This is a genomic window from Cryobacterium sp. TMT2-14, assembly GCF_004402465.1.
GTDB lineage: Bacteria > Actinomycetota > Actinomycetes > Actinomycetales > Microbacteriaceae > Cryobacterium > Cryobacterium sandaracinum.
Map to the genome: position 1 here is coordinate 55,842 of NZ_SOFV01000040.1, position 57,015 is coordinate 112,856.

The window sequence follows — 57,015 nt, forward strand, 5'->3', positions numbered from 1 at the left end:
CGCCCGTCTCGACGCCGACTCCGTGCCGCCAGCCGACTGGCTGGCGCGGATCGAGTCCGCGCTGGCGGAGTCCCCCGGGAGCGACATGGTCACCGGCCCCGGCGATTTCTACGGCTGCGGCACCCTCGTGGCCTGGTTGGGCGGGACCTTCTACATCGGCGGATATTTCTTCTGGATGCCGTTCTGGCTGGGGCACCGCCCGGTCTTCGGCTCGAATTTCGCCATGCGCCGGGCGGTCTGGCTGGAGGCCCGCCTCTGGGTGCACCGCGACCGCGACGACATCCACGACGACCTCGACCTCAGTAGGAAACTGAGCCCCGCGGTGCGCGTGCGCTACGACCCGACCCTGCGGGTAGCCATCTCCGGCCGGCCCTTCGATTCCTGGAGCGCCATCGCCCGCCGGGCGCGGTGGGGCGGGCGCACCCTGCTGCAGGGCTGGCCGGAGAATAACCCGTGGCGCCGGCATGCCGCCCGGTACGCGGTGCGGCGCCACCGGGCCGGGCGTCCCACGATCGGGCACTGACCTGTTTCGCGGGGGCATCGGATCAGCCCGCCGGCCTCCGGTTCAGCCGGCCGGCCAACCTCCGGTTCAGCCTGCTACCAGCCGGATCAGCCTGCCGAATCGGCCCGCCTGATCAGCCAGCCGCCCGGTAAAGCGCGGCGAGGGCCAGCTCCGCGACGATCCCGGCGATCGAGTAGCCGAGCACGTGCACCGGGGTGGGCCCTGCGTCGGGGAACACGATCAGGTCGGCCACGAACGGGGCGTAGTCCCAGGGCTCGGTGCCGCCGGGCCCGGCCGCGCACGCCTGGTAGTGCCCGGCCAGGTCGTGGCTCTGCACGAAGTAGCCGGCGTCGGCCAGCAGCGGGGCCAACAGCACGAAGTCTTCCTTGGAGCCGGTCGCGCCGGGCAGCAGCACGATTCTCGGAGCGGCCGGGGTCGCCCAGCTCGAAGGCGGCGAGGTTCCCGCTCGGCGCCGGGAACCAGAAGGCGCGGCTGCCTGCGGGCAGCACCGTCCAGTCCCGGCCGGGGAGGGTGTGGTCGCGCAGCACCATCACATCGGCCGGGTTCCCTGCCGGCCGAGCGGCCGGCGCGGAACCCGGCCGGCCGCGGGAACGCCACTCCCAGACGCACATGGCGTCACGGTAGCGCTCCCGCCCCGCAGCCCGAACGAATTCGACGGAGATTTTGCCGAAAACGGACCTCACCACGTCGAAATGGCCGTTTTCCCCGAGAATCTCCGTCGAATTGGTTCAACACCGGCAGGTCGCTCCGCCTGTGCTGAACAGCGTCCACGCGGGTGCGTCAGCTCTGACCCGCGGAGGGCGACCCAACCAATCGATCGAAACTCGTTCGGCTACGGCGCGCGCTGGTCGTCCCGGCCGTCGAGCGCGAGCAGTTGCTCCTCCACGGCGCCGCCGTAGCCTTCCTTCTGCGGGTCGCCGTGCAGGCCGCCGGACACCGCGTATTCCTCCTCCGGGGAGAGCACGAGGCGCTTGCGCCCGTAGAGCGCGAAGATCAGCAGCATGACCACGTAGACCACGGCGATGGCCGCGATGGCCGGGCGGGCCGGCTCGTTGATGAAGAACCCGAAGAAGATCGCCAGCGAGAGGATGCCCGCGATCACCGCCCCGGGTACGCCCCACGGGCTGCGGTAGGGCCGGTTCGCATTCGGGTACTTTCGGCGCAACACGACGAACGAGATCATCTGCAGGATGTAGGCGATCACGGCTCCCCAAACGGCGATGTTGAGCACGATCGCCCCGGCCACGCCGCCGGCGCCGCCGAGCGAGTCGACGAGGATCAGGGCCACGAAGCCGATCAGGGCCCCCACGAGCAGCGCCACCGCCGGAGTCTGGCGGCGGCCGGTCAGGGAGAGGAATTTCGGATAATAACCGGCCCGCGACAGGGAGTACATGTTGCGCCCGTACGCGAACATGATGCCCTGCAGGGAGGCCAGCAGTCCGACCAGGGCGAACAGGGCCAGCACAGCGGCCGCCTCGTCGCCGACCATCGCCCGAAAGCCGTCGAGCAGTGGCTCCCCGGCGGTGGCGATGTTCGAGGCCCCGACTATCCCGGTGTTGAGCACCAGCACCAGGAGCCCGGTCACGATCAGGGTCGTGCGGGCGATCAGACCGGCTCGCGGGATGTCCCGCACCGGGTCGTGGGATTCCTCCGCGGCCAGCGGCAGCTCCTCAATTCCGAGGAAGAACCACATGGCGTAGGGCAGGGCGAACAGGATCGGCACCACGCCGAAGGGCAGGAACTCGGACTGGCCGGCCTCCGGGGCGATATCGAAGAGGTTGTCCACACTGAAGAGCCCGGAGAAGGCCGCCATTGCCGAGAACACCAGCAGGATGCCGATGGAGATGATCGAGACCACGATCGCGAATTTGAACGAGATCGCGGCGCCGGCCGAGTTCAGGCCGATGAATACGGCGTAGAGGATGGCCCACCACGCCCAGGCGGGCAGTGAGACTCCGAGCAGCTCACTCGTGATGCCGTCGGCGTAGGACGCCGAGAAGTACACGATCACGGCGGTGGTCGCGACATACTCAATGGTCTCGGCCAGGCCGGTGACGAAACCGCCCCAGGGCCCGAGCGCCGCCCGGGCGAAGGAATAGGCGCCGCCCGTGTGCGGCATGGCCGACGCCATCTCCCCGATCGCGAAGATCATGCCGTAGTACATGACGATCAAGAGGGCGAAGGCGATCAGCATTCCGCCGAATCCAGCGAAATCGATGCCGAAGTTCCAGCCCGAGAAATCACCGGAGATGACCGCGGCGACGGCGAGTCCCCACAGCCCCCAGATCCCGGCGCTGCGGCGGAGCTTGCGTTTCTCGAAGTACCCTGCCTCTGCCGTCGTGTAGGTCACGCCCGAGACGTTCAAGGTGTCTTTGGACATCCTGGATTCCTTTGCGTTCTGGTTGCGCAACTCAGCGATCGAGCGGCAACTCCGGGAGTTTACGTTGGCATGACTATAGGGCTCCAATGGTGGCTTGTACATACCTTTACATGCCCGATTCCTGAGTCGAGCGAAACAAAAATTGGCCGTCACACAGCGCTCGATCTGTGGTCTAATGGTCGAATGTTCACCCTTTGACCGGCTCGATGAGGAGAAGTTGATGACACCCCGCTCCGGAAATCTCTCGCTTGAGGACCTCACCTCCCTGGTTCGCGGCGGCGACATCGACACCGTCGTCGTCGCATTCACCGATATGCAGGGGCGGCTGGTGGGCAAGCGGGTTTCCGCGCGGCTCTTCCTGGAAGACGTGGCCGGCCACGGCGCGGAGTGCTGCAACTATCTGCTGGCCGTCGACGTGGAGATGAACACGGTGGACGGCTATGAGATGTCGAGCTGGCGACGCGGCTACGGCGACATGGCCATGATCCCCGACCTCGCCACACTGCGACGCGCGCCCTGGCTGCCCGGGGCCGCCCTCGTCACCGCGGACCTGCGGTGGCTCGACAAGTCACCCGTCGTGGCGTCACCCCGCCAGATCCTGAAAACCCAGCTGGCCCGGCTGGCCGACCGCGGGCTGGTACCCTATGTCGGCACCGAGCTGGAGTTCATCGTCTTCGACGACGGCTACCGGGAGGCGTGGAAGAAGGGCTACCGCGACCTGACCCCCGCCAGCGATTACAACATCGACTATGCGCTGCTCGCATCCACCCGGATGGAACCGTTACTGCGGGACATCCGTAACGCCATGGACGGCGCCGGCATGTACTGCGAGGGCGTCAAGGGTGAGTGCAACCTGGGCCAGCAGGAGATCGCGTTCCGCTACACCGACGCCCTGGCCACCTGCGACAACCACTCCATCTACAAGAACGGCGCCAAGGAGATCGCGGATGCCCACGGCAAGAGCCTGACCTTCATGGCCAAGTTCAACGAGCGGGAGGGCAACAGCTGCCACATCCACATCAGCCTGCGCGGCACCGACGGATCCGCGGTCTTCGCCGACAAGGATGCCGATCACGGCATGTCGACGCTGTTCCGTCACTTCCTCGCCGGCCAGCTCGCGGTGATGCGCGAGCTGACCCTGTTCTCGGCACCGAACATCAACTCCTACAAGCGCTATGTCAGCGGCAGCTTCGCGCCGACTGCGATCGCCTGGGGGCTCGATAACCGCACGTGCGCCCTGCGCGTGGTGGGGGCCGGCCTCGGCCTGCGGGTGGAGAACCGAGTGCCCGGCGGCGACGTGAACCAGTACCTGGCCGTGGCCGCGCTGATCGCGGCCGGCCTCTACGGCATCGAGAACGAACTCGAACTCGACGATGCCTTCGTCGGCAACGCCTACGAGAGCGGCGCCGAGCGGGTGCCGGCCTCGCTGCGGGAGGCCACAGCGCTGTTCGCGACATCCACGATCGCCCGGGAGGCATTCGGCGACGAGGTCGTCGATCACTACCTCAACAACGCGCGGATCGAGCTGGAAGCCTATGACGCGGCGGTGACCGACTGGGAGCGGGTGCGCGGCTTTGAGCGCCTCTGACCCCGGCACCGCACCGCGCCCCGGTGCCGACCCGCGCCCCGTGATCGGCCTGACCACCTATCTCGAGCAGTCCCAGACCGGTGTCTGGGACGTGCCGGCCGCCTTCCTGCCCCAGGCCTATTTCGACTCGGTCATCCGCGCGGGCGGCATCGCCGTGCTGCTGCCGCCGCAGCCCGTGGACGCGGCCATTGCCGACCGGGTGCTCGACGGCCTCGACGGCCTGGTCATCACCGGCGGCAAGGACGTCGATCCGGCGCGTTACGGTCAGGCCGCCCACACGAAAACCGACGAGCCGCGGCGGGACCGTGACGCCTGGGAGCATGAGCTGATCCACCGGGCCATCGACCGGGAGCTGCCGCTGCTCGGCATCTGCCGCGGCGCCCAGATGCTCAACATCGCACAGGGCGGCACCCTGCACCAGCACCTGCCCGACGTCGTGGGCCACGGCGGCTACCAGGCCGGCGGCGGCGTCTTCAACATCGTGGACGTGCACGTGGAACCCGAGTCGCGGCTGCACGGGCTGCTCGACGCCCTGGACGTGCCGCTTCCCGTTCCCGTCTACCACCACCAGTCCATCGACCGGATCGGCGCCGGCCTCACCGTGTCCGCACGCACTCACGACGGGGTCGTGCAGGCCGTGGAACTCACCGATGTCCCGTTCGGGCTGGCCGTGCAGTGGCATCCGGAACAGCACGACGACCTACGTCTCTTCGCGGGCCTCGTCGACGCGGCCGCCCGCTACCGGGCGGCCCGTGACCACGACCACGACCACGACCACGACCACGATCAGGAAAGGGACACCCTGTGAGCAGCTACACCGTGATCAACCCGGCCGACGAGACCCCAGTATCCGTGGTCGAACACCTCGACACGGATGCGACCGATGAGGCCGTCTCCCGGGCGGTGGCCGCGCAGCGGCTCTGGTCCCGGGTGGCGCCAGCCGACAAGGCTGCCGTTCTGCGCCGCTTCGCGGAGGCCGTGGACGGGGACCGGGAGAACCTGGCCCGCATCGAGATGGCCAACTCGGGGCATCCGATCATGCAGGCGCGCTGGGAGGCCGGCCATGTGCGCGACGTGCTGACTTACTACTCGGCCGCCCCCGAGCGACTCTTCGGGCGGCAGATCCCGGTGTCCGGCGGTCTCGACGTGACCTTCCAGGAACCGCTGGGTGTGGTCGGCATCATCACCCCGTGGAACTTCCCGATGACGATCGCGGCCTGGGGTTTCGCTCCCGCCCTCGCGGCTGGCAACGCGGTGTTGCTGAAGCCGGCGGAGTGGACGCCGCTCTCCAGCATCCATCTGGGCGTACTCGCCCGGGAGGCCGGCCTGCCCGAGGGGCTGTTCCAGGTGCTGCCGGGCCGCGGATCGGTGGTCGGCGAACGGTTCGTGACGCACCCCCAAGTGCGGAAGGTCGTCTTCACCGGGTCGACGGATGTCGGCAAGCGGATCATGGCCGGCTGCGCCGCCCAGGTCAAACGGGTCACCCTGGAACTCGGCGGCAAGAGCGCCAACATCGTGTTCGCCGACTCCAACCTGGAGAAGGCCGCCGCCACCGCACCCTCCGGGGTGTTCGAGAACGCCGGCCAGGACTGCTGCGCCCGTAGCCGCATCCTGGTGGAGCGGAGCGTCTACGACCGATTTCTCGAGCTGCTCGAGCCGGCCGTCGCCGGTGTGCGGGTGGGTGATCCCGCCGACGAGAGCACCGAGATGGGCCCGCTCGTCTCGGCCGCGCACCACGCCGCGGTCTCGGCCTATGTGCCGGAGGGCTCCCCCGTGGCCTTCCGGGGCAGCGCCCCGACCGGACCGGGTTTCTGGTTCCCGCCGACCGTGCTCACCCCGGACTCCCGCACGGACCGTTGCGTCACCGACGAGATCTTCGGACCCGTCGTCACCGTGCTGCCGTTCGACGGTGAAGACGACGCCGTGAACCTCGCCAATGACACCGACTACGGCCTCTCCGGATCGATCTGGACCCGCGACGTGGGCCGGGCGATCCGAGTGGCGCGGGCCGTGGAATCCGGCAATCTGTCCGTCAACTCGCACTCCTCCGTGCGCTACACGACTCCATTCGGCGGCTTCAAGCAGTCGGGCCTCGGCCGGGAACTGGGCCCGGACGCCCCGTTGTCGTTCACCGAGACCAAGAACGTCTTCATCGCCGTCGACTAGACGCCACACCCTCAGACGAACCCCAAGGAGCCAGCATGAGCACCCTCACCCCCATCGACCTCACCCAGCGGCTCGCGGGCCGGGTCGCCGTGATCACAGGCGGTGCCAGCGGCATCGGCCTGGCCACGGCGAAACGGTTCGCCGCGGAAGGAGCAACGGTTGTGATCGGCGACCTCGACGAGGCGGCGGGGCTCGCGGCGGCCGACCAGCTCGACTGCCTCTTCGTCAAGGTGGATGTCACCGACGAGGGCGAGGTCAACAACCTCTTCGACACCGCCTATCTCACCTACGGCTCCGTCGACATCGCGTTCAACAATGCCGGGATCTCCCCGCCCGACGACGACTCGATCGAGACGACCGAGCTACCGGCCTGGCAACGGGTGCAGGACGTCAACCTGAAGTCGGTGTACCTGTGCTGCCGGTCCGCCCTGCGCTACATGGTGAAGCAGGGCCGCGGGTCGATCATCAACACGGCCTCGTTCGTGGCCGTGCTCGGCTCCGCGACCAGTCAGATCTCCTACACCGCCTCGAAGGGCGGCGTGCTCGCGCTCAGCCGCGAGCTGGGCGTGCAGTTCGCGCGCCAGGGCATCCGGGTCAACGCCCTTTGCCCCGGCCCGGTGAACACCCCGCTACTGCAAGAGCTATTCGCGAAGGACCCGGAGCGCGCGGCCCGGCGGCTGGTGCACATCCCAGTCGGCCGGTTCGCGGAACCCGAGGAGCTCGCGGCCGCGGTCGCGTTCCTGGCCAGCGATGACTCCTCGTTCATCACGGGCTCCACGTTCCTGGTCGACGGCGGCATCAGCTCGGCCTACGTGACGCCGATGTAGCGGTGCGGGAGGGTGCGGAAACCGTGATGGACTGGAAGTTCGACCAGGAGCCAGGACCAGAACAGTGATCGACGACGAACAGCCCGGGCTCGACAGTGGACTGCTGCTGCGCCCCGTGCACAGTGGCAACGCCTTCGAGGAGACCGTGCAGCGGCTGCTGCAGACCGTGCGGCTGGGACTCGTCGCGCCCGGCGAACGACTGCCGGCCGAACGCGAACTCTCCGCCATGCTCGCCGTGAGTCGGGACACGCTGCGGGATGCGATCGCATCCCTGGCCGAGGCCGGCTATCTGGTCTCCCGACGCGGTCGCTACGGCGGCACCTTCGTCAACGATTCGTTGCCCCAGCAGACGCCCGGCCGAGGCCACGAGCGTGGACTGCCGGCGCGCCGGGACATCTCCGTGGCCGAGATCGAGGACGCGCTCGCGCTCCGGGAAATCTTGGAGGAGGGCGCCGCCCGGCATGCCGCCGCGCGCACCCTGTCGCCCGGCGAACGGGAAGTGCTGTGGAACAGCCTGGCCGACTCGATCGGCGCCACCGGCGAGGACTACCGCCGACTGGACTCCAGGCTGCACCTCACCATCGGCGAGCTGGCCGGCTCACCGTCGCTCGTGCCGCTGCTGGCCGAAGTGCGGATGCGGATCAACGAACTGCTCGACAACATCCCGTCACTCGGACCGAACATCGCACACTCGGACCGGCAGCACGAGCAGATCGTGACCGCGATCCTGACCGGTCGGCCCGACGCCGCCGCACAGGCGATGGCCGAGCATCTGGCCGGCACCGCCCTGCTCCTGCGCGGCTTCCTGGAGTAGCGCGAGGCCGCGCCGGGCCAGATCGAGGTCAGATCAAGAACGCGAACGGCAGCGCCAGCAGGCCGAGGGCCAGCGCCAGCAGCACGAGCAGCAGCGAGCCGGCCAGCAGCACCGCGTTGAGCACGATGCCCCAGATCGCCAGGGTGCGCGCCTGCGGTTCCCGTCCGAGGGCGAGGATGCCGACGACCAGGCCGGCAATGGGCACGAGGAAGGTCCAGCCGGCGACGATCGACACGAGGCCGAGCACGAGGCTCGACACGGCCAGGGTGCTGCTCCGCGGGGGTACGGGCTCGGCAGTGTAGACCGGGGCCTGGTCGGGAGCGATGGTTGACATGGGCGGTTCTCCGTTTCGATGGGGAGCGACGGATGCCGCTCTCCCAACGACACTACGGAGCATCCGTTTTGGCACCCATGGGGTTAGCCCCCGAATCGGGCCGGGGGCGGCCACGCGGTCACGCGCCGAACAGAACCTCGATCGGGCCGCGCACGAAGAAGACCAGGAAGCCGGCCGCGACCACCCAGAGCAACGGGCTGATCTCGCGCGCCTTCCCCGAGAACGAACGCACCAGCACCCAGGTGATGAAGCCGGCCCCGATTCCGTTGGCGATCGAGTAGGTCAGCGGCATCACGATGATCGTGAGGAACACCGGTAGCACGATGGAGAACTCCGTGAAGTCGATGAATCGGATCTGGGACACCATCATCGCGCCGACGATCACGAGGGCGGCCGCGGCCACCTCGAGCGGCACGATCTGGGTGAGCGGGGTGAAGAACATGGCCGCGAGGAACAGCAGTCCCGTGACGATGTTGGCCAGTCCCGTGCGAGCACCCTCGCCGATGCCGGCACCGGACTCGATGAACACCGTGTTCGACGAGGCAGAGGTGGCACCGCCGACGACGGCGCCGACGCCCTCGACGATCAGGGCGGATTTCAGGCGCGGGAAGTTGCCCTTCTCGTCGGCCACATCGGCCTCGCTGGCCAGGCCGGTCATGGTGCCCATGGCGTCGAAGAAGTTCGTGAAGACGAGCGTGAAAACAAGCATCGACGCGGCCAGCATGCCGATCCGGTCGAAGGCGCCGAAGCTGACCTGTCCGACGAGGCTCAGGTCGGGCAGCGAGACGATGGAGGTCGGCAGTACCGGAGCGTTCAGGTTCCAACCGTCGGGGTTCTGCCCGAATGACGGCCCGACCTTGAAAATCGCCTCGAGGACCACCGCGATCAGCGTGGTGGCGACGATTCCGATCAGGAGGGCCGCCTTCACCTTGCGGGCGACCAGGATGCCGAGAATGATCAGGCCGAGCACGAACACGGCGGTCGGCAGGCTCACGACGGAGCCGTTGTCGCCGAGCTGCACGGGCGGCGACGCGGCGCCGCTCGCGCGCACGAAGCCGGAGTCGACCAGGCCGATGAAGGCGATGAACAGGCCGATGCCGACCGTGATGGCGATCTTCAGCTGGCGCGGCACGGCGTTGAAAATGAGCTCGCGTAGGCCGGTGGAGGCGAGCAGCACGATGATGAGCCCGTTGATGACCACGAGGCCCATGGCCTCCGGCCAGGTCACCTGGCCGACGACGCTCACGGCCAGGAAGGAGTTGATGCCGAGGCCCGCGGCGAAACCGAAGGGAAGCCGGGCGACGGCGCCGAACAGGATGGTCATGACGCCGGCGGTGAGGGCGGTGACCGCGGCAACCTGGCCGTTGGGCAGCCATCCGCCGGCCACGTCGACCGCGGCCTGGTCGGCGCTGAAGCCGCCGAGGATGAGCGGGTTGAGGATCACGATGTAGGCCATCGTGACGAACGTCACCAGACCGCCGCGGATTTCCCGGCCGTAGGTGGAGCCGCGCCGGGTGATTTCGAAGTACCGATCGATGCGGGCCTTGAGCCCCGGGTTCGTGCCCGCCGGGGCGTCCGGCTTGGGGGCAGGCGTGGATGACGTGTGGGTCTCTGTTTCAGAAATGGGGTGCTCCTGGTGTCCGACTCAGCTGATTCTCAGTTCCTCAGTTTACGGCCCCGGAGCGCGGGCCGATTCCGCGGGGCTGGGCGAGGACGGCCCGCGGAGGCAACCGGCCGGGCTTCCGGGCTGTGGCACGCCGAGCTCAGATGTGCGGCACGAAGGCGTCCCAGGCCCGGCGGCGGTCCCCGCGCGGGTCGGACTCGACACGGTCGACGGCGTCGATGACCAGGGTCAGACGCTCGGCCTCGTCGTAGAGCGGCCAGGCCGCATCCGGCACCCCGGAGGCCGCGAAACTGAGCCACCAACCCTGCATCCGGGCACCGATCCGCTGGAAGTCGCGGCGACCGCCGAGCGCGGTCATGCCGCGGCCGAACCAGCCGTCGAGCCGGTCGAACAGCGGGAACAGCTCGAGGCCGTGCGTAGCGTCGAGCCCCATCAAACGCACCAGGCGCGGCGCGGCATCGAAGCGGTAGAAGCGCACCGGGGCATACCGGGAGTGCCGTTCGCCCACGCGCACGCTCGGGTACCAGAAAGAAAAATCACCACCGAAATCGAGGGCGGGCCGCAGCGCGGGTATCCCGGGGTACTGCGCCCGCAGGCGCGTGCGAGCTTTCTTCTTGGTGTTCGCGAACACGGCGCGGATGCGCCCGGGCGTCGTGGCGAGGATGTCGATGCGCCCACTGAACAGCGAACCTTCCCGCGAGTTGGTGCCGATGATCAGCGGAATCCGGTGGGCACGGCCGTCGCGGAAGGCGTCGAGAGGTCGTTCAGGCAGGAAGTCGCCGTCGATCACGGGCGAGAGCGGGATCGTGCCGGGGTACCGGTCCGGGGCGCGCCGCGTCAGGTCGCTCGTGGCCTCGGCCAGATGTTCCGGGTCGGCCTGCAGAAGCAGGGCAGCGGCATTCGTCACCGTGGTGGGCGAGTTCGTCGGGTCGGCCTGCCCGGTGCGCCGGGCCAGGAGCCGCACAAAGTCCGTGGCCCACTCGGCGGTGACATCGGGGGCATAGACGGCGTTCGGCGGGGCGCTCTGCGCGATCGCGCGCTGGAAGAGTCCGGCGGCGGCCGGGACGGTCATCAGGGTGGTCACGGCGTTGGCTCCGGCCGATTCGCCGAAGAGGGTGACGGCATCCGGGTTGCCGCCGAACGCGCGGATGTTGCGCCGCACCCAGCCGAGCGCAGCCACCTGGTCGCGCAGCCCGAGGTTGCTCTCGAACGCATGCTCCGCGGTCGAGTAACGGCTGAAGTCGATGTAGCCAAGCGCCCCCAACCGGTAGTTGAGGCTGACATAGACGATGCCGCCGCGCCGCACGAGCCCCTCACCCTGCCGGGGCACCTCCCGCGAGGACCCGACGCTGTAGGCGCCGCCGTGGATGAAGACCATGACGGGCCGCAGCATCCGCGGGTCGACCGGTTCGTCGGGAGCGATCACGTTGAGGTTGAGGCAGTCCTCGCTTTGCGGGATCGTCGGTTTCGCGCCGATGAACTGGCCGCGGTGGCTCTGCGTGGCGACCGGGCCGAAGGAGCTTGCATCCCGTTCGCCCGGCCAAGGCGCGGCCGGCTGCGGAGCGCGGAATCGGAGCTCGTCCACGGGGGCGGCCGCGTAGGGAATCCCGCGCCACTGGCGCACCCCGCGCACCCGGATTCCGTGCAGCAAGCCGGTTTCAATCCTCACCGAGAGTGGCTCTGCTTGGGCAGGCTGAACGGATGGTCTCACCGTCCGATCTTAATTGTTCACTACCATCGGGATTACGTACGACACGGAAACGAGAAACACATGGCTCTGCCCTGGACCCTGCACGGTGACGGAAAAACGGTCGGAGCCACGGATGTCGTCGGCCCCGGCGAGCGCCTGAACTGGCCGCTGACCATCGGGATCGGCACCCAGCACGTCATCGCCATGTTCGGTGCCACGTTCCTGGTACCGCTGCTCACGGGCTTCCCACCCAGCACGACGCTGCTCTTCTCGGGCATCGGCACCCTGCTTTTCCTGGTAATCACGCGCAACAAGCTGCCCAGTTACCTCGGCTCCTCGTTCGCCTTCATCGCGCCGATCACCGCCGCGACCGCGAGCGCGGGCATGGGCAGCGCCCTGTTCGGCATCATCGTCGTCGGCCTACTCCTGGCCCTGATCGGCGTGATCGTGCAGCTCACCGGCACCGGCTGGATCGACGCATTGATGCCGCCCGTCGTCTCCGGGGCCATCGTCGCCCTGATCGGCCTCAACCTGGCGCCCGTCGCCAAGTCGAACTTCGAGCTGGCCCCGCTCACCGCGCTGATCACCCTGCTCGCCGTGATCCTCTCGACCGTGGTGTTCCGCGGCATCCTGGGCCGGCTGTCCATCTTCATCGGCGTGATCGTGGGCTATGTGGCCGCCGTGGTGGCCGGCGAGGTCGACTTCAGCGGGGTGGGCGAGGCTGTCTGGATCGGCCTGCCCCAGTTCACCGCGGCGATGAACCCGTTCGCGGATCCGTCCGCCGCCCTCGGCGTGCTGCCGGCGTTCCTGCCGGTCGTGCTCGTGCTGGTGGCCGAGAATGTTGGCCACATCAAGGGCGTTGCCCAGATGACGAATGTGACGGTGAACCGCTTCACGGGTCGCGCCCTGATGGCCGACGGCCTGGCCACGATGCTCGCCGGCTTCAGCGGCGGATCGGGCACCACCACCTATGGCGAGAACATCGGCGTCATGGCGGCCACCCGCATCTACTCCACGGCCGCCTACTGGGTCGCGGGCATCACCGCGGTGCTGCTCGGGCTCTCCCCCAAGATCGGTGCGGTCATCAACACGATCCCGGCGGGGGTGCTCGGCGGCGTCACCACGGCCCTCTACGGCCTGATCGGCATCATCGGCGTGAAGATCTGGCTCGACAACAAGGTCGACTTCAGCAAGCCGGTCAACCAGTTCACCGCAGCCACCGCGCTGATCATCGGCATCGCCGACTACACCTTCACGGCCGGCAGCCTCAGCTTCAACGGCATCGCGCTCGGCACGGTCGCCGCCATCGTGATCTACCACCTGATGACGTGGGTGGCCCGGGTGCGCGGCACCGCACGGTAGCATCCGCGGCCCTCCGCAGCGCCGCAGGTAGTGGCTCGCGGCGCATGTTCTGGCTCGCGGCGCACCGTCTACCGTGCACCCAGCTCCACGGGGTGCACCGCCAGCCTGACGGACCAGGTCGCGCAGTCTTCCGGCGTTGCGAGCGTGCAGCGCCGTTCCGCACGTGGCGTGCCACCAGCGCAGCGGCGCAGCTACCGCGCGGCGACCGAGAGCGCCCGTTACGGCACGGAACGCTGCGAGGGAAGCGGAACAGGGACGCAGCGGGTCAGCGGTGCAGGGCCGGCACAATCAGGTAGACACCGTAGAGCACGGCCGCGCTACAGAGCACGAAACAGGCGTAGGCGCCCATCAGGGCGACCTGCTTCTGCAGAGGGCTCAGTGGGCCGGCGGCGGCCTTGCGCGCGCGCTTGGCCTCCTTGGCCGCACGCTTGGAGGTGAGCACGGTGATGGCTCCCGTGAATTCGGCCGGTTCGACCACGGGTACACGGCCGGAGGTGGTGAGCAACCGCAGCCCGAGCGAATACAGGCCCACCACGACCGCGGACGAGAGGAGAGAAGCGAGCGCGACGACAAGGAACGCAGACCAATCGATCACAGCGCGACCTTCTTCTGATCCTTGCGAGAGGCCGTGCGGGAGGCCTTGCGGGGGGTCTTCCGGATCTTCACGACCCGCCCGGCGTCGTCGATGTCGTGCAGGTTGTCGTGCGTGACCCGGCTCTGGCGGGACCGGCGAAACAGCACGGCGATGACGAGGGAACCGATCACCAGGTCGAGCACGATGCCCATCGGTCCGATCAGGGCGAGTCCGGCCGCGAAGGCACCCATGATGGCCGCCGCCGGCAGGGTGAGCACCCAGCCGAGCGCGATCTGGCCGGCCATCCCCCAGCGCACGGTCGAGCCGCGGCGGCCCAGGCCCGAGCCGATCACCGACCCGGACGCGACCTGCGTGGTGGAGAGCGCGAAGCCGAGTTGGCTGGACGCGAGGATGGTGGCCGCGGTGCTGGTCTCCGCAGCGAAGCCCTGGGCCGGCTTGATGTCGGTGAGGCCGCGACCCATGGTCCGGATGATTCGCCAGCCGCCGGTGTACGTGCCGATCGCGATCGCGATCGCGCAGGTGGTGATGACCCACAGCTGCGGGCCGGTGCCCACGTCCTGCATCCCGCCGGCGATCAGGGTGAGGGTGATGACACCCATGGTCTTCTGGGCGTCATTGGTGCCGTGTGCGAGGGCAACGAGCGACGAGGAGATGATCTGCGCGTAGCGGAAGCCGCCCCGGCCATCCGCCTTGCCGGAATCCCGCCGGGTGATGAAGTAGGCGAGCCTGGTGGCGAGGTAGGCGACGATACCCACCGTGAGCGGGGCGATCAGTGCCGGCAGGATGACCTTGGCCAGCACGACGTCGTAGGCGACCGCCTGCGAGCCGACGCCGATGATCGTCGCGCCGATGAGTCCGCCGAACAGGGCGTGGCTCGAGCTGGACGGCAGGCCACGCAGCCAGGTGATGAGGTTCCAAACGATGGCGCCGATCAGGCCCGCGAAGATGATCTCGGGAGTGATCTGAACTCCGGCGTCATCCTTGTTGATGATGCCGCCGGAAATGGTCCTGGCGACCTCGGTGGAGAGGAAAGCCCCGACCAGGTTCAGAATGGCGGCGAGTCCCACCGCGACCTTCGGGCGCATGGCCCCGGTCGCGATGGGGGTTGCCATCGCGTTTGCGGTGTCGTGGAAGCCGTTGGTGAAATCGAAAATCAGTGCGAGCGCAATCACAAGCGCAACGATCAGGGTGAAATCCACCGGCGTCTTCCTCTGAGTGTACGACAGCCGGGGTTATCTCAAGCTGCACCGCTGTGATAAGCCTGACACTCCCGGGGAAGCAGGTCAATTCAAACCGGGTCGACCACCGTGGCCAAGTCGGGACCGAAGGTGTAAGTGGCCCGCACCGGAATGCCGGCGAGCACCCCCGGCAGCCAGTGCCGGGCGTCGTCCCACATCTCGTCCACCGGTAGCGCGGCCACGTCGAACCAGACTGGGTTCAGCTCGTCGGACTCGCGCGGGGTGCCGCTCCACTGCGTGCAGACGAACACGCTCGATTCCTGGCTCCAGGCCTCCCGGTGCGGAAACAGGTAGGTCAGCAGACCCAACGGGGTCAGGGCGGATGCCGCCACGACCAGGCCGGACTCCTCCTCGATCTCCCGCACCATCGCCTCCACGGCCGACTCCCCCGGCTCGAGCTTGCCGCCGAGGCCGACGATGTTGCCCCGGCCCAGTCCTTTCTTCTTGCGGCCGAGCAGCACCTGCAGGTCCCCCGATGGAGAACGCCGGGTGAGGTAGCCCACGCAGACCTGAGGAAGAGACATGAACCAATGGTAACGAGGTACGGTCCGGCTCCCGTTCAGGCCGGTTTGTTAGGATCCAAATATGAACTTTGTGCCGGAATCCGGAACCATAACCATGTTCACGACGACCTGGTGCGGCTATTGCACCCGCCTGAAGACCCAGCTGGTCAAGGCCGGCATCGCCTACACCGAGATCAACGTGGAGGAGGTCGACGGCACGTCCGAGCTGGTGATGAGCCTGAACAACGGCAACCGCACGGTTCCGACAGTCCTCTTTCCGGACGGCTCCAGCGCGACGAACCCGTCGCTGGCGCAGGTTCAGGCCAAACTCGCCTGAGTCGGTCCCGGAACGCACGAAGGGGTCCCGGTCGAACCTCCGCCAATCGGCGGAAATCGATCCGGATCCCCTCAGCGCCTGGTGCGGGTTTAGCCGAAGAGCACCGCGGCCTCGTCGTAGCGCGCCTGCGGCACGGTCTTTAGACCGATGGTCGCTTCCGCGATGCTGACGATTTCCATGTCGGTGCCTCGCAGGGAAACCATGGAGCCCCACTGGCCGGCGTAGACGGCGTCGACGGCCGCCATGCCGAGGCGGGTGGCGAGCACCCGGTCATAGGCCGACGGAGCGCCGCCGCGCTGGGTGTGGCCGAGGACGGTGGCGCGGGATTCGATGCCCGTGCGCTCCTCGATCATCGGGGCGATCATCTCGCTGATGCCGCCGAGGCGGGGGCGGTTGAACGCGTCGAGGCCCTTGGTCGAGAGCGCCTCCTCCATGCCGGCGAGCTTGAAGCCCTCGGAGACGACGAGCACGGGTGCGCGGCCGCGGTCGCGCACGTGCATGACCCAGTCGCAGATCTGCTCGATGGTCTGGGGCTGCTCCGGGATCAGGATGGCGTGGGCGCCGCCGGCCATGCCGGAGTGCAGGGCGATCCAGCCCACGTGGCGGCCCATGACCTCGACGATCATGCAGCGGCCGTGGGATTCGGCCGTGGTGCGCAGTCGGTCGATGGCCTCGGTGGCGATCTCGACGGCGGTGTTGAAGCCGAATGAGTAATCGGTGGCTTCGAGGTCGTTGTCGATGGTCTTGGGAACGCCGACGATCTGGAGTCCGGCATCCGTCAGTCGGCGTGCCGCGGTGAGGGTGCCCTCGCCGCCGATGGCGATAATCGCGTCGATTCCTTCCGCGTCCATCGTCTTCTGAATGTTAATGGGGCCGCCGTTTTCACCCTCGAACGGGTTCGTGCGGGAGCTACCGAGGATGGTGCCCCCCTGACGGGAGAGACCGCGCACGCTGTGCCGGTCCAGAGTCATAAAGTCGCCCTCGACCAGGCCTTTCCATCCGTTGCGAATGCCGACGAATTCGGCATCGAGGACGCGGATGCCTTTAAGGACGGAACCGCGAATAACCGCGTTCAGGCCGGGGCAGTCTCCGCCGCTGGTGAGGATACCAATTTTCATTTGTCGTTGCTCCTTGTTGCACAAGTGATCAGATTGGCGCCCACACCGCCGCCACTCAATGATGGACCCCAAACGAGGCCCGGTTCAAATCCACGCCGGTGAGGGGCGCGTTCTACAACTCCCCGTCGAGTGCCAGGGTCAGCAGGTAGATCAGGGCGCTGGCCTGCACGGAATCGGCGGACGAGATCTCGTCGACGGCGCCGTCCAGGGCGCGGGCCGCGAGGCCCTGCTTGCTGCCGATGAGTTCGGCGATGCGCGCGTCAATGGTGTGGGCGGCGATGATCCGCCACGCGGTGACCGGCTCGTCCTGGCCGATGCGGTGCACCCGGTCGATGGCCTGTGTCTGCTCGGCGGCAGTCCAGCTGAGCTCGGCGAGCACGACGTTGGAGGCGGCCTGGAGGTTGACGCCGACTCCGGCGGCAGAGAGGGAACAGACCACCACGGCCACCCCCTGGTCATCGTTGAAGGAGTCGATGGCGGCCTGGCGGGCCAGTGCGCTTTGGTCGCCGCGCAGGGAGACCGTGCGCAGGCCGCGCTTGGCGAAGATGTCCTCGGCGGCATCCATCACGTCGATGTGCTTGGCGAAGAAGACGACCTTGCCCACCGAGTGCGCCAGCTGCACGGCGTAGTCTGCCGCGAGGGCGGCCTTGGCCTGGCCGATCTTGCGCACCATGGTGAAGACGTTCTCACCGGTCGTCTGCCCCTTCGACTCCTCGAGTTCGGCGTGGGCAACCGCGCGGATGAACGCGGCTCGCTGCTCTCCCTCGAGGACGGGCGGCGTCTGGCCCGGATGGCGGGCGGCGACGAGGGAGTGGTACCGGGTGACCAGGCGGGCGGCGAGCTCCCGCTCGGCCTGGCGGATGGAGCGGCCGAGGTCGTCGTCCAGCTCGACCGGGATGTCGGCGATGCGCTTGGCCGGCAGGTCGGCGGCGACGTCGACCTTGCGGCGGCGCACGATGCCGAGGTCGATCACCGCGGCACGCGCGGCGCTGTAGAACCCGGAGTCGGCCGGGGTCAGCCCGATCGCTTCGAGCTTCTGCATGAGTCTGGGGGCCGGCTTGTCGCCGTCGAGCCAACCGAGGAACTGCCAGATCGCCCGGAAGTCGTCGACGTCGTTGATCAGCGGGGTTCCGGTCAGAGCCATCAGCAGCGGGTTGCCGCCGGGCGTGCGGCGCCGGATCTGCTCAGCCAGGGCCAGCACGTGCTTGGAGCGCTGCGACTGCAGGTTCTTGATGAAGTGCGCCTCGTCGACGACCATGCCCTTGAAGCCCAGGGTGCCCAGCCAGGTGCGGTGCCGGTCGAGCACGTCGTAGTTGACGATGACCACATCGGCGAAGGCGTCGAGCGTGTCGCCGTCGCCGTGGATGACGGTGGCCCGGCGGTTCGGCGTCCACAGTGCGACCTCGCGCACCCAGTTCATCTTGACGACGTTGGGAACGATGGCCAACAGCGGGTAGGCCCCGCTGACGGATGCCGCGAGCAGGCTCTGCGCCGTCTTCCCGAGCCCCGGCTCGTCGGCAAGCAGGTAGCTGCGGTGGCCCAGGCGCGCGCTTTCGACGAACCGGGCCTGGTGGCGCATCAGCTCCATGCCGCGAGGCGAGAGCCGGTCGACGCGGGGTGCCTCGGGCAGGTCCATGCTGGCGGCCTGACCGCCGGAACCATACTCGAAGGATTTGAACAGCGGGCCGATGAGTTCCCAATTGGCCAGGCGACGGCCGGAGACGACCGGCTGGGCCGTCGCGGCGCTGAAATCGGGCGCGAGGAACGGGTTGGCGAGCTGGCGAGCCTTGACCGACTGAGGGATGACCTGGTTGACCGGAATTTCCGGCTTGGCCTCGGCCTCGCGGGTGATGATCAGTTCGTCGGGGGTGAGTTCGGCGCCGGACTCAAGCAGCCAGTCGCGGCGGAACCGCTGCGCGACCGTGGACACGCCGGCATCCGGTTCCAGCAGGGTGATCAGGCTGGTGTCGCGGGCCGCGGTCTTCGCCAGGATCTGGGCGATGCCGTCAAGGCGTTTCAGCAGTTCCGCGCGGTTCGCGTCGGTGAGATCCTTGTCGCCCTTGACCCGGGCACGTTCCTCGCGCATGAGCAGCGCGATGACCTGGTACTTGGTGCGGTTGGTCGGGCCCAGCTTGGCGCCGACCTGCGCCTTCGCCTCCACCTCGCGCACCTTGCGGGCGAGGATGGGAATGATGGGGGCGTCATCGTCGCGGGAACGAGGTCGCTGCCGAGCGCGACCTTCGGCGGCAACACGGTTGTTCGAACCGGCGGCCTGGTGGCGGGTGTAAGCCATTCTTCTCCAACTTCACAGCAGCACAGCAGACAAAGGCCGTGCTCGACGTGGTGCGGCATCCGTGGACACCGGTGCGATCGATACGTCGAAGCCTGAATCGAGCAACGTGCCAACCCTATTTGCGCCACCGGCATTTGGGATGCAGCGGCACGGTCAAGACGGTAATCGGGCTTTTTCGACGCGGATATAGTCTACGCCCGCTGGTCAATCCCGATGCACCGGCACCTTGGTGACGACCCCGACGAGGATGAAGACCAGCGCGGCGATGAACTGGGCGGACACCCAGCCCCGGCCGGATAGGTCGATGACCACGATCGGGTTCCAGAGCACCGCGATCGGCGCGAGACCGATCAACCACAGCCAGACCTTCGCCTGGATGGCGAAGACGCAGAGGATCATCGCGAGGATGCTGACCGCGTAACGGATGATGATAAAGCTTTCGGAGTCCAGCAGCGCGAGCCCGCCGAGCAGGGTGACCGCCCCGAGCAGACCGGGGGCCAGAGCGGAACGTGTGACTGTGGGTTCGACCGGGGTGCCCATCAGACGCCTCCTCCTCCTCCTCCTCCGCCGCCGCCTCCACCGCCGCCGACCGAGCCACCTCCACCCGAACCGGAACTGGAGGAACTCGACGCGCTTCCCGACCAGGAGGCCGAGGTGGAGCTCGTGAACGAGCTCAACCCGGCGGCGAACCAGACCGGGTTGAACGGAGCGATCCCAGCGTACCAGTCCGGCTGCGCGTCACTCCGGGCGTAGTGGTCACCGAGAACCTGGGCCCACTCCTTCTCCTGACCGAACAGCACCGCGAACGGCAGCAGGTGCTCATAGAGCTTCAGCACCTGCCCCGGCTGCCCCGGATCGGGCAGGCCGAGAACGGATGCCGGGTCCGGCCGGTAGGGCGACCTCAGCGCTCCCTCGGGGCTCTGCAGCACTCGCAGCCGTTCGGCCCGGGCTATATCGATGTACAGCTTCACGCCGACCAGAGTCAGAATGCCGGTGAGCACAGCGCCGACGAGCAGCCAACGGGGCAGCCGGCCACCCTTCCTCTCCCGCAGCCCGTCGGTCAGCACCTGCTCGGTGACCGCCTGGAGCTGCTTGGCCAGCCCGGCGCCCAGCTTGGTGTCCTTCGTCTTGAGGTCGCGGCTCGTGCCCGCGTGCAGCCCCGGGAACAGCAGCCGGAGCACCGCCTGCTCGGCCGGGTCGAGGTCTCTGGTGTGCAGCAGCTCGAGCAGGTAGTGCTTTGTGCCCTCCCCCTCCAGGACCCGCACATTGCCACGCACAGCGAAGCTGAGCAACTGGGCGGTCATGGCCTTGGCGCTCGTGCGCATCACGTTTCCCGCCAGGAGCAGGTTGACGCCCTGCGGCCGCAGGTACTCGGCGACGACGGTCGGCCGACCCGGTGCGTTCCGCCAGCGGGTGGCCCGGGAGGCGACGGCGAGACCGGCGCCGAGCAGGCCGATCAGGGCCGCTGCGAGGCCGATACCCGGGAACGGGTTCGCCGTGAACGACTGGTCGCGGGGCACGAAGGTGCCAGGTTCGAACCCGACGGCCGGAGTGAGCCCCTCGGCCGAGCCAAGTGCCCCGGCGGTGACGTCGAGCGTGACGTCGACCTGTTCGCAGGTGATGACATAGGTCTGCCCGCCATGCACGAAGACATCGGTGGCGATCGTCACCGGCGCGGGCTGTTGCGCACCACGAACAGGCTGGAGAACACCATCAATGCGGCGGAGATCAACGGGTTGATCAGGTTGGACACGGCCAGCGGCAGCACCGCCCGGCCGTAGCAGAAGGTGCAAACCAGGGTACCCCTGATCACGCGCAGGGTGCGTCGGGACAGCCGGATGACGTCGGGCATGGTGCCAGGTGGTCGCACACGATGGTGACGTCGCTGGCAGACGACAGAATACCCCTCCGGGGTATTTGAAATCGCGGTACTGTAGACCCATGATTGACGACATCAAACGGCGTGCCCTGCACCGTGCCCGCATCCTCGAGGGTCAGATGCGTGGTTTGGAGAAGATGATCGAGAACGAGGATTACTGCATCGACATCCTCACGCAGTCCCTGTCAATCCAGAAGTCGCTCGGCTCGCTCAACAAGCTCCTCGTGGACAATCACCTGCAAACCCACGTGACCGAGATGTTCGAGGCCGGGGGCGAGGCTCGGGGGACCGCCATCGCGGAGCTGCTCAAGGTCTTCGAACTCAACAACAACCGAGGCTGAAGCCGGCAGCACCCGCCGCGTTGACATCACCGGTGGAATCAATTAGCGTCTCTGAATGCTCCAAATCCGGGCATCGGTCGTTCCCCCGAGACGAATTGGTTTTCCCATTGACTTCAGAATCTGCATCCCTGCCGAACCTTCCCGGCCACACCGAACACCACGACATCACGAATCTGGTCGGCGAATACCGCCAGCGCCAGCTCAATCTCTTCCGTGAGCGCCAGCTGGAACTCGAGCCCGACGAGCAGATCTCTGCGCACCTTCCCACGCACTAGCCACTGCGCCCGAGCCACTGCGCAGACTCGCCCCACATCAAATCTGCTGGATCGGCATCGCGTTGCTCGCAACTCTTCCATAGTGCCTCGCCGTGACCGCACCGGCCCCTGAGTGAGTCCTCATCGCTTCGCGGCGTCGCGCGCCCACGATCGGGTCCGACGGCACCGCGTGCACGCGGGTCATCACCGGCGAGGCGGCGAGTGCCCTGGTCAAGGCCCGAGCCGCACGAGTCATGCGGCGCCTCCAGCGATCACCGTTTGGTATCCGGCAGATGGTGTGGCCAACTCAGGAGATCCGCTCGGGGCATGCCGGGCATCCGCGCTGGTTCCGCACTAGCCTGCGGCGGCTGGCGGACCCAGGCGGCGGATGTCCTGAGTTGGCCACACGCGCGGGCTCAGCCGGGCCTGACCGACGAAAGCGTTCGGGGCGCCAGAATCGCCGTCGACTCCGTTCGGGCTGAGTGGCCCCAGGGCCTCGGACTCGGAAAACCGGGCGGTTGGAACGCGGTTTCATACCGCGTCGAGGGCCCGGTCAGGTCAGGGCCCGGTCAGGTCAGGGCCCGGTCAGGTCAGGGCCCGGTCAGGTCAGGGCCCGGTCAGGTCAGGGCCCGGTTGGGTCAGAGCCCGGTCAGGTCAACCTTGGTGAACTCACCGCTCAGGCGGCGCGCTCGGCGACCGGCCGGCCCGATCCGGGGGCATCCGGGGCAGTCGTGGCGTTCGCGTTCGTCACGGCCACCTCCACGGCAGCCTCCCCTACGGCGGCCGCCGTGATCCGATTGGCCATGCCGGTGAAGATGACGCCGTGGAAGGGCAGGATCGCGAACCAGTACAGCCGACCGCCCAGTCCCCGTGGGAAGAAGACGGCGCGCTGACGGTACACGGAGCCGCCGCCCGGCGCCGGATCCGCCGTCATCTCCAGCCACGCCCGGCCGGGAACGCGCATCTCGGCACGGAGACGCAGGAACCGGCCGGTGTCGATGCGTTCGACCCGCCAGAAGTCCAGCACGTCGCCCGTATGCAGGTGGTCGGGGTTACGACGGCCGCGGCGCAGGCCGACCCCGCCGACGAGCTTGTCCATCCAGCCGCGGATGGCCCAGGCCAGCGGGAATGAGTACCAGCCGTTGTCACCGCCGATGCTCTCGATCACGCGCCACAGGGCTTCCGGCTTCGCTGCGGTGTGCTTTTCCTTGAGGTCGGTGTAGACGAGGTGCCCGGCCCATTCGGGGTCGCTGGGCAGCGGGTTGCTCGACGCGCCCGCGATCGACGCGTTCCGCCAGCTGGTCTCGACGTCGCCGTCGCGCATGCGGCCGAGGGCCAGGCGCACGGCGGTGCGATACCCGGTGAGACCCTCTTTCGGCTGGGGAATGTACTGGTCGATGTCGCGCTCGTGCACCACACAGTCGTTTTGCAGACTCGCGATGATGGGCACGGCCAGGCTGCGCGGGATGGGCGTGACCAAATTGACCCACTGCGATGCGAGCCAGGGCGTGAACACGGGCAGGGACGCGATGGGGCGCTGGCGCAGGCCGGCCTCGAGGGCGTACCCGTTCATCATCTGGCCGTAACGCAGCACGTCGGGGCCGCCGATGTCGAAGGTGCGGTTGACGTCGGCGGGAAGCTCCGCCGACGCGACGAGGTAGTAGAGCACGTCACGCACGGCGATCGGCTGGATCTTGTTGCGCACCCACTGCGGCGCCGGCATGTACGGCAAAACGTCGGTCAGGTGCCGGATCATCTCGAACGACGTGGAGCCGGACCCGATGACCACCCCGGCCTGGAGGGCTGCTGTCGGCACACCGGACTCCACCAGAATGCGGCCGACCTCTGCCCGGGAGCGCAGGTGCTGGGACAGCTCCTCGGTGTCCGGGTGCAGCCCGCCCAGGTAGACGATGCGGGAGACGCCGGCCGCGGCGGCGGCCGTAGCCACATTCGTGGCCGCGAGGCGTTCCGTGCTCTCGAAGTCGCCGCGGGTGCCCATCGAGTGCACCAGGTAGTAGAGCACATCGACCCCGGTGACGGCGGATCGCACACTGGCCAGGTCCCCGAGGTCACCCTCGGCGACCTCCACCTGTTCGACCCACGGGACATCCTTCAGCTTCTGGGGTGTGCGCACGAGCACGCGCACGGCGTAGCCGGCTTCCAGCAGCAGGGGAACGAGCCGGCCGCCGATATACCCGGTAGCGCCGGTCACAAGTACACGTCGTTGCGTCGTCATAGCGAAAGCCTAGGGGCGGATGCTGGACTGACGCCGAGGATCGGGCAAACGGCCGCGCCGTGCCGAGCTGCGGCTGTGGGCCAGGGCTGTGGATGACTCGCGCGGGCGCGCGCAGAGTGCGGCATCATCGCCGAATGACACTCCGACTCGATCCCCGGTATCCGGTCGTCTGGCGCTCGCCCGACATCATCCAGGTCGGCGTCGACCACCCGTTGGTCGTGATCACCGCCCTGAGCCCGGGACTCGAGCGGGTGCTCGCGGCCCTGTTCGTGGGGGTGCCCCGCTCCGGAGCACTGATGATCGGGCGGGAGGGCGGGGCCTCCGACGAGGCCATCCTGGCGCTGCTCCGCGCCCTGCGGCCGGCTCTTCTGGTCACCGCCGAGAATGTTCCGGGCCCGGCCCGGATGCCCGAACCGGTCGCCGTGGCACCGCCGCCCAGAATCTGCGTCGACGGGTGCGGGCTCACGGCGGACCTGATCCGCACGCTGATCGGCACCCTGGGTCTGACCCTGGCCAAGACCGACAACCCCGGCACCGGGCTGGCCGTGGTCCTGGGTCACTACGCCCTGGAACCGGAGCGGCACGGGCGCTGGCTGCGCCGGGACATCCCGCACCTGCCCGTGGTCTTCAGCGACAGCGAGGTGCGGATCGGACCCCTGGTCGAGCCGGGGGTCGGCCCCTGCCTGTACTGTCTGGAGCTGGCGCACATGGATTCCGACCCGTCGTGGGCCGCCCTGGCCTGCCAGCTGCTCAGCCGCCGGGCACCCACGGAGACCCCGCGGGCCGGCATCGATGTGGCCGCCCTCGTCGCCGGGATCGGCCACGACCGGCTGGTCCTCGGGCGGTCCACCCTCACGGAGACCGCGCTCATCTTCGACGTGGCGTCCGGCACCCTCAAACGTCGTGGCTACCGGCCGCATGAGTCGTGCGGCTGCCGCACCGTTCCCGGGAACGTGACCGCGCTGCACGGGGCCGGGCGCCCCGTCCGCGACTGACCGGACAGGTCCAGGTCAGACCCGGTCGCAGACCGGGGCCCAGATCAGGCTCGGGCGAGCCGGATGCCCCGCTCCAGCCCCACGACCAGGGTCAGGTCGAGCAGCGGCCGGGCTTCGGCCCAACCGCCCTCGCCGTGCAGCAGGTAGTTGCCCTCCACCACCACGAGGCGCCGGCGTTCAGCCGGGCGACCAGCGCCTCCCCCACGGTCGACTTTCCCGATCCCGGGGCGCCGGCCAGGCCGACGAGGGTGCGCGAGCCGGCATCCGTCGCCTGCCGGGTGCGTTCGAGTTCGACCGCCCGGACGACCGCGACAACCTCGTCCAGGCTACGGAGCAGGGCCATCAGGTGCTCTCAGCCGACCGGGCGGTCGAGTCGGAGGCCGGGCGCGGAGTCGAAGACGAACCGGGCCCAGAGGCGGTAGCCGAGCGCACTCGGGTGGAACTCGTCGCTGGCGAAGAAGCCCTCGACGTAGGGCGGCGGGGTCGGGATCGCGACGACCCCGTCGAGACCCTCGACGGCCAGGCGGGCGCCGGTGTCGAGGCTCGCGGCGTGCCGCGCGAGGGTGGCGCGCAGGGGTTCGGGCAGCAGCGCGAAGCGGTCGAAGCGCGGCATCAGCGACACGAGCACGGCCGCCTGCGGCGCCGCGGCCCGCAGGGCGAGCACGATTCGACGCACATCGTTCGTGAAGGCGTTTCGGGAGCGCAGCCCCAGCGCATCGTTCGCGCCGATGGTCAGCAGGGCCAGGTCGAAGGGCACGGCGGCGGCGTCCGTCAGGAAGCGCTCGCGCACGTCCCGGGCCGTGGCGCCGTTCTCACCGATCGCCCGCCAGGTGCTGCCGCGGCCCCAGCGCTCGGCCACCTCGTGGGCGATCCAGCCAGGCAGGGCCTCGCTTTGGGTCTCGGCGCCCACGCCGGCGGCGGTCGAGTCGCCGAGCACGAGGATGCGCAGCGGGTCGGGGCCGGGCCGGGAACCGGTCCACGGGAGGGCGGCGTCGGGCAGCCGGGGCGTGTCGCGGCGCAGCCGGCGTGCCTGCGTCACCAGTAACGGCGCGTAGGGCACCGCAGCCAGGCGGGTGAACGGAAAAGTGGGCACGCCCCGAGGCTACCCCGCGCCGGTCTCAGGAGCCGCGGGCGGCGGGCGCACGCACGCCGCGGGCGCCGATCTCGGACAGGAACCGGGAACGCTCTCTGGGGCTGCGCTGCTGGTGGCCCGCAGCAGACCAGCTCAGGGACAGCCGTTTGCGTGCACGGGTGATGCCCACGTAGAGCAGCCGGCGTTCCTCGTCGATCTGCTCGAAAGTGCCTGCGTAGCTGATCGGCACGAGTCCCTCGGACAGACCGATCAGGAAGACGGCGTCCCATTCGAGGCCCTTCGCCGAGTGCAGCGTCGCCAGGGTCACCGCGGACACCGTGGGTTCGTGCTGGCCGGCCTGGCGCTCCATCAGCTCGTCGGTGAACTGGCGGAATGTGGTCTCTGGGGCTGCCTGGTCGACGAGGCCCATGATCGCGTTAAGCGACTCCCACCGGTCGCGCACCGCGCCCTGGGCCTCCGGCGCACTCTGGCTCCAGCCGAGGGAGCGCAGCACGTCACTGACGGATTTGAACAGCGGTTCGCCGATGATCGAGACGGATGCCGCGCGCAGCTGCATCACCGCCTGCTTGACCTCGGCCAGGTCGAAGAAGCGCTTCGACCCGCGGATCTGGTAGCTCACCCCGACGTCGCCGAGGGCAGTTTCGAGGAAGGCGGCCTGCACGTTCACCCGGAACAGCACGGCGATGTCCTCCGGGCGGGTGCCGCCCTCGATCAGCTCGACGATGTTCTGGGCGACGCCGCGGGCCTCGGCCATGTCGTTCGGGTATTCGCGCACACCCGGCTCGGTGCCGATTTCGCTGGCGTGGGCGCGCAGGGTGAGGGCGCCGGTCCGCCCGCGCATGAGCTGATTGGCCGTGGCGACGATCGACCCCGTCGACCGGTAGTTCTGCTCGAGGCGCACGACGGTGGCGTCCTCCCACCGCTTGGGGAAGTCGAGCAGGTAGTCGCTGCGGGCGCCCGCGAAGGAGTAGATGGTCTGGCTGGCGTCCCCGACGACGCAGAGGTCGCGGCGCTGGCCCAGCCAGAGCGAGAGCAGGTCGTGCTGAAGCGGGGAGACGTCCTGGTATTCGTCGACGACGAAGAAACGGTACTGCTCGCGCACCTGTAGGGCGACGGATGGCTCGGCCTCGATCATCCCGGCCATCGCCAGGAGCACATCCTCGAAGTCGATCTGCTTGCGGTCGTCCTTGAGGCGCTCGTAGGACTCCATCATGGCCAGCACCTGGTCCACGTCGAGCCGGCCGGGCAGGCTGCGCTTGGCGATGCCGGCCCCATACGCCTCAATGCCGATTCCGGAGGTCTTTCGCCACTCGATCTCCGCGGCCAGGTCGCGCAGGGTGGCCGTGTCCAGCTTGAGATTCAGGGTTTCGGCGGCGTGCCCGAGCAGACGGCCCTTGCCGTCGAGGATGCGGGGCGCCTGGCCGCCGACGACGTGCGGCCAGAAATAGTTCAGCTGCGACAGGGCCGCCGAGTGGAACGTGCGGGCGGCGACGCCCCCGGCGCCGAGTTGGCGCAGCCGGCCGCGCAGCTCCGCGGCGGCGCGCGCCGTGAAGGTGAGGGCCATCACCCGGTTCGGCGAGTACGCGCCGGTCATCACGCCGTAGGCGATGCGGTGGGTGATGGCCCGGGTCTTGCCGGTGCCGGCGCCGGCGAGCATGCACACCGGACCCACGAGCGCCTCGGCCGCCACCCGCTGCTGGTCGTCGAGGCCGGCCAGCAGGGAACCGGCGGTCAGCGCCATCCGTGCACCTTGTCGGGGCCGAAGTCGAGGGGTTCGCCGAGCCAGTGCTCGATGATCACCCGGGCGATCGAGGAACGGCCGGGCAGGATGATGACGTCGCCGGAGGCCCGTAGCTCGTCGCGGCTGAACCAGCGCAGGTCGAGGATCTCCTCCCCGTCGGGGAGCAGGGCTGCCGGAGCCTGGCCGTCGGCGAGCCGGGCCGTGAAGCCGAACATGATCGAGGCCGGGAACGGCCACGGCTGGGAGCCGAGGTAGACCGGGTCGGCCACGCGCAGGCCGGATTCCTCGAACATCTCCCGGATGACGGCCGCCTCGAGCGACTCGCCCGGTTCGACGAAACCGGCCAGGAGCGAGTAGCGGTTGCCCTCCCAGAGGGCGTTCGAGCCGAGCAGGATGCGGTCGTCGGCGTCGGTGATCAGCACGATCACGGCCGGGTCGGTGCGCGGGAACACCTGGCCGCCGCAGTCGGGGCAGCGCCTCGTCCAACCGGCGTTCTCGATCAGGGTGGCCGTGCCGCAGCGCGGGCAGTGGGCGTGAGAGTCGTGCCAGTTCACGACGCCGAGCGTCTCGGTGAACAGTCCCGCGTCGCGGTCGGACAGGGTGGTCGCCACAGGGCGCAGGGACACCCAGAGGGACTCGTCGGGTTCGAGCGCCAGGGCCTCCTCGTCGGTCAGCACGGCCGCGACCAGCGGGGTGCCCACGGGCTCCGGCGCATCTTCGGCCAGGGAACGGCCGAGGTAGAGCCGGAACTCGCCGGCGGGAACTCGGTCGGGAGCCAGCAGGCGCAGTCGGGCGGGGGCGGCGGCCTCCATCAGCGCGGAGCCTCGCCACAGCACGAGCAGGCGCGTGCCGGCATCCGTCTGCAGCGTGTTGAGCAACCCGGGGGTGGCGCGCGCCTCGCCGTCACGGTCGACCGCGTGACGGGAAAGCGGCAGACGGGAGGTGAACGCAAACGACATGGTGCTCCTCGGTCTCGGACAGACTGCCGAAGTTGTGTCGAGGCGTGGCGAACAACCGCGCCGAGGGGAAGTCGACCTAACCTAGAAGTATGGTCAGATCCCCTCTCACTCTAGCCGCGCTGGCCACTGCCGCCGTCCCCGGTCTCGACGTCGTCCAGGTGCGTCTGCACGGCACCGTCGCGCGTTCTCGAGGAGCCAGCGGCGCGTTCGAATCCGCACTGCTGATCGACCGCGACGACCGTGCCCTCATCATCCGGGTCCCCGCCTCGCAGGCCGCCGAAACCGAGCAGTCCGCCGATCTGGTAGCCCTGCGCGCGCTCACCGTCGGCAACCGCAGCCGGCTCCCCTTCGACGTGCCGCAGTTCGTGGGCCAGGCGCCGCTCAGCGGCACCCGGGCCGTCGTCTACGAGTTTTTGGAGGGCGATTCCTTCGACGCGGATGCCCTCACCGGCCACGCGGGCGTGTCCGGTTCGATCGGCCGCGCCATCGCCGCGGTGCACTCACTGCCGACGGCCTTCGTCGGCACCGCCGGGTTGCCTCAGCAGAGCGCTCAGGAATGCCGTACCGGAACCATCACCTTGATCGACCGGGCGGCCACCACCGGCTACCTGCCCGCCGCGATCCTGCGCCGCTGGGAACAGGCCACCGACGACGACGGGCTCTGGCAGTTCGCGCCCTGCGTGGTGCACGGGTCGTTGTCGGCTGACTCGTTCCTGATCACCGACGACTCCGTCTCCGGGGTTCTCGGCTGGTCCGCCCTGAGCGTGGGCGACCCGGCCCGCGACCTGCACTGGCTGCTTTCCTCCCGCGGGGCGGCCGGCGAGACCGCCGTCGCGTCGTACGCGTCGGCCCGCCAGGGCAACGACCCGAGGATCACGCAGCGCGCGATGCTCTACGCCGAGCTGGAGCTGGCCCGCTGGCTGCTGCACGGCACGGACACGCGCAGCCAGGGGATCGTCGACGACGCCGTGGCCATGCTCGACGGTCTGGTGGACAACGTGCACCAGGCTACGTCGCATCCGTTGTCACCGGCCACCGGCCCGATCCTCGATGTTGCCGGGGTGGAGAGCATGCTCAAGTCAACACCGCGCGGCATCCCCCGCCGCGACCTGGGTGGTTCCATGCACACCGACGCCTACAACCTGTCGGAGTTCGGCGGCGAGTTCGAGGACGACGACGAGACCGGCTCCGGTTCGGGTCCAGGCTCGTCGTCATCGTCATCGTCATCGGCCGACGATGCCACCACCGGCGCGCTCGACACCGTGGGCGATACCGCCTTCAGTCGAACGGACGACCAGGCCCGCACCAGGTCCTCCTCGGAGTAGAGCCGGTCCGGGGCGACGATCGTGTCGTCCGCGACGAAGTAGAACACCGCGTCGACGATCTCCGGGTCGATGCCCTTCCAGCGCGCATAGGCGAGCCGGTACAGGGCCAGCTGGGTCTGCTTGAGCTCGAGGTCCGCGGCGCTCGAAGGCGCCCGGCCGGTCTTCCAGTCGACGACCTGGTAGCCCGTCTCGGTGCGGTAGACCGCGTCGAGCTTGCACACGAAGACCTGCCCGGCCAGCACGTGGTGGATCTCGATCTCGACCTCTTCGGGCTGCACCGACGCCCACGGCGAGTGCTCGAAGGTGCGCTGCAGCCGTTCGAGCTGGGCCTGCTCGAGCGGCTGGTTCTGGTCGAGGTCGAGGTCGAGGTCGAGGTCGTCGGGGCGCTGGTCACCGAGGTCCAGTTCGCTCTCGTCCGCGTCGATCAGGTCGCCGCCCGACGCCCCGCCGGCGCGCTGTTCCACCCAGGAGTGGAACAGGGTGCCCAGCCGGGTGGCCCGGTACGGTCGCTCGGGCATGGGGCGGCGCAGGGCGGCGGCCACCCCCACCGGGTCGTCGATGTAGTCCTTGAACCGGGAAGCCGGAATGCGCGTAGGCAGCGGGACGGCGCCCGCGCCGGCGAGGCGCAGCATCCGTTCCTCGAGCAGCAGGGTGACCGCGTGGGACCACCGGGTGTCGCGTTCGCTCTGCGCTTCGGCGCGCACCCGGGCGGCCGCGGCCTCGACGAGGGGCCGCCGCGTGCCGAGCGGGTCGAAGGGCCAGTGCTCGTCGACGCCCTCCCCGGTGTCGGGTTTCTCGTCGTGCTCGCTGCCCTCCGGCAGCGCGGCGATCAGCCCGGCCTCGGCGAGCTCTTCGAGGTACCGACTGGGGGCGCGCACGGTGCTGCCGCCGCCCCAGTACGATCCGGTGAGCAGCAGCTCCTCCTGGGCGCGGGTCGTGGCCACATAGATCAGGCGCCGCTCCTCGTCGTCGTGGCGGGCGGCGAGCTGCTCCTTGTACGCTTGAAATTCTGTGTCGAACGACAGCTGGGTCTCATGCTCCTGCCAGGCGAGCTCGGGCAGCTCGGCCCGGTCGCCGCGGAACGGGTAGGGCAGCTCGCCGAACTTCAGCCAGCCGGCCCCGTCCCGGGTCTGAGCCGGCAGGCTCTTCTCGGTCAGGTTGGGGATGGCCACATAGTCCCACTCGAGCCCCTTGGCCCCGTGGATGGTGAGCAGTTGCACGGTGCCGCTCTCGCCCGGCTCGATCCGCGGGCCCAGGTCGTCGCGGGCGGCGGCCCTGCCCAGCCAGCGCAGGAAACCGGCGAGGCTGCCGACCTCGTCGCTGGCAAGGAAGGCGGAGACCGTGTCGTGGAAAGCGTAGAGGTTCGCGAGGCCCAGGCCGTTGGCCTCGTTGGCGACGAGTTCCACGTCGAGCAGGAGCTCCTGCTCGATCAGCCGCACGAAGTCCAGCAGCGGCAGGCCGGCCCGCGCGCGCAGCCAGGCCAGCTGGCGGCCGGCGGCCCGCACCCGGGCCCGGCCGGTGTCGCTGAAGCCCGCGAGCTGCCCGTGGGTCTCGGGGGCGGCAGCCACGAAGTCGAGGGCGTCGACGAGCGACGCGCCCTCGTCGACGGCGACGGATGCCCGCATCTTGTCTTTGAGTTCCTGTGTCACCGCCTGCTGGGCCCAGTCGTGTGCCGCCAGCCAGCGCGCCACGGCCGCGAGGTGCTGCAGGTCGCGGGGGCCGACCCGGTAGCGACCGCTGGCGAGCAGTCGCACCAGTTCGCTGCCGGCGGCGGGATCGTGCACGACCCGCAGCACGCAGATGACGTCGGTGACCTCCGGGGTGGAGAGCAGGCCGCCGAGGCCGAGCACGTGGGCGCGGACGCCTTGCTCCCGCAGCACCTCGGCGAAGAACTCCATCTCGCGCCGGGCCCGGAAGAGCATCGCGCCGGACTTGTCAGTGCCGCTGGTGAGGCGCGTGGCGAACCAGTCCGCCACGACCCGGGCCTCGTCGGCGATGGTCTCCAGCATCGACGCCTCGACCCGCCCGTTCGCCTTACCGGCCGGCACCGCGAGGGTGTCGACCTGGATGCCGTCGGGCCGGGCCCGGAGCGCCTCGCTCAGCGGCGCCACCAGCGCGTTCGCGGTGTCGAGCACCGTGACCGGGTTGCGCCAGGTGACGGAGAGGCTCATCGACGGCGACTGGCGGTTGGAGAGTCCGGCGAAGCTCTGCGAGAAACCCAGCAGGTTCGCCGAGCTGGCCCCGCGCCAGCCGTAAATGGACTGGTGCGGGTCACCGACGGCCATCACCGGGTGCCGGCTGAAGAGGGTGTGCAGCAGCTCGGTCTGCAGCACCGAGGTGTCCTGGTATTCGTCGAGCAGCACCACCCGGTACTGGTCGCGGTAGCGAGCGACGACCTGCGGGGTCTTCTGGCAGACCTGCAGGGCGAGAGCCACCTGGTCGGAGAACTCGATCAGCCCGAGCCGGCGCTTCTCCACTGCGAAGCGTTCGGCGAGCTCGAACAGAACCGGCAGCGGCTCCACCGCCGCGAGTGACTCGGCGACCGAGGCATACGGGATCTTTTTGCGCGGGTTGCCGTAGGGCAGGTCTCGCAGATAGCCGAAGCCGGCGGAGAGGCCGGTCAGGTCGTGCGGCGCGGCCGGGACGCCCGGAACAACGGGCGGGGGGTTCTCGGCGAGGGAACGGCTGAAGGCGAGCACGGCATCCGTCACCGCGTCGAGCTTCTTGCCGAAGGGTACGAGCCGGCTGTCGCCGTGCTCGATCACCACTCGGCGGGCCAGCAGCCAGGCGCTGGTCTCGCTGAGAAGCACCGACTCGGGTTCGCGCCCGAGGAGCAGGGCGTTGTCGGTGAACAGGCGGCTGGCGAACGAGTTGTACGTCGACACCGTGGGCATGTTGAAGAGGTCGGAGGAATCGATCGTGACCACCCCCGCCGCGGGCGCCGGCGGCTTCGGCAGCAGCCCTTGCGCGTCGAGCTGGTCGATGCGGTCGCGGATGCGCTCGGACAGTTCGCCGGCGGCCTTGCGGGTGAAGGTGAGGCCGAGGATCTGGTCGGGCCGGGCGTGCCCGTTGGCGAGCAGCCAGAGCACCCGGTTGGCCATGGTCTCGGTCTTGCCGCTGCCGGCCCCAGCCACCACGAGGGTGGGCGTCAACGGCGCCTCGATCACGGCCTGCTGTTCATCCGTGGGGGGGAACATGCCCAGCGTCGCAGCGATCTGGCGGGCCGAGATGGGCGGCGGGGTGACGGACTGGTTCATGAGCTGACCTGCTTGATGACGTGGATTCGGCAGGACCCGTGCGAGCGCGGGTCGAGGCAGTGGGAACTGATTTCGGCGAGGAAGGTGGCGCCGCCCATGCCGGCGGCGTCCCAACCGACCCGGCTGCGGAAGGCCGCAAGCTCCTCAGGGGTGAAGGTGGACTGGGTGGGATTGCGGTAATTCTGCTTGACCGTGCCGCTGGACACGATCAGGAGGCGAGCGCCGGCGAGCGGCATTCCGGCGGGGATGCCCTCGATGGCACCCTCGCTGAACGCGAGCTGGTAGGCGCCGAGCTGCGGGTGCAGGGCCACCCCGGCGTCGTTGATCGGGTCGCCGCGGCCCGTCTTCAGGTCGACGATGACCGCCCGCCCGTCGCCGAGCCGCTCGACCCGGTCGACCGTGCCGGACAGCACGGCGCCGTCGACGTCGAGCTGGAAGGTGCCCTCCGCGCTGAGCAGGCTGCCACCGCCGTGTTCGAAGTCGAGCAGGTAGGAGGCGAGCCGGTCGGTCAGCGCGCGCGCCTCGACTTTCTGCACCCCGGACTGCCAGTCGGCGTCGAACTGAAGCTCACCCCAGCGCGCCTCGACGCCCTTCCAGAGCGCGTCGGGGCTATGAGTGGTGGAGTCCTCCATCACCTTGTGGATGATCGTGCCGAGGTTCGCGGCGGTGTTGGACGTGCCGCCGCCGACCTGCCCGATCACCCAGTGCAGCGGGCAGGTCTCGAAGGCCGCCATCCGCGACGGCGAGACGCGCACCGGGGCGTCGCCGGCCTCCCGGTCGTTGAGCGGGCGCACGGTGCTGGGCTCGTTCAGGCCGTACCACTGGTCGGGGGCGGCACCGACCACGTTCTCCCGGGCCAGCCGGGCCAGGGTCGCTGCGGCATCCGTGGCCCGGCTCGCAGCCTCGTCGCCGTGGGCCGCGGTGCCCCGGGTCAAATCCCGGCGGAGCCGGCCCACCAGGCCGCGCAGGGAGAGCGGGTAGCGGCTGATGTCGCCGGGCTCCGGAGCCGTGCGCGGTGCGGGCTTCGGCAGCAGCCGTAAAAATACCGACGGCTGGTTCTCCTCGTTGTCGATGGCAGTCACCAGCAGTTCGCTGCGGGCGCGGCTGGCCGCCTGGGCGAACATGCGCAGCTCGTCGTGCAGCACGGTGGTGCGGGCGCCGGCCTCCTCCGGGCGCCGGCCGGCGGCGAGCGCGGCCAGGTCGCCGGCTCCGAGCAGCGAACCACGGATGCGCAGGTCGGGCCAGACGTTCTCCTGCACCCCGGCGATGACGACGACGTCGAATTCGCGGCCGATCAGGCCGCTCGGGGTGGACACGATGACCGCGTCGCCCAGCGCGCGCGGGGCGAGGGTGTCTTCGGGCACGTCGGTGTCGACAAGGTGTTCGAGGAACAAAACCGGCGGGGCGGTCGGGGTGCGCTCCACGTAGCGCTGCGCGGCGGAGAAGAGCTCCACCACGGCGTCGAGGTTGTGGTTGGCCTCGTCGGCGACGATGCCCGTGCCGGTGGACTGGTCCTTCCACTCCCGGGCGAGCCCGCTTCGTTGCCAGAGACCCCAGAGCAGTTCCTCGATCGTGGCGCCGGCAGCGTATTCCACGGCGGCCGCCCGAAGGCTCTCCCCGCAGCTGGCGGCCCGGCGGGCCGTGCGGTTGTCGATGGCGGCGAACAGGCCGGGGTCGCCGAGGGCCTCCACCAGGAGCTCGTCGGCGGAGCGGTTCCGGTCACTGCTGAGTTCCTGTTGGCGCAGCGCGGCACGCAGGCGCCGCAGGGTGATCGGGTCGAGGCCGCCGAGCGGGCCGCGGAGCAGCAGGGTCGCCTCCTCGGGCCCCAGGGGTGTGCGGCCCAGGGTCACTTCGAGCGCAAGGATGAAGGCCCGCACGGCGTAATCGTCGCGGAGCGCGGTCTGCGCCGACGACACCTGGGTGGGCACCTCGAGCGCGGCGAGCCCCTTGGACAGGGCGGGCACGAGCGAGCCGCTGCGCACGACGACCGCCATCTGACCCCACGGAATGCCGCCGAGCACGTGCCGCTCCCGCAGCCGGCGGGCGATCACGGCGAGCTGGTCGGCGGGGCTGTCCGCGAGCATGGTCTGCACGGGGTTCGGCTCCCCGGCAGGCTCGGCCTGGTCCGCCTGCCCTTCGGGCTGGACTGCCTGCGCGGCCGGGTCAGCCACGCCGACGGCGAACCGTTGCCTGCCGGCCGAGGCCGCGCCGATCCGGTGCGTGAGACCCCGCACCACCGCGCGGATGGCCGCGTCGTGCCGGTACACCGTGCTGAGAACCAGGGTCGGCAGCACGGCGCCGGACAGGTACGCGCCCAGCCGGCCGAGGGCATCCGGGTGGGCGCCGTGGAAGGAACCGGTGCTGATATCGGGGTCGCCGAACGCAATGACGCCCACGCCGCGCGCCGCGAACTGGGCGAGGAGGGTCAGGTTGGCCTGGGTAAGTTCTTGCGCATCGTCGAGCAGGATCAGGCGCAGGCTGCCGAGCGAGCCGAGCGCCGCGGAACCGGCCGGGGCCCGGGCCACGATGGCCGCGGCGAACTGGGCCAGTTCGGTGGAGTCGTACTGGCCGGGGCGGGACTGGTCTTTCACGTCGTCGTAGCCGCGGATGAACTCGGCCGCGGCCACCCACTCCGGGCGCTGCTCGCTGCGGCCGAGAGCCGCGAGCGCCTCCGGGGTGACGCCGTATTCGACGGCGCGCATCATCAGGTCGCGCAGCTGCGTGCGGAACCCGCGCAGGCTGCGCACGTCGGCGCCGAGGCTGTCGGGCCAGTCCGGTGCGGCGTGCCGCGACTCAGGGTGTGACTCGATGTGCTGCGACCCGCCCTGCGCTTGGGCCTGCTGCGCTTCGGCGTGGTCCTGCCGGTGCCCCTCGAGCAGCTCCGCGATGATCTGGTCTTGTTCGCCGCCGGTGAGCAGGGTGGGAGCCGCGCCTCCCGCCCGGGCCAGGGCATCCCGCACGATCTGGAACGCGACCGAGTTCGCGGTGCGGGCCAGCGGGCCGTTGGTGGGCACGCCGAGGCGCAGCGCAAGCCGGTCACGCAGGGCCGTCGCTCCCGTGCGAGTGGGCACCAGCACAAGCACCTCGCTGGGCGAATACCCGTGGCCCCGCACGCACTCGGCGACGAGTTCGACCAGCGTGGTGGTCTTGCCGGTGCCGGGTGCGCCGATCACGGAGGCGCTGACTCCCGAGGTGTGGCGTCGACCACCGGGCAGGGCAGGCTGCGCTACCAGCGCAAGAACGGCGCGTTGCGAGTCGTCGAGAACGACCGTTTCTTGCTCGGTACGGAGCGGGAGTCCCAGGGTTGTCACGTTTTCAAACGTAACGGGTTGCGCCGACAGTGAACGATGTCGGCCCGGTGCGCGGTTCTGTCGTAATCTGGGCGCTTAGGCAACGAAAGGCGCATCTGGTGGATATCCGCATTGGCATCTTCAATTCTCCCCGTGAGATTGGCTTCGAGACCTCACAGCCCGCGAACGAGGTCGAGGAAACGGTCGCTGCCGCCCTCGCCGGGCAGACCGGGTACCTGAAGCTCTCCGACAGCAAGGGCAAGGTCTACATCGTTCCGACCGTCGGGCTCGCGTACGTGGAGCTGGGCTCCGAGGAGTCCCGCCGCGTCGGCTTCGTCGCCTGACCAACCGTGGAACTGCTCTTCATCGCCCTCGGCGGTGCGGTTCTGGGGATTGCCGCACGGTATGCCATTCCGGGGCGCCGCGCACACGGTGCAGTCCTCGTCCCGGCGATCGGCACCATGGTCGCGTCCGTCGCCTGGGTGGCGCTGAGCTGGCTAGGCGCGCCCTTGGACGGTGGCTGGATCTGGTGGGTCACCCTCGGGGTGACCGCACTGGCATCCGTCGCAGCCGACCTGGCCCTGGTGCGCACGCGCACCGCCGGCGACGAGCGGATGCTGCACACCCTGATGCGCGACGGGCACCCGGCCCGCGCGTGACGAAGGCTCCCCGTGCGGCCGGCGGTCAGGCGGTCAGGCCGAGTCCGTCCATGCGCCGCGTGTGCGCGGCGATGAGCTCAGTGAACACGGGTTCGATCCGGGACTCCGCTGCGGTGATGCCCTCCATCGGCAGAGCCGAGCGGGCGACCAGCAGGGTGTCCCCGACCAGGCGTCGTCCCCACAGGGCCAGGTGCGACCCGAGCGCCGGGGCGGCGCCGATAGCGGCCTTCAGGTGGGTGACGAGAACCTCCGTGCCGGCGTCCTGGCCGAGCAGGTGCGCCACCCGCGGGCCCACATCGCCGGGCAGCCCGTCGGACAGCCGGATGAAGAAGTCGTCGAGCAGTCCCCCGGCGAGATAGCAGCTGAGCAGCAGTTCGTTCCAGTCGGCGCCGGCCGTCTGCTCGCGGAACGCGTCGAGGTGGGGCGCGAACGGGGCCATCACCTCGGACGGCTCACCGCCGCGGCGGCGGATCTCGGCCACGAGCCCCTGGTGCTTGGCGAGGGCCCGGCCGGCGGCGACGCTCAGCGCCTCCTTCGCGGTGAGGTCCGGAGCGATCGCGATGGCCAGGGCGAGGTTCTCGAACATGCCGAGTTGGAAGTACGCCGCCTGGCCGAAGTAGGGCAGCAACTCCGGTGTGAAACCGGCGATGTCCATTTTCGTGGTCGACTGACGTGCCCGCCGCGCCGGTTGCCGGGGTGCCTCCACGCGCTTCTTGCGCCCATCGATCCACATGATCACAGGCCCAGCTTAGAACAGTGTCGTGCCGCCACCGCGGGTTCCGGCCCACGCTGGGCGCATCGGCGCGTCCGGGTCCGGTATAAGAGACTTCACAGGGCCGCCCGATAGGCTGGGACCACGCCATCGGCATGGATCGATGGCCAGGTGCCCGAAGCAAAAGACGGGCGCATCCCGCTTCCAGCTAATGACAGGCAATAATTCGTGACTTTCTCCGAACTCAACATCGACCAGGACATGGTTCAGGCTCTCGCTGATAAAGGCATCATCGAGCCCTTCCCCATCCAGGTGCAGACCATCCCCCTCGCCCTGAGCGGCCAGGACATCATCGGTCAGGCCAAGACCGGCACCGGCAAGACCCTCGGCTTCGGCCTTCCGATCATTCAGCGACTCGGGCTCGACCCCGCACCCGGCGTGCAGGTACTCGTCGTCGTCCCGACCCGCGAGCTGTGCGTGCAGGTCTCCGAAGACCTCGAGATGGCTTCCAGCAACCGCAACACCAAGGTTGTCTCCATCTACGGCGGCAAGGCGTACGAAGGTCAGATCGAGGCGCTCAAGGCCGGCGCGCAGATCGTCGTCGGCACCCCCGGCCGGCTCCTCGACCTCGCCAGCCAGCGCCTGCTCAGCCTCGCCAACGTAAGCGAGATGGTGCTCGACGAGGCCGACAAGATGCTCGACCTCGGCTTCCTCGCCGACATCGAGAAGCTGTTCTCGCAGACGCCGCCCACCCGCCACACGATGCTGTTCTCGGCCACGATGCCGGGCCCGATCGTCGCCCTGGCGCGCCGGTTCATGAACCGCCCGATCCACATCCGTGCGTCCGACCCCGACGAGGGCCTGATGCAGGCCAACATCGAGCACCTGGTCTACCGCGCACACAACATGGACAAGGACGAGGTGATCGGCCGCATCCTGATGGCCGAGGGCCGCGGCAAGACCGTGATCTTCACCCGCACCAAGCGCGCCGCCGCCAAGCTGGTCGAGGAGCTCGGCGATCGCGGCTTCAACGCCACGGCCGTGCACGGTGACCTCAACCAGGAACAGCGTGAACGCGCCATGGCCTCCTTCAAGGCCGGCAAGAAGGACATTCTGATCGCCACGGATGTCGCCGCGCGCGGCATCGACGTGGACGACGTCACTCACGTGATCAACCACACCATCCCCGAGGACGAGAAGGCCTACCTGCACCGCGTAGGACGCACCGGCCGTGCGGGCAAGACCGGCATTGCGGTCACGTTCGTCGACTGGGACGACATGCACAAGTGGACGCTGATCAACAACGCGCTCGACTTCGGCACGCCGGTTCCGATGGAGACCTACTCGTCGTCGCCGCACCTCTATGCCGACCTGAACATCCCGGCCGGGTCGAAGGGTCGCCTCCGCGCCTCGCCCATCCGGGAGACCGCCGCCTCGGCTGCACGCACGGGTGGCGCAGGCCGTACCGGCGGCGCCGGCCGCTCCGACTCGGGCCGCTCTGACTTCGGCCGTTCCGGCGGGGGCCGCACCGGTGGCGACTCCTCGCGCTCGGGCGCCGGTCGCTCCGGCGCCGGTCACACCGACGCCGCACGCTCGGGCGCGAGCCACTCCGGCGAACTGGCCGGCAGCCGCCCGCCGCGCTCGCGCACCCGGGTCAGCGCGACCACCAATCCGGATGCCCCGGTCATCACCCCGGCCGCCGGCACTCACGACGGCGGCGGCGCCGAGCACCACGACGGCAACAGCGCCCCGCGGCGTCGAAGCCGCACGCGTCGCCACGCCCCGCAGGCCGGCACCCCCAGCTAGGCACCCCCTGCACGGCAGTTTCGGCCGTAAGCGCCTCCGCTTCGGCGGGGGCGCTTTTCGTTTGACTCCGCGGTGGCTCACGATAGGGCTCGCGGCGCATGGTAGACCGCGCGCCCGGTTCCCTAGGGTGGGCGGCGTCAGCCGTAGACGGGCGGCGAGCCCGTTCCCTGTCCGATGATGCGCTCGAGCACCTCGGGCGTCGTCGTGTTCTCGCCCAGGCGGTTCGGCTTGCCCTCGCCGTGGTAGTCGCTGGACCCGGTGACGAAGAGTCCGTACTTCTCGGCGAGCGCGTAGAGGTGGGCCTTCGCCTCGGGCCTGTTCTCACGGTGCTCGAGTTCGAGCCCGAAAAGGCCGGCCTCGGCCAACCGGGCCAGTTTCGCTTCAGGGATGACGTCGACCGCCCCGCGCGTCGCCGGGTGTGCGATGACCGGCACCCCACCGGCCGCGCGCACGAGGGTGATGGCCCGCAGCGGGTCCGGCGCGTAGTGGGGCTGGTAGTAGCCGGCCTCCCAGTGCAGTATTCCCGCGAAGGCCTCGCTCCGCGTGAGCGCGAACCCGCGGGCCACCAGTGCGTCGGCGATATGCGGGCGGCCGACCGTCGCATCCGGCGTGGTCTGTGCGAGCACGTCTTCCCAGGTCAAGGCGTAGTCGACGCCGATGCGCTCCACCATCTGCTCGGCGCGCACCAGCCGGGCCTGCCGCACCCGGGCGGTTTCGGCCACGATGCCGGCGTTGGACGGGTCGAACAGGTACGCGAGCAGGTGCACGCTGGAGAAGCCCACCCGGGTGCTGAATTCCATGCCGGGGATGAGTGTGAGTCCGGCGGTGCGGGCGGCAACACCGGCCTCGGCCCAGCCGGCGGTCGAATCGTGGTCGGTCAGTGCGACCGTGCCCAGGCCGGCCGCGGCGGCGGCCCGCACGAGCTGCGACGGGGTCTCCGTGCCATCCGACACGCTCGAATGCGTGTGCAGGTCGATCGGACCGCGGAATCGTCGAGCACCAAGCATTCCCCCATGTTAGTTGTGCGGCGGACCCGGACCGTCCCGCGGGGTTCCCAGCCGCCGCCATCGCCGACTCGCCCTCGGCCAGAACGCCGACATCGTCACCCTGCCGGAAACCACCGAGGCCACCGGAGAGGCCATCGCCGAAGCCATGCGCGAGGGCGGACGTCCGATGTGGGTACACACCATCGCCTTCGACCAGATCTCCAAGGCCCGCTCCACGACCCTAATGATCAGCTCCGACCTGGGCGACTACACGGTCAGCGACGAGGCCGGACCGGCGACCGGTGCGGGCGCCGTCGGCACCTGGCCGACTTTCGCGCCGGCCCTGCTCGGCTCGCCGATCGACCACGTGTTGGCCACCGCGAACTGGCAGGTGCAGGGCCTGCGCGTGATCGAGGCGGAGGACGGCGCAGGCAGCGATCACCGCCCGATCGTGGCCACCCTCGCCCGACCTCCTGGCTCAATGGGACAATGGGCCATGGCCACTTCCAGCGAAACCGCGATCCCTGCTCCCCGATCGAACGAGAACCGCTCCACCACCCCCGGTTCGGCCGGGTTCAAGGCGTACATCTCCAGCGACTGGGCCGAGCGCACCGAAGAGCTACCGCTCGCCCGCGAGCAGGCGCACTTCGCGGCCGCCCGCCGCGAACTCCTTTCCGCAATGCACCCCGGACAGCGTTTGATCATCCCCGCCGGTCGTCTCAAGCAACGCTCCAACGACACCGACTACGCGTTCCGCGCGCACTCGGCCTTTGCGCACCTCACCGGCTGGGGCAGCGACGCCGAGCCCGGCGCCGTGTTGGTGCTCGAACCCACAGCGACCGGCCACGACGCCACCCTCTACTTCCGAGAGCGGGCCGGCCGCGACTCGGACGAGTTCTACGCAAACCCCGATATCGGCGAATTCTGGATCGGCCCACGCCCCGGGGTCGCCCAGGTTGCCGCCGACCTCGGCGTGCCGGTGCGCGGCATCGCCGACCTGGCCCTGGTCATGAACACGATCGACACCGAGAGCCTCGTGCTGCGGGAGGCCGACCCGCTCTTCACCACCGAGGTCGACGAGGCCCGCCTCCGATTCGCGGCGGAGAAGGTGCTCACGACCGACGCCTCCGACTCGCCGTTCAGCCTCGAGATCAACGGCGACCATGCCGCCGACGAGCAGTTCGCCCGCGGCCTGTCGGAGCTGCGCCTGGTCAAGGACTCCTACGAGATCGCCCAGATGCGCCTCGCCGTCGCCGCCACGGCCCGCGGCTTCGAGGACATTATCCGGGACCTGCCCCGCTCGAGCACCCACCACCGCGGCGAACGGCTCGTTGAGGGCGTGTTCAACACCCGGGCCCGGTCCGACGGCAACGCGGTCGGCTACGACACGATCGCCGCGTCCGGCCCTCACGCCTGCATCCTGCACTGGACCCGCAACGATGGCGCCGTCGTGCCCGGCGACCTGATCCTGATCGACGCCGGCGTCGAGGTCGACAGCTACTACACCGCCGACATCACCCGCACCCTCCCGGTGAACGGCACCTTCACCGACGTGCAGCGCCGTGTCTACGACGCCGTGCGCGAGGCAGCGGATGCCGCGTTCGCCATGGCGCGTCCCGGCGCCGTGTTCCGCGACGTGCACGCCGCGGCGATGGCGGTCATCGCGCGCCGCACGGCCGAATGGGGCATGCTGCCCGTCACCGCCGAGGAAGCCCTGCTGCCCGACAACGGCCACCACCGCCGCTATATGGTGCACGGCACCAGCCACCACCTCGGCCTCGACGTGCACGACTGCGCGCAGGCGCGCCGCGAGATGTACATGGACGGCGTGATCGAGTCCGGAATGGTGTTCACGATCGAACCCGGCCTCTACTTTCAGCCCGACGACCTGACGGTGCCTGCGGAGTACCGCGGCATCGGCGTGCGGATCGAAGACGACATCCTGGTCACCGCGGACGGCCCGGAGAACCTGTCGGCCGGCATCCCCCGCACCGTCGAGGAGGTCGAGGCCTGGATCGCCGCCCTCACCACCTAAACCTGACCGCGGACTGTCAGGGCAGCGGATGCTGCGGAGCCGCGGGCGGCTCTTCGACGCGAGGGGGCTCCGACGGATGCGGCGGGGCCGGCACCGTCTGCTCGGCCTCAGCGAGCCCGGCGAGCAGGTTCCGGGCCCGATTGACCAGGGTGCCGTCGACGATCACTTGATAGGTACTGGCAATCACCTGCATGGTCGATGTGAAGTCGCGGCGACGTCGATTGAGCGCGGCGCTGACGACCCCGAACAGCATGCCGAACCCGGCGCCGATCATCACCGCGGCGAATACGAACGGCAGGCCCGCGCCATCCGGCGAGAAGATGAAGAACAGCAGCCCGAAGAACACGCCCAGCCAGGCGCCGGAGGCCGCACCGGCGAGAGCGACGCGCCCCCAGGTGAGTTTGCCGGTGACCCGCTCGACGGTTTTGAGGTCGTTGCCGAGGATGGAGACCTGCTTCACCGGGAAGTCGGACTTCGCCAGAGTGTCCACAGCTTCCTGAGCCTCGCCATAGGTGGCGTATGTCGCGAGCACCTCCCCCTTGGGTAAAACGGGGAACAATGCGGCCCTGCGCCCGCCGAAGGGGTTCTGATTGCTCATGAGTCCATTCTTTCACAGGACCGATCTGCCCTGAAGGTGGCCTAGATTTGATCTGTGTCTGCCACCAGAGTCTTCGTTGCCCGTTTGGCCGGGTGTACCGTTTTCGACCCCGCGGGAGACCGTGTGGGCAAGGTCAGGGACGTGCTGGTGGTCTACCGAAAAAACGACCCGCCCCTCGTCGTCGGCCTGATCGTGGAGATCCCGGGCAAACGCCGCGTTTTCGTGTCCATTGGGCGCGTCACCAGCATCGGTTCGGGTCAGATCATCACCACCGGTCTGATCAACGTGCGCCGCTTCGAGCAGCGCGGCGGAGAGGTGCGCGTCATTGCCGAGATGCTTGGGCGCACGGTGGTCTTCAACGACGGTTCCGGTGAGGCGACCATCGAAGACGTCTCGATCGAGGAGCTCCCCCAGGGCGGTTGGGCGATCAGCCAGCTCTTCGTGCGCCGCCCCAAGACCAGCCTGTCCCTCTTCGCGAAGGGCGCCACGACCTTCACGGACTGGGCCGAGGTGCGCGAGCAGACCACCGAGGGCCAGGCCCAGTCGGCCGAGCAGCTCATCGCCACCTACTCCGACCTCAAGCCCGCCGACCTCGCGAATACCCTGCTCGACCTCCCGCCGGAGCGCATGCACGAGGTTGCCGGCGAGCTACCGGACGGCCGTCTCGCCGACGCCCTAGAGGAGATGCCGGAAAGTGAGCAGGTCAGCATCCTGACCCGGCTCGGCGACGCCCGCGCCGCCGACGTGCTCGACCACATGCAGCCCGACGACGCCGCCGACCTGATCGCGCAGCTGCCGGAAGAGCTCGGCGAACAGCTGCTCGACCTGATGGAGCCGGAGGAAGCGGACGACGTACGCTTCCTGCTCACCTACGCCCCCGACACCGCCGGCGGCCTGATGACGACCGAACCGATCATCGTCTCGGCCGATGCCACGGTCGCGGAGGGGCTCGCGCTCATCCGTCGCCACGACCTGGCGCCGGCCCTCGGTGCGGCCATCTGCGTCACCCTCCCGCCCTACGAGCCGCCCACCGGCCGCTTCCTCGGCATGGTGCATTTCCAACGGATGCTGCGCTACCCGCCCCACGAACGCCTCGGCACACTGCTCGACCAGGGTCTTGATCCCGTCACCGCCGACACCTCGGCCGCGGAGGTCACCCGCATCCTCGCCAGCTATGACCTCGTCTCCGTGCCCGTGGTCGACGAGAACCACCGACTCGTCGGGGTGGTGACGATTGACGACGTCCTCGACTATCTGCTGCCCGACGACTGGCGCAGCCACGATGGCAACGACGACGTGCGCCGCCGGGCCGAGGCCCGCACCGAACTGACCACGGGAAGCATCCCGCTGCACCACGGACGGAGGACCGGCAATGGCCCGAGCTAACCGAGCGGATCTCCGCCTCGACTCCCCCAAGGGTGTGCGCACGCCCGCCCTCGGCCGCAAGCGCCGGCGTAGCCGCGACCGCCCCAGCCGCGACCGCTTCGGCCGGTTCACCGAGGCCATCGCCCGCGGCATGGGCACGCCGTGGTTCCTGCTCGGGCTGACGTTCTTCGCCGTCAGCTGGATCGCCTGGAACACGCTCGCACCGGTGCAGTGGCGCTTCGACTCCGTGTCGCTCGGCTTCATCGCACTGACCCTGGTCTTGTCGATGCAGGCCTCCTACGCGGCCCCGATGATCCTGCTGGCGCAGAACCGCCAGGACGACCGAGACCGGGTGCAGTTCGAACAGGACCGGCAGCGCGCCGAACGCAACCTGGCCGACACCGAATACCTCGCCCGGGAGGTGGTGGCGCTACGCCTCGGCATGAAGGACCTCGCCTCCCGCGATTTCCTCCGCTCCGAGCTGCGCGCCCTTCTCGACAACCTGGAAGAGCGCGAAGACCCGGACAAGCAGACCCGGAAACGCCTCCGCAAGGGCGACCGCGAGCGAGACCGCGACCGCGAGGAGCGATCGCCCAGTGCCTGAGCCCCTCTTTTCCGCCGACCAGGTGCTCACCGCCCTGGCCCGGGTGATCGACCCGGAGATCCGCAAGCCGATCACCGACCTCGACATGGTCTCCGGGGTGCGGATCGTCGACGGCCGCGCCCTCGTGGGCATCCGTCTCACCATCGCCGGCTGCCCGGCGGCCCGGCAGATCGAGCGCGATGTGTTGCGCGCCGTGGAGTCCGTGGCCGGCCCCGGCAACGTGACCGTGGATGTGAGCGTGATGACGCGCGAGCAGCGCCGAGCGATGACGGAGAAGCTGCGCGGCGGCAAGGAAGCCCGCAGCAACCAATTCGGCCCGGACTCGCTCACCCGGGTCTACGCCATCACCAGCGGCAAGGGCGGGGTCGGCAAGTCCACAATCACCGCGAACCTGGCCGTGGCCCTGGCCGAGCGCGGCCTGCGGGTCGGCATCGTCGACGCGGATGTCTACGGGTTCTCCATCCCCGGACTCCTCGGCCTGGTCACCCCGCCTTCCCCCGAGACGGGCAAGTCAGCCGCGGTCAAGCCGACCCAGGTCGGCGAGATGATCCTGCCGCCGATCGCCTTCGACGTGAAGGTCATCTCGATCGGCATGTTCGTGGAGGACGGCTCCGTCGCGGTCGCCTGGCGCGGGCCGATGCTGCACCGCACGATCACCCAGTTCCTCACCGACGTTTACTTCGGCGACCTGGACATCCTGCTGCTGGACCTGCCGCCGGGCACCGGCGACGTGGCCATCTCGGTCGGGCAGCTTTTGCCCCAGGCCGAGGTCATCGTCGTCACCACCCCGCAACCGGCCGCCGCCGACATCGCCGAACGCAGCGGTGTCGTGGCCCGGCAGACCGGCCAGACCATCTACGGCGTGATCGAGAACATGGCCGGGATCGTGCAGCCCGACGGCACGGTGTTGGAGCTGTTCGGTTCCGGGGGTGGCGCCGAGGTCGCGCGCCGGCTCGGCGCCGGGCACGGGTTCCCCGTACCGTTGCTCGCCCAGGTTCCCCTCAGCGTGCCGCTCCGCAGTGGCGGGGACACCGGGGTGCCCGTGGTGCACGGCGACCCGACCGACCCCGCGGCCGTGGCCATCCGTTTGGTTGCCGACCGCCTCGCCACCCGGGCGCGCGGCCTCTCCGGATTGAGCCTCGGCATCACCCCAAAGTAGCGTCGCCGCACCGGCGCCGCGGCGGAGCGCACGCGCCGCCCCCACCTAGACTTTCGGCATGCCTGCCTCCCCCCTCGACCCTGCCGGGATCACGACTCTCACCCGCTCCATACGTTCCACGACGGGAGCCACGGTCACCGTGATCGCGCCCTTCACCGGGGAGGTGCTGCACGAGCTGCCCGTCAGCGGGCTGCCCGACGTGCAGGCGGCCTACGCGCAGGCGCGCCTGGCCCAGCTGGCCTGGGTGCGGGCCGGGTTCGCACGGCGCCGAGCGATCCTGTTGCGCGCGCACGACCTGATCCTCGAGCGACGCGGGCTGCTGCAGGACACCGTGCAGGCGGAGACCGGCAAGACCCGCGGCCAGGCCTTCGAGGAGGTCTTCCAGGCCGCCGGCGTCACCCGCTTCAATGCCCTCGCCGCGCCGCGCGTGCTGCGCGGCGGGCGCCGCCACTCCGCGATCCCGCTCGTCATCACGGCCACTGTGCGCTACCGGCCCAAGGGCATCGCGGGCGTGATCACCCCGTGGAACTACCCGCTCAGCCTCGCCGCCATGGATGTCGTGCCGGCCCTCGCCGCCGGCTGCGGCGTGGTGCAGAAGGCCGACGACCAGGGTGCGCTGAGCATCCTCTCGTTGCGTCAGGCATTCATCGACGCCGGCGTGCCCGAGCAGCTCTGGGCCGTGGTCGTCGGCGACGGCGCGGAGATCGGCGGGGCGGTCACCGCGGAGGCCGACTACGTCTGCTTCACCGGGTCGACCGCGACGGGCAAGCGGGTGGCGGCGCAGGCGGCCGGCAACCTCACCGGCGTCTCGCTCGAGCTGGGCGGCAAGAACCCGCTGATCGTGCTTGACGACGCCGACCCGGCCCGCGCGGCCGCCGACGCGGCCCCGGCCTGCTTCACGGCGATGGGCCAGCTCTGCGTGTCGATTGAGCGCATCTTCGTGCAGCGAGGTGTGGCCGACGCGTTCCTGCACGAATTCGTGGCCGTCACCCGGTCGCTCCGGCTCGGCGCCGACTACGACTACACGACGGACGTCGGTTCCCTCACCTCGCAGGCCCAGCTGGACCGGGTGAGCGCGCAGGTGGCCGACGCGGTCGCCCACGGCGCCACGGTCGAGGTCGGGGGCCGTGCCCGCCCCGACCTGGGACCGTTCTTCTACGAACCCACCGTGCTGACCGGGGTCACCCCGGCGATGGAGTGCTTCGCCGGCGAAACGTTCGGCCCTGTGGTCGCGGTCACCGTGATCGACTCGGAGCAGGAGGCCATCCTGGCCGCCAACGACAGCGACTACGGGCTGAACGCGTCGGTGTTCTCCGGTTCCGTGCGGCGGGCTCTGCGCGTGGGCGGGGCCCTCGAGGCCGGCAGCGTGAACATCAACGAGGGCTATCGCGGGTCGTTCTCCTCGGTGGCGGCCCCGATGGGCGGCCTGAAGCAGTCCGGTCTCGGCCGACGCAACGGCCCGGAGGGACTGCTCAGGTTCGTGGACGCCGTCACCATCGCGCGTCCGACGGGTCTCGTGCAGCTGCCGCGCACCGGCCACGACTTCGAGCGGCTGGCCGGGCCGATGCTGCTGCTGGCGGCCGTGCTGAAGGGCATCCGCCGCCGCTGACCCCGGGCAGCAGAGCCGTGACCCGGCTCCGCGAACCCGGCTCAGACGAACAGCTTGGCCGACGCCGCCGCCTGCTGGGCCGCCTGCTGGGCCGCCTTCTCCGGCGCCAGCTTCGCCGCCTCCGCCTTGGTCGCCTTCTTCGCGTTCTTCTTGATCTTGGCCTTGCCCTTCGGCTTCGCCGTGGGCTTTCCCAGCGTGGTCGTGATGTCCGGCACTGGCCGGTTCAGCTCGCGCGGCGGGCGCTCGTACTCCGAGCCGGCGGGGCGAGTCGGAATGGTCACCTGGGGCGGCTCGCGATGCGTGTAGGGGACGATCGACAGCAGGTGGCTGATCATGTTGAGGCGCGCGGCCCGCTTGTCCTCGCTCTCGACGACCCACCATGGGGCCTCCGGCAGATCGGTGTGCACGAACATCTCGTCTTTGGCGCGGGAATAATCGACCCACTTCGTGATCGAGAAAAGGTCGGTCCCGGACAGCTTCCAGCGGCGCATCGGGTCGTTCAGCCGTGACCGGAACCGCCTCTCCTGCTCGGTGTCGGACACCGAGAACCAGTACTTGACGAGCAGAATGCCGTCTTCGACCAGCATCCGTTCGAAGAGGGGCGCCTGGTGCAGGAACCGGCGGTACTCGTCGGGGGTGCAGTACCCCATCACGTGTTCGACGCCGGCGCGGTTGTACCAGGAGCGGTCCATCAGCACGATCTCACCCGTGGAGGGCAGGTGTTCGATGTACCGCTGGAAGTACCACTGGCCGCGCTCGCGCTCGGTCGGCACCGGCAGGGCGACGATCCGGGCGACGCGGGGATTGAGAAACTCGCTGACCCGCTTGATCGCGGACCCCTTGCCGGCCGCGTCCCGGCCCTCGAAGATCACGACGATGCGGGCCCCGGACTCCTTGACCCATTCCTGCATGGCGACCAACTCGGTCTGCAGATTGCGCAACTCGGCGGAGTAGACGGGCAGCGGCACCCGCTTGGGCTTCGCGTGGGTGTTCGACGGCTTCGACACGGTCACACTCCTCAGATACGTGGGTTCAGCGTAGCGTGCACGCATCGCCCGTATGGCCCGGCCTGCATATTCTGGTGCGCACTGCGCCGCTCACCGCCCGGCCCTCGGCCTCAGCCTCGAGTGGCACATACACCTGTTCGACCCCGGCACGCATTTCTCCTGCTCGAGAATCATCGCCGACGATCTACCGCCCGCCGTCGGACAGGCCGTCGCCCTTTCCCGGCTGGGCGACGACCGAGCGGCCGTGGCGGACACCGGCGAGGGTGCGGCCAACCAGGGGACCTTCCGCGCATCGCTCTTTCCGGCCGGGCGCCTGATCGTGGTCGACGAGGACTTCTCGTCATTCGGGCTGTCCGGCGAGGTCATCGCAGCGGTCGGGAACACGATCCGAGCGCACTCGGCCCGTGTCGCGGGTCTACGTGCCCGACGTGCCCGACGTGCCCGACGTGCCCGGCCTGCCCAACCTGACCAACCTGCCCAACGTACCCGTTCCCGACGTCCGCCAGCTCGAATACGCCGCGTCCGGTGTGCTCGTCACCTGGTTCGTTTGGCCGCGTGGCTTCGTGGCTGCGTGGCTAAGTGGCTAAGTGGCTTCGGAGTCGAAGGGCGCCGGCAGCGTGGCGGCCTCCCTGGCGCGCTTGCGTTGCAGATAGGCGCCGTCGGGGTTCGGCACCGCCCGCGACACGGTCGCCGATTGGCCTTTCAGCTCGTCTTCGTCGGTGAGAGCTTCACGGATGATGCGGCGCGGGTCATACTGACGCGGGTCGAGTTTCTTCCAGTCGACGTCGTCGAAATCCGGGCCCATCTCGTCCCGCATCCGGTCTTTGGCCCCGTTGGCCAGGTTGCGGAGCTGCTTCACGAGACGGGCGAGCTGGGCGGCATAGTGGGGAAGCCGTTCGGGTCCGAGCAGGAAGACGGCGACAATCCCGATCAGTAATATCTTCTCGAAGGTCAAACCGAACATTCCCCCAGAATAACCCCCGGCGAGGCCTCCCCGGACCATGCCCGGCCCCCCTTAGGCTTGACCCATTCATCTACTGGAGTTGCGCTGTGTCTGACAAAGATCTGAACTGGAAATTCTCCGACGACTCAGTCGTGGAGTCCGACGCTGTGGCGCGGGCCAGACAGCAGTCCCTCGAACTCGGAATCGACGCGATTTCTCCGGCGGTCGGCGCTCAATCGGCCGTGATCGCGGCCGCCACCGGGGCCCGGAGCATTCTCGAGGTCGGCACCGGTGCCGGCGTCTCCGGCATCTGGCTGCTCACCGGCGCCCCCGGCGCCACCCTCACCTCGATCGACACCGAGGTCGACCACCAGCAGCACGCCAAAGCCAACTTCGCCGAAGCCGGCATCCCCGCGAACCGGGTACGCCTGATCACGGGTCGGGCAGCGGATGTACTGCCGCGCATGAACGAGAACTCCTACGACATTGTGTTCGTCGACGCCGATCCGCAGTGTGTGATCGAGTATGTCGAGCATGCTCTGCGCCTGGCCCGCCCGGGCGGAACCGTGCTCGTGGCCCACGCGCTCTGGCGCGGCCGCGTGGCCAACCCGGCCCAGCGCGACGATGTGGCGACCGGCTTCCGCACCCTGTTGACCGTCATCGCCTCGTCCACCGCAGTCATCAGTGCCCTCTCTCCTGTGGGCGACGGCCTGCTGCAGATCACCAAGCTCCGCGCCTAGACGGTCGAGCACACCCTCCGGTGGTCGAGCCGATCGGTGGTCGAGTCTGTCGGTCGTCGAGCCTGTCGGTCGTCGAGCCTGTCGAGACCCGGTGCGCCGGCTCCGGAGGCCCACACACCGGCATCCGTTGTCGCCGCCCGCGCTAACGGATGCCCCGGGCCGGGTTCGGAAGATGGCCCGCCTGGTTTCGACGACCTCGACCACCGGGCTCAGGTCGCTCGCGCCCGGGGATTTAAGCTGACGTCGGTCGAGCCGGACGAGACCGGTGACCCGATCCCGGGGACTCACCCTGACGTTGGTCGAGCCTGCCGAGGCCGAGACCGTGCCCGTGCCCGTGCCCGTGCCCGGTTGGCCGGGTTCCCTTCCGCGGCCCGCCAGGTGCGGGTGGGGTCGTAGCAGTAGGGTGCCCGGACTTGGGGTGTGCCGCGGATCATGCGGATGTTCCAGCCGGAGGTGTCGATGCTGTGGTGGTGGTACCAGCACAGCAGGACCCCGTTGGTGATCTCGGTTTTTCCGCCGCGGTACCAGGGGATCACGTGGTGTACTTCGCACCAGGCGGCGGGCACGGTGCACCCCGGAATGATGCAGCCGCCGTCGCGGGCGGCGATGGCGCGGCGTTGGGCCCGGTTGAAGAAACGATTCTCGGTGCTGAGGCTGAGGACCTCGTTGTGCGGCCCGAACCGGATCTCCTGAAATCCGCCGGCGCAGAGCGCCTGCTTCACACTTGTCAGCGAGATCGGCGCTTCGACGCCGTCGATCCAACCCACCCCATGGTCGGCGGTAAGGTCGGCCTGGTTGACGTGGATCATGACGGTGGGGGCGGCGCCGCCCATGGTCGGGGTCCCCGCGTCACGGGTGGCGGCTTCGAACACACCACGGAGGATGTCGGCGCGTTTCTGACCACCGTTACGGTCGTCGCTGAGGGCCGCCGCCTCCGCCCCCGGGATCAGCTGCCCGGCCGCCATGCGCGCCTGTTCTTCTTCGGTCGGAAACTTGGGCGCCGCGTGGGCGGAGAGATACGTGTCGAAGATGGCGTTCATGATGCCGCGGAGCTCCGGCGTGACTCCGCCGCGGAGCGGGTAGAGACCGTCGCGGAAGAGCCCGAACCCGACAGCGCTGCGGGCCTCGGCGACGGGCTCGTTGGGGGCGGTGCCGTCGGGATCGAGGCGAGCCTGCCACTGCCCCGCCATACCCCGCACCAGGTCCGCAGGGAACGCGAACCCCTCCCCGGGCAGGCCGCGGGTGTCGTCGGTGACGGCGCCGGTGGCACTGGCCACCAGGGCACGTTCGGCAGTGCCGAGCTCGTCGGGCGCGACCCGGGCCGCGACCTGGTCGAGGGCGGTGACGATGTTCTCGGCCGCGTCCACGCCGAGGTCCCCGGCGGTGAGGGAATCGGCCACGGCCGGGTAGTAGGGCGGCAACATGCTGGTGCCCGCCCGGCGCGGACTGACGTTCTCGCCCAGGCGCACCCGCCGGTTCGCCTCCCGGGAAGAGACGCGGGTCAGACGGGTGATCAGATCGATGCCGCTGCTGGCCCCGTTCTTATACGCGAGGGACTCATGGCCCAGGATGCGGCGGGACCGCACCGAAATGTCGGCGGCAGAGGCGACCCTGGCCGCATCGACCCGACGGCCGAGGTCTTCAACCGTGCCCAGCACCATCATCGCGTCCGCCTCACCCAAGAGTGAAAAAGACACCGAATCCAGCACGGCCGCCGCCAGGTCACGCACCTGCTGCAGCTGCTGCACGAGGGGTGACTGTGCACGGGGTGCCTGCGCGAGGGGCGGCACCGCCTGCGGTGAGGCGGTGGGGTGGTGCGGAGTGGGGGCTCCAGCCATGCCTACATCGTATACACGTTCTAAGTTGAAGTCAATAGATGAGGTAGGATGACTGTCGAGTTTCGTTTTCCTGTTCTAATCGATTCGGTGACAGAAGGGGGTGGCGACGCGGGGCACGGGTGGTGCGGCGCGGGTTTGCAGGCTGGACTGCCGGGTTTTGGCACGCTCAACCACCGGCGGCGAGCGCAGCCAGCCCGGGGCATCCGTCGTGACGTCAACTCGGAGAAATACGCGACACGCCGGAACTGATGGCGCCCAAACCGGCGTTTCCTAAGATTCTCCGCGTTTACGTGCCGACGGATGCGGGTGGCGGGCCCGGTGACGGGTACCTCCTACGGGCGGTGCGACTGCTGTCCGCGGGAAACCCATCCGCTCCAGGTCGGCAAAAAAGATCGGCCGCACAACCTGAGCTGCGCGGCCGAACCTGGAACTATACGGTCGGCTGGACTACACCGGCGAGGGCATCGTGAAGCTCTTTGGCTTCAGCGTCGTTCACAGAGACGACAAGTCGACCTCCACCTTCGAGCGGAACACGCACGATGATAAGGCGCCCCTCTTTTACAGCCTCCATTGGCCCGTCTCCGGTCCTTGGCTTCATGGCCGCCATGAACTCCCCTTCCATTCATTCGTCTGAACTTCTATTATCTGCCATTACGGGCTGAGACTGTAATTAGGGAGGTGTCCAGTCCGCTCCGTCGACCCCCCAGCACAGCAGGAGCCAGCCCCACTGTCCGGCGATGAACAGCAGCACGATGCCCACCCGGTAGACGGCGCTCCGCGGCTGCGCCACGGCACCCAACAACGGAAACATCGGCATCAGCAGGCGGAAGGTGCTCGACTGCGGGAAAAACACCGCTAGCAGGTAGAGGCCGTAGCTGGCGAGCCAGAACCGCAGGTCAGTGCCCAGTTGGCGCACCGCCGGCAGCAACAGGGTCAGGCCGAACGCCAGGATGAGCCCCGAGACAACGATGATGCCCAGCGGCATCCCGAGCCACCAGACACCGCCCTGGAACCAGGCGGTGAACGGAACGAGTTCCTGGTAGCCGATGTAGGCCGACCGCCAGGCCAGCTCGGTGTCGGTGTAGGCGGTGATCGACCCCGTGGCGATCCAGGCGATGGCCGGCCAGGCCAGGCCGGAAATGCCGCTGAACACGGCAACGGATGACGCCAGCAACCGTTCGCGCACCGAAAACGGGTCTTGTGTCCGGGCAAGCCAGCGGTGCAGGACGTGCAGCCCCAGGGCGAGCGCGAAGGCCAGGCCGCTGGGCCGGGTCAGCGCCATCACGGCGATCACCGGGAACAGCAGCACATACCGCCGCTCGAGCAGCAGGAGAAGTGCCAACGTGAGCAGGAAGAGGTACAGCGACTCGGCATAACCGAACTGCAGCACGGGCGACAGCGGGGCCACACAGAACAGCACCACCGCGAACAACGCCGTCCCGGAGGCCTGTACCGTGCGCATCAGCCGGTAGAACAGCAGGGCGGCGCCGAGGCTGGCGGCCAGGGACACGAATACGGCCACGGGTGCCCACGGCTGCCCGAGGAGCACCATCAGCAGGCGCACGACCACCGGGTAGCCGGGCATGAAGGCCCAGGCGTTCTCCGCGATCTCCCCGCCAGCGGTGAGCGGCAGTGTCGACGGGTAGCCCGCGACGGCGACGATGTTGTACCAGCGGGCGTCCCACATGTTCGCGAACTCCGCGTAGCCGGGTGACACGCCCGTCCACGGGTTGGCGCCCTGCACATTCGCAAGCAGTAGCACCAGGGTGGTCGTGACGAGCCGGGACGCGGCCCAGATCAGGGCGACCAGGGCCCACCATGGCGTGAGCCGGTAGCCGGCCTTCCAGCCGGACGACGCCACGGCTACCCGACGCTTGTGGTCAGCCACGCGCGAAGGCCGTCCTCGCAGTCCGTGATCTGCGCCAGGGCGACGCGTTCGTCGTCGGCGTGGGCCTTCAGCGGGTCGCCGGGGCCGTAGTTGACGGCGGGAATGCCCAGGGCGGAGAAGCGGGCGACATCCGTCCAGCCGTACTTGGGCTTGGCCTCGCCGCCGACCGCGGTCAGGAACTGCAGGGCCAGCGGGGCATCCAGGCCCGGCCGGGCACCCTCGGCCCGGTCGACGACGGTGATCTCGTAGCCCGCGAAGAGCTCCTCCAGGTGCACGATGGCCTCCGCCGAGGTGCGGCTGGGGGCGAACCGATAATTGATGTGCACCATGCACTCATCGGGGATGACGTTGCCGGCGATGCCGCCGCCGATGCCGACGGCGTTGAGGCCTTCGCGGTAGACGAGGCCTTCGACCTCGACCTGCCGCGGCTCGTAGGCCGCCAGGATGTCGATGACGGGCCCGATCTTGTGGATGGCATTGTCGCCGACCCAGCTGCGGGCGGAGTGGGCGCGCAGCCCGAAGGTGCGGATCTCCACGCGCACGTTTCCGTTGCAGCCACCCTCGATCTGGCTGTTTGTGGGCTCGCCGAGGATAGCGAAGTCCCCCGCGAAGAGGTCGGGCCGGTTGAGGGCGAGGCGGCCGAGACCGTTGAGGTCGTCGGAAACCTCCTCGTGGTCGTACCACATCCACGTTACGTCGACGCTGGACGCGGTCAGTTCGGCGGCCAGCTTCAGCTGCACGGCCACGCCGGCCTTCATGTCGACGGTGCCGCGGCCCCAGAGATAGTCGACGCCATCGATGGTCTCGAACCGGGTCGGCAGGTTGTCGTTCAGCGGGACCGTGTCGAGATGGCCGGCAATGATCACGCGCTGGGCCCGACCCAGGTTGGTGCGGGCGACGACGGTGTCGCCGTCGCGGATGATGTCGAGGTGCGGGTACCCGGCCAGCGCGCGTTCCACCGCGTCTGCGATGGCGGCCTCGTTACCGGACACCGACTCGAGGTCGCAGAGCGCCCGGGTGAGCTCGATCGAGGTCGCGGACAGGTCCAGGTTCACGGTGTTTTGGGGCACTCTACTAACCTAGAGCCATGACCTCCGCCGTGCCCCCGACATCCGTTTCCCCCTCGAACGCGTGGGGCTACGGCCTCGCCACCGTCGCCGGCGACGGCACGGTGCTGGACACCTGGTTCCCCGAACCTCGGCTCGGAACCCTGCCGGCCGGGCGCGACCGCTGGATCGTGCCGTCTGAACTCGAGGAATTCGCCGGGGTGGACCCGAGGCGAATGGTGCGAATCGAGGCCGTGACGATCGAGATCGACCTCACCGCTGCGCCTGCCGGAACGTCGGATGCCTACCTGCGCCTGCACCTGCTGTCGCACCTGCTGGTGCGCCCGAACACCCTCAACCTCGACGGCATCTTCGGCCACCTGCCCGCCGTGGTCTGGACGAATGCCGGCCCGATGCTGCCCGCCGACTTCACCCGACTGCGGCCGGCCCTGCAGCGCCACGGCATCCAGACGACCGGAATCGACAAGTTCCCGCCGCTACTGAACTACGTCACGCCCGACCGGGTGCGGATCGCGGACGCGTCCCGGGTGCGTCTTGGGGCGTACCTCTCCCCCGGCACCACGGTGATGCACGAAGGTTTCGTCAACTTCAACGCCGGTACCCTCGGCACCTCGATGGTCGAGGGCAGGATCTCTCAGGGTGTCGTCGTGGGTGACGGCGCCGACATCGGCGGCGGTGCCTCCATCATGGGCACGCTCTCCGGCGGCGGTACCGAACGGGTGTCCATCGGCGAACGGGCCCTGCTCGGGGCCAATTCCGGGGTGGGCATCTCGATCGGCGCCGACAGCGTCGTCGAGGCGGGGCTCTATGTGACCGCCGGCACCAAGGTGCTGCTGCCGGGCCAGCCGCGCACTGCCGACGGCACGACGCCGTCGGTGAAGGCCGTCGAACTCTCCGGGGTCGCGAACCTGCTTTTCCGCCGCAACTCGGTCTCGGGCGCGGTCGAGGTGCTGGCGCGCACCGGCACCGGCATCGTGCTGAACGCCCAGCTGCACGCCTGACGCCGGGCGGCCGGTCCGACGCTCGAGCGCGACCGAAACAACCCGCACGGCGGCGCCTCCGCTGAGTACGCTGCCAGTCGCAAGGGAGTGGCTTGGGAACGACACACCCGACCATCATCGCCGAGGCGCCGCCCGACTACAGCCCCAGGTCCCTGACGAATTCGACGGAGATTCCGCTCGAAATCGCCCTAAACAGGCCGGAAACCGGCATTTTCGGCAGAATCTCCGTCGAATTG

The 57,015-nt window shown here is 69.2% G+C and carries 50 protein-coding genes and 2 pseudogenes (1 of these 52 cut by a window edge); 23 read left to right on the plus strand and 29 right to left on the minus strand.

Annotation, left to right across the window (positions count from 1 at the left end; translation table 11 throughout):
• Window positions 1-523: pseudogene (locus E3O28_RS13635) on the plus strand (glycosyltransferase family 2 protein) (its annotated part extends 8 nt beyond the left edge of the window); the annotation flags it as partial.
• A 112-nt stretch (window positions 524-635) separates the two neighbouring features.
• Here E3O28_RS13635 and E3O28_RS13640 read toward each other — a convergent pair.
• Window positions 636-917: an alpha/beta fold hydrolase gene (locus tag E3O28_RS13640; protein ID WP_134342063.1), complete on the minus strand. Its 282-nt coding sequence runs from the start codon at window positions 915-917 to the stop codon at window positions 636-638.
• A gap of 438 nt (window positions 918-1,355) precedes the next feature.
• Complete coding sequence (locus E3O28_RS13645; RefSeq protein ID WP_104101074.1) at window positions 1,356-2,903, minus strand: amino acid permease; 1,548 nt, start codon at window positions 2,901-2,903, stop codon at window positions 1,356-1,358.
• A gap of 220 nt (window positions 2,904-3,123) precedes the next feature.
• On the opposite strand from E3O28_RS13645, the gene E3O28_RS13650 reads away from it, so the two are divergent.
• From E3O28_RS13650 to E3O28_RS13670, 5 genes are all read left to right on the plus strand, one after another.
• Window positions 3,124-4,491: a glutamine synthetase family protein gene (locus tag E3O28_RS13650; protein ID WP_134342064.1), complete on the plus strand. Its 1,368-nt coding sequence runs from the start codon at window positions 3,124-3,126 to the stop codon at window positions 4,489-4,491.
• Complete coding sequence (locus tag E3O28_RS13655; RefSeq protein ID WP_198411611.1) at window positions 4,478-5,299, plus strand: gamma-glutamyl-gamma-aminobutyrate hydrolase family protein; 822 nt, start codon at window positions 4,478-4,480, stop codon at window positions 5,297-5,299. The genes E3O28_RS13650 and E3O28_RS13655 overlap by 14 nt, the downstream gene beginning before the upstream one ends.
• Window positions 5,296-6,657 (plus strand): aldehyde dehydrogenase family protein, encoded by a 1,362-nt coding sequence (locus tag E3O28_RS13660; protein ID WP_104101072.1) that lies wholly within the window; start codon window positions 5,296-5,298, stop codon window positions 6,655-6,657. The genes E3O28_RS13655 and E3O28_RS13660 overlap by 4 nt, the downstream gene beginning before the upstream one ends.
• Before the next feature lie 35 nt (window positions 6,658-6,692).
• Window positions 6,693-7,484 (plus strand): 3-oxoacyl-ACP reductase, encoded by a 792-nt coding sequence (locus tag E3O28_RS13665; protein WP_166784834.1) that lies wholly within the window; start codon window positions 6,693-6,695, stop codon window positions 7,482-7,484.
• Between the two features lie 67 nt (window positions 7,485-7,551).
• Window positions 7,552-8,298, plus strand: a complete 747-nt coding sequence (locus E3O28_RS13670; RefSeq protein ID WP_104101273.1) for an FCD domain-containing protein — start codon at window positions 7,552-7,554, stop codon at window positions 8,296-8,298.
• A gap of 28 nt (window positions 8,299-8,326) precedes the next feature.
• On the opposite strand, the gene E3O28_RS13675 is transcribed toward E3O28_RS13670, so the two are convergent.
• The 3 genes from E3O28_RS13675 to E3O28_RS13685 form a co-directional block, all read right to left on the minus strand.
• Window positions 8,327-8,632, minus strand: coding sequence for a hypothetical protein (locus E3O28_RS13675; protein WP_233191409.1), 306 nt, complete (start codon window positions 8,630-8,632; stop codon window positions 8,327-8,329).
• Between the two features lie 118 nt (window positions 8,633-8,750).
• The gene (locus tag E3O28_RS13680) at window positions 8,751-10,169 is read right to left on the minus strand and encodes an NCS2 family permease (RefSeq protein ID WP_233191422.1); all 1,419 of its coding nucleotides are present in this window, start codon (window positions 10,167-10,169) and stop codon (window positions 8,751-8,753) included.
• A gap of 226 nt (window positions 10,170-10,395) precedes the next feature.
• Entirely contained in the window at window positions 10,396-11,925 is a 1,530-nt protein-coding gene (locus tag E3O28_RS13685; protein ID WP_241973136.1) for a carboxylesterase/lipase family protein, read from the minus strand.
• Window positions 11,926-12,027: 102 nt separating this feature from the next.
• Between E3O28_RS13685 and E3O28_RS13690 the strand changes: the two genes are divergently transcribed.
• Window positions 12,028-13,308 (plus strand): solute carrier family 23 protein, encoded by a 1,281-nt coding sequence (locus tag E3O28_RS13690; RefSeq protein WP_134416461.1) that lies wholly within the window; start codon window positions 12,028-12,030, stop codon window positions 13,306-13,308.
• A gap of 265 nt (window positions 13,309-13,573) precedes the next feature.
• Here E3O28_RS13690 and E3O28_RS13695 read toward each other — a convergent pair whose 3' ends face one another.
• The 3 genes from E3O28_RS13695 to E3O28_RS13705 all read right to left on the minus strand — a co-directional run bounded on the left by E3O28_RS13695 (window position 13,574) and on the right by E3O28_RS13705 (window position 15,665).
• Window positions 13,574-13,903, minus strand: a complete 330-nt coding sequence (locus E3O28_RS13695; protein WP_134416463.1) for a peptidase — start codon at window positions 13,901-13,903, stop codon at window positions 13,574-13,576.
• Window positions 13,900-15,102, minus strand: a complete 1,203-nt coding sequence (locus tag E3O28_RS13700) for an inorganic phosphate transporter (protein WP_134374668.1) — start codon at window positions 15,100-15,102, stop codon at window positions 13,900-13,902. The genes E3O28_RS13695 and E3O28_RS13700 overlap by 4 nt, the downstream gene beginning before the upstream one ends.
• 89 nt (window positions 15,103-15,191) lie before the next feature.
• Window positions 15,192-15,665, minus strand: a complete 474-nt coding sequence (locus E3O28_RS13705; RefSeq protein ID WP_104101066.1) for an 8-oxo-dGTP diphosphatase — start codon at window positions 15,663-15,665, stop codon at window positions 15,192-15,194.
• Between the two features lie 61 nt (window positions 15,666-15,726).
• Here E3O28_RS13705 and E3O28_RS13710 point away from each other — a divergent pair, with 61 nt between their 5' ends.
• Window positions 15,727-15,981 (plus strand): mycoredoxin, encoded by a 255-nt coding sequence (locus E3O28_RS13710; RefSeq protein ID WP_104101065.1) that lies wholly within the window; start codon window positions 15,727-15,729, stop codon window positions 15,979-15,981.
• A gap of 89 nt (window positions 15,982-16,070) precedes the next feature.
• Here E3O28_RS13710 and E3O28_RS13715 read toward each other — a convergent pair whose 3' ends face one another.
• The 5 genes from E3O28_RS13715 to E3O28_RS16445 all read right to left on the minus strand — a co-directional run bounded on the left by E3O28_RS13715 (window position 16,071) and on the right by E3O28_RS16445 (window position 21,244).
• A complete protein-coding gene (locus tag E3O28_RS13715; RefSeq protein ID WP_104101064.1) occupies window positions 16,071-17,099 on the minus strand; it encodes a 6-phosphofructokinase in 1,029 nt (342 codons plus the stop codon).
• Window positions 17,100-17,211: 112 nt separating this feature from the next.
• Entirely contained in the window at window positions 17,212-19,392 is a 2,181-nt protein-coding gene (locus E3O28_RS13720) for a DEAD/DEAH box helicase (RefSeq protein WP_134342072.1), read from the minus strand.
• A gap of 204 nt (window positions 19,393-19,596) precedes the next feature.
• A complete protein-coding gene (locus tag E3O28_RS13725; RefSeq protein WP_134416465.1) occupies window positions 19,597-19,932 on the minus strand; it encodes a DUF6804 family protein in 336 nt (111 codons plus the stop codon).
• Window positions 19,932-21,062, minus strand: a complete 1,131-nt coding sequence (locus E3O28_RS16440; protein WP_166784836.1) for a DUF2207 domain-containing protein — start codon at window positions 21,060-21,062, stop codon at window positions 19,932-19,934. Before E3O28_RS16440 ends, E3O28_RS13725 begins: the two co-directional genes overlap by 1 nt.
• The gene (locus tag E3O28_RS16445) at window positions 21,059-21,244 is read right to left on the minus strand and encodes a hypothetical protein (RefSeq protein WP_166784837.1); all 186 of its coding nucleotides are present in this window, start codon (window positions 21,242-21,244) and stop codon (window positions 21,059-21,061) included. Before E3O28_RS16445 ends, E3O28_RS16440 begins: the two co-directional genes overlap by 4 nt.
• A gap of 89 nt (window positions 21,245-21,333) precedes the next feature.
• Here E3O28_RS16445 and E3O28_RS13735 point away from each other — a divergent pair, with 89 nt between their 5' ends.
• The gene (locus E3O28_RS13735) at window positions 21,334-21,612 is read left to right on the plus strand and encodes a metal-sensitive transcriptional regulator (RefSeq protein WP_104101060.1); all 279 of its coding nucleotides are present in this window, start codon (window positions 21,334-21,336) and stop codon (window positions 21,610-21,612) included.
• A 107-nt stretch (window positions 21,613-21,719) separates the two neighbouring features.
• Entirely contained in the window at window positions 21,720-21,887 is a 168-nt protein-coding gene (locus E3O28_RS16450; RefSeq protein WP_158252085.1) for a hypothetical protein, read from the plus strand.
• A gap of 655 nt (window positions 21,888-22,542) precedes the next feature.
• On the opposite strand, the gene E3O28_RS13740 is transcribed toward E3O28_RS16450, so the two are convergent.
• A complete protein-coding gene (locus E3O28_RS13740) occupies window positions 22,543-24,102 on the minus strand; it encodes an SDR family oxidoreductase (RefSeq protein ID WP_134374676.1) in 1,560 nt (519 codons plus the stop codon).
• Between the two features lie 134 nt (window positions 24,103-24,236).
• Here E3O28_RS13740 and E3O28_RS13745 point away from each other — a divergent pair, with 134 nt between their 5' ends.
• Window positions 24,237-25,097, plus strand: coding sequence for a TOMM precursor leader peptide-binding protein (locus E3O28_RS13745; RefSeq protein ID WP_134416466.1), 861 nt, complete (start codon window positions 24,237-24,239; stop codon window positions 25,095-25,097).
• A gap of 91 nt (window positions 25,098-25,188) precedes the next feature.
• Here E3O28_RS13745 and E3O28_RS16560 read toward each other — a convergent pair whose 3' ends face one another.
• The 4 genes from E3O28_RS16560 to nudC are packed head-to-tail and all read right to left on the minus strand — an operon-like array spanning window position 25,189 to window position 28,890.
• Window positions 25,189-25,440, minus strand: coding sequence for a hypothetical protein (locus E3O28_RS16560; RefSeq protein ID WP_174721911.1), 252 nt, complete (start codon window positions 25,438-25,440; stop codon window positions 25,189-25,191).
• Between the two features lie 9 nt (window positions 25,441-25,449).
• A complete protein-coding gene (locus tag E3O28_RS13755) occupies window positions 25,450-26,190 on the minus strand; it encodes an SGNH/GDSL hydrolase family protein (RefSeq protein WP_134416468.1) in 741 nt (246 codons plus the stop codon).
• Between the two features lie 25 nt (window positions 26,191-26,215).
• Window positions 26,216-27,931 carry an ATP-dependent helicase gene (locus E3O28_RS13760; RefSeq protein WP_134416470.1) on the minus strand — a complete coding sequence of 572 codons (1,716 nt, stop codon included), beginning with the start codon at window positions 27,929-27,931 and terminating at the stop codon, window positions 26,216-26,218.
• Complete coding sequence (nudC, locus tag E3O28_RS13765; protein ID WP_104101054.1) at window positions 27,922-28,890, minus strand: NAD(+) diphosphatase; 969 nt, start codon at window positions 28,888-28,890, stop codon at window positions 27,922-27,924. The genes E3O28_RS13760 and nudC overlap by 10 nt, the downstream gene beginning before the upstream one ends.
• Before the next feature lie 89 nt (window positions 28,891-28,979).
• Between nudC and E3O28_RS17055 the strand changes: the two are divergent.
• Window positions 28,980-29,741 (plus strand): annotated as a pseudogene (locus E3O28_RS17055) (phosphotransferase); the annotation flags it as partial.
• 284 nt (window positions 29,742-30,025) lie between these two features.
• Here the strand turns inward: E3O28_RS17055 and E3O28_RS13775 are convergent.
• Together E3O28_RS13775 and E3O28_RS13780 are read right to left on the minus strand one after the other, a co-directional pair.
• On the minus strand, window positions 30,026-33,472 hold the full coding sequence (locus E3O28_RS13775; RefSeq protein WP_134416472.1) for an ATP-dependent DNA helicase: 3,447 nt from the start codon (window positions 33,470-33,472) through the stop codon (window positions 30,026-30,028).
• Window positions 33,469-36,783, minus strand: coding sequence for an ATP-dependent DNA helicase (locus E3O28_RS13780; RefSeq protein ID WP_134416474.1), 3,315 nt, complete (start codon window positions 36,781-36,783; stop codon window positions 33,469-33,471). The genes E3O28_RS13775 and E3O28_RS13780 overlap by 4 nt, the downstream gene beginning before the upstream one ends.
• Window positions 36,784-36,881: 98 nt before the next feature.
• Between E3O28_RS13780 and E3O28_RS13785 the strand changes: the two genes are divergently transcribed.
• The gene (locus E3O28_RS13785; protein WP_104101050.1) at window positions 36,882-37,106 is read left to right on the plus strand and encodes a DUF3107 domain-containing protein; all 225 of its coding nucleotides are present in this window, start codon (window positions 36,882-36,884) and stop codon (window positions 37,104-37,106) included.
• 6 nt (window positions 37,107-37,112) lie between these two features.
• Window positions 37,113-37,421, plus strand: coding sequence for a hypothetical protein (locus E3O28_RS13790; protein ID WP_134416476.1), 309 nt, complete (start codon window positions 37,113-37,115; stop codon window positions 37,419-37,421).
• 25 nt (window positions 37,422-37,446) lie between these two features.
• Here E3O28_RS13790 and E3O28_RS13795 read toward each other — a convergent pair whose 3' ends face one another.
• On the minus strand, window positions 37,447-38,154 hold the full coding sequence (locus E3O28_RS13795; RefSeq protein WP_233191421.1) for a ferritin-like fold-containing protein: 708 nt from the start codon (window positions 38,152-38,154) through the stop codon (window positions 37,447-37,449).
• Between the two features lie 207 nt (window positions 38,155-38,361).
• Here E3O28_RS13795 and E3O28_RS13800 point away from each other — a divergent pair, with 207 nt between their 5' ends.
• Window positions 38,362-39,939: a DEAD/DEAH box helicase gene (locus E3O28_RS13800; RefSeq protein WP_104101047.1), complete on the plus strand. Its 1,578-nt coding sequence runs from the start codon at window positions 38,362-38,364 to the stop codon at window positions 39,937-39,939.
• A 137-nt stretch (window positions 39,940-40,076) separates the two neighbouring features.
• Here the strand turns inward: E3O28_RS13800 and E3O28_RS13805 are convergent, their stop codons facing one another.
• On the minus strand, window positions 40,077-40,946 hold the full coding sequence (locus E3O28_RS13805; protein WP_104101046.1) for a PHP domain-containing protein: 870 nt from the start codon (window positions 40,944-40,946) through the stop codon (window positions 40,077-40,079).
• A 475-nt stretch (window positions 40,947-41,421) separates the two neighbouring features.
• Here E3O28_RS13805 and E3O28_RS13810 point away from each other — a divergent pair, with 475 nt between their 5' ends.
• Window positions 41,422-42,960 (plus strand): aminopeptidase P family protein, encoded by a 1,539-nt coding sequence (locus E3O28_RS13810; RefSeq protein WP_241973143.1) that lies wholly within the window; start codon window positions 41,422-41,424, stop codon window positions 42,958-42,960.
• Window positions 42,961-42,976: 16 nt separating this feature from the next.
• Here the strand turns inward: E3O28_RS13810 and E3O28_RS13815 are convergent, their stop codons facing one another.
• A complete protein-coding gene (locus tag E3O28_RS13815; RefSeq protein ID WP_104101043.1) occupies window positions 42,977-43,558 on the minus strand; it encodes a general stress protein in 582 nt (193 codons plus the stop codon).
• 54 nt (window positions 43,559-43,612) lie between these two features.
• Between E3O28_RS13815 and E3O28_RS13820 the strand changes: the two genes are divergently transcribed.
• From E3O28_RS13820 to E3O28_RS13835, 4 genes are read left to right on the plus strand one after another with little or no spacing between them, the layout of a single operon-like run.
• Window positions 43,613-44,944: a CBS domain-containing protein gene (locus E3O28_RS13820; RefSeq protein WP_104101042.1), complete on the plus strand. Its 1,332-nt coding sequence runs from the start codon at window positions 43,613-43,615 to the stop codon at window positions 44,942-44,944.
• Complete coding sequence (locus E3O28_RS13825) at window positions 44,931-45,527, plus strand: DUF1003 domain-containing protein (RefSeq protein WP_104101041.1); 597 nt, start codon at window positions 44,931-44,933, stop codon at window positions 45,525-45,527. Before E3O28_RS13820 ends, E3O28_RS13825 begins: the two co-directional genes overlap by 14 nt.
• Window positions 45,520-46,686, plus strand: coding sequence for an Mrp/NBP35 family ATP-binding protein (locus E3O28_RS13830; protein WP_134416478.1), 1,167 nt, complete (start codon window positions 45,520-45,522; stop codon window positions 46,684-46,686). Before E3O28_RS13825 ends, E3O28_RS13830 begins: the two co-directional genes overlap by 8 nt.
• A gap of 58 nt (window positions 46,687-46,744) precedes the next feature.
• On the plus strand, window positions 46,745-48,295 hold the full coding sequence (locus tag E3O28_RS13835; protein ID WP_104101039.1) for a succinic semialdehyde dehydrogenase: 1,551 nt from the start codon (window positions 46,745-46,747) through the stop codon (window positions 48,293-48,295).
• Window positions 48,296-48,336: 41 nt separating this feature from the next.
• On the opposite strand, the gene ppk2 is transcribed toward E3O28_RS13835, so the two are convergent.
• Entirely contained in the window at window positions 48,337-49,302 is a 966-nt protein-coding gene (gene ppk2, locus E3O28_RS13840; protein WP_233191407.1) for a polyphosphate kinase 2, read from the minus strand.
• Between the two features lie 404 nt (window positions 49,303-49,706).
• On the opposite strand from ppk2, the gene E3O28_RS13850 reads away from it, so the two are divergent.
• On the plus strand, window positions 49,707-49,889 hold the full coding sequence (locus tag E3O28_RS13850) for a hypothetical protein (protein ID WP_134416480.1): 183 nt from the start codon (window positions 49,707-49,709) through the stop codon (window positions 49,887-49,889).
• On the opposite strand, the gene E3O28_RS13855 is transcribed toward E3O28_RS13850, so the two are convergent.
• On the minus strand, window positions 49,886-50,266 hold the full coding sequence (locus tag E3O28_RS13855; RefSeq protein ID WP_104101037.1) for a Sec-independent protein translocase TatB: 381 nt from the start codon (window positions 50,264-50,266) through the stop codon (window positions 49,886-49,888). The genes E3O28_RS13850 and E3O28_RS13855 overlap by 4 nt on opposite strands.
• 86 nt (window positions 50,267-50,352) lie before the next feature.
• Here E3O28_RS13855 and E3O28_RS13860 point away from each other — a divergent pair, with 86 nt between their 5' ends.
• On the plus strand, window positions 50,353-50,985 hold the full coding sequence (locus E3O28_RS13860) for an O-methyltransferase (protein ID WP_104101036.1): 633 nt from the start codon (window positions 50,353-50,355) through the stop codon (window positions 50,983-50,985).
• 284 nt (window positions 50,986-51,269) lie between these two features.
• Here E3O28_RS13860 and E3O28_RS13865 read toward each other — a convergent pair whose 3' ends face one another.
• From E3O28_RS13865 to dapE, 4 genes are all read right to left on the minus strand, one after another.
• A complete protein-coding gene (locus E3O28_RS13865) occupies window positions 51,270-52,823 on the minus strand; it encodes an HNH endonuclease signature motif containing protein (RefSeq protein WP_134416482.1) in 1,554 nt (517 codons plus the stop codon).
• Between the two features lie 430 nt (window positions 52,824-53,253).
• Window positions 53,254-53,430, minus strand: a complete 177-nt coding sequence (locus E3O28_RS13870; RefSeq protein WP_104099180.1) for a DUF3117 domain-containing protein — start codon at window positions 53,428-53,430, stop codon at window positions 53,254-53,256.
• 63 nt (window positions 53,431-53,493) lie between these two features.
• On the minus strand, window positions 53,494-54,711 hold the full coding sequence (locus E3O28_RS13875) for a hypothetical protein (protein WP_241973137.1): 1,218 nt from the start codon (window positions 54,709-54,711) through the stop codon (window positions 53,494-53,496).
• Window positions 54,687-55,781: a succinyl-diaminopimelate desuccinylase gene (gene dapE / locus E3O28_RS13880; RefSeq protein ID WP_104099177.1), complete on the minus strand. Its 1,095-nt coding sequence runs from the start codon at window positions 55,779-55,781 to the stop codon at window positions 54,687-54,689. Before dapE ends, E3O28_RS13875 begins: the two co-directional genes overlap by 25 nt.
• Window positions 55,782-55,798: 17 nt before the next feature.
• Here dapE and dapD point away from each other — a divergent pair, with 17 nt between their 5' ends.
• Window positions 55,799-56,779, plus strand: a complete 981-nt coding sequence (gene dapD, locus E3O28_RS13885; protein WP_134400793.1) for a 2,3,4,5-tetrahydropyridine-2,6-dicarboxylate N-succinyltransferase — start codon at window positions 55,799-55,801, stop codon at window positions 56,777-56,779.
• The last annotated feature ends 236 nt before the right edge of the window (window positions 56,780-57,015 follow it).

Bases quoted from the DNA above. Each gene is read 5' to 3' on its own strand.
- E3O28_RS13805 (WP_104101046.1), bottom strand. From the start codon at position 40,946: ATGCTTGGTGCTCGACGATTCCGCGGTCCGATCGACCTGCACACGCAT.
- E3O28_RS13825 (WP_104101041.1), top strand. From the start codon at position 44,931: ATGGCCCGAGCTAACCGAGCGGATCTCCGCCTCGACTCCCCCAAGGGT.
- E3O28_RS13665 (WP_166784834.1), top strand. From the start codon at position 6,693: ATGAGCACCCTCACCCCCATCGACCTCACCCAGCGGCTCGCGGGCCGG.
- E3O28_RS13725 (WP_134416465.1), bottom strand. From the start codon at position 19,932: ATGGGCACCCCGGTCGAACCCACAGTCACACGTTCCGCTCTGGCCCCC.
- E3O28_RS13835 (WP_104101039.1), top strand. From the start codon at position 46,745: ATGCCTGCCTCCCCCCTCGACCCTGCCGGGATCACGACTCTCACCCGC.
- E3O28_RS13735 (WP_104101060.1), top strand. From the start codon at position 21,334: ATGATTGACGACATCAAACGGCGTGCCCTGCACCGTGCCCGCATCCTC.
- E3O28_RS13650 (WP_134342064.1), top strand. From the start codon at position 3,124: ATGACACCCCGCTCCGGAAATCTCTCGCTTGAGGACCTCACCTCCCTG.
- E3O28_RS13815 (WP_104101043.1), bottom strand. From the start codon at position 43,558: ATGAGCAATCAGAACCCCTTCGGCGGGCGCAGGGCCGCATTGTTCCCC.
- E3O28_RS13795 (WP_233191421.1), bottom strand. From the start codon at position 38,154: ATGTGGATCGATGGGCGCAAGAAGCGCGTGGAGGCACCCCGGCAACCG.
- E3O28_RS13775 (WP_134416472.1), bottom strand. From the start codon at position 33,472: ATGAACCAGTCCGTCACCCCGCCGCCCATCTCGGCCCGCCAGATCGCT.
- E3O28_RS13865 (WP_134416482.1), bottom strand. From the start codon at position 52,823: ATGGCTGGAGCCCCCACTCCGCACCACCCCACCGCCTCACCGCAGGCG.
- E3O28_RS13690 (WP_134416461.1), top strand. From the start codon at position 12,028: ATGGCTCTGCCCTGGACCCTGCACGGTGACGGAAAAACGGTCGGAGCC.
- E3O28_RS16445 (WP_166784837.1), bottom strand. From the start codon at position 21,244: ATGCCCGACGTCATCCGGCTGTCCCGACGCACCCTGCGCGTGATCAGG.
- E3O28_RS13740 (WP_134374676.1), bottom strand. From the start codon at position 24,102: ATGACGACGCAACGACGTGTACTTGTGACCGGCGCTACCGGGTATATC.
- E3O28_RS13855 (WP_104101037.1), bottom strand. From the start codon at position 50,266: ATGTTCGGTTTGACCTTCGAGAAGATATTACTGATCGGGATTGTCGCC.
- E3O28_RS13760 (WP_134416470.1), bottom strand. From the start codon at position 27,931: ATGGCGCTGACCGCCGGTTCCCTGCTGGCCGGCCTCGACGACCAGCAG.
- E3O28_RS13720 (WP_134342072.1), bottom strand. From the start codon at position 19,392: ATGGCTTACACCCGCCACCAGGCCGCCGGTTCGAACAACCGTGTTGCC.
- E3O28_RS13810 (WP_241973143.1), top strand. From the start codon at position 41,422: ATGGCCACTTCCAGCGAAACCGCGATCCCTGCTCCCCGATCGAACGAG.
- dapD (WP_134400793.1), top strand. From the start codon at position 55,799: ATGACCTCCGCCGTGCCCCCGACATCCGTTTCCCCCTCGAACGCGTGG.
- E3O28_RS13705 (WP_104101066.1), bottom strand. From the start codon at position 15,665: ATGTCTCTTCCTCAGGTCTGCGTGGGCTACCTCACCCGGCGTTCTCCA.
- E3O28_RS13645 (WP_104101074.1), bottom strand. From the start codon at position 2,903: ATGTCCAAAGACACCTTGAACGTCTCGGGCGTGACCTACACGACGGCA.
- E3O28_RS13745 (WP_134416466.1), top strand. From the start codon at position 24,237: ATGACACTCCGACTCGATCCCCGGTATCCGGTCGTCTGGCGCTCGCCC.
- E3O28_RS13870 (WP_104099180.1), bottom strand. From the start codon at position 53,430: ATGGCGGCCATGAAGCCAAGGACCGGAGACGGGCCAATGGAGGCTGTA.
- nudC (WP_104101054.1), bottom strand. From the start codon at position 28,890: ATGTCGTTTGCGTTCACCTCCCGTCTGCCGCTTTCCCGTCACGCGGTC.
- E3O28_RS13715 (WP_104101064.1), bottom strand. From the start codon at position 17,099: ATGAAAATTGGTATCCTCACCAGCGGCGGAGACTGCCCCGGCCTGAAC.
- E3O28_RS13675 (WP_233191409.1), bottom strand. From the start codon at position 8,632: ATGTCAACCATCGCTCCCGACCAGGCCCCGGTCTACACTGCCGAGCCC.
- E3O28_RS13710 (WP_104101065.1), top strand. From the start codon at position 15,727: ATGAACTTTGTGCCGGAATCCGGAACCATAACCATGTTCACGACGACC.
- E3O28_RS16560 (WP_174721911.1), bottom strand. From the start codon at position 25,440: ATGGCCCTGCTCCGTAGCCTGGACGAGGTTGTCGCGGTCGTCCGGGCG.